We start from the raw sequence: 57,671 nt of genomic DNA, 5'->3' as shown, positions 1-57,671 counted from the left end.
ACTGGTGGTGAAAGTGACACCAGAGGCGACACGGGCATTGTCTTCAATCGTCAACCGGGCCGAACCGTCATAGCGGGCAAAGCTGTTGAGCATTGCATTTCGACCCATGACCACATCCGCCGAGGCCAACCAGCATGAGTGGCGAACCGTCGCCGTTGGGTGGATCTTTGCGCCAATGAAATTCAACAGGAACCGACGCATGCGATCAGAAAGGAAGCGCGACCCCTGCACACGCAGGACTACAGAGCGAAATTTCGTCCGCTTCCAACCTTCACCAGACATTTTATAAAACTCTCCCTAGCTTCATCCCCTGAATGCCTGTTTACGTTTCATTAAGCATTATCAAGCATCAAATCACGATCGTGTGATTTCGGTCGCCACGAGTTGCCGGAAAGCGTCCGGATCGGAACCACCCGTACATTCGCGTTTCGCGCGGCTCCCCCACGTCATAACCCTGAAATATGTTACCGGCGGCCTCTTGAACCCCATTCCCGAATTGGTACGTTAACCATCCAAGGCGAAAACGCTGGGAGAGGACAGGATGCGCATTTTCAATTACCCTGATGCTGAACAGCATCCCTTTGGCGCGCATGGCGTGCTGCTGGCACTGCCGATTGCGGCGGCGCTGTGGGCGTGCATCATCGCGACGATTTTTTGACGCCATACCTGCAGGAACGGCACCACCGGGTTTGATGCGATCTCCCCGGTGGACATCATCGCCGTTACGAGGTCCGGTATATCTTGATCCGGTATTTCGTCGTGTCGGTTCCGATCGCATTCTTGTTCGGCCCGACAACGACCGAGACGATATCCCCCTGTTTGATCGACAGGTTCTTCAGGTTCATGTCGTAGTGGCGGGCAACCGTCGTTGCGAACACGGTTTGCGCGTTGACCTGAACCTGCAGGTCTATGCCGTCATCCGACGTTTCCACGACGTCCCAGACCGCTTGAATGTCGAAGCGCCCCTCATGCGGCGACGTATAGCGCAGCACCGCCTTGTATGCGTCGGGTGAGCCCCCGGTATTATAGTCCACCGGACCTACCGTATTGGCGTTGATGTTGAACGGTCGCAGCCAGTCGATGCCGATATAGGGCATCCAGTCGGAACTGCTGATCTCGCCTCCGCCTTGGGTATAGGCCATGTCATAGGCCTGGCGGCGCACGGCATAGGAAAAATAGGACCAGGGCCCCTCGAACCGGGTTTCACCGGACAGGGAGTTGGTGAAATCGAACTGGTCATAGCTGTCCGCAACCAGCCTGATATCGCCGAAACTGACATTCTGGCCGTAAGCCAGAGGCTGATCGCTGACGATGATGATCGGCGAACGCTGCTCGATCGCGGCAGGTGCGGCGATCTCCAGCCCTTGCGCATTGTAGAAGCGCGCCGGGACCTTCACGCTGAGCGAACGCGGTTCGCCCCATACCACCATCGCGTTCTGGCCGAACTGATAGGCGTAGGTGAAATCGTCCACCGCGATCCGGCGTCCCGCACCTTTGGCGAGAACCTGTTGCGACATCACCTTGAACGCCTGCCCTGGGGGCAGAAGATCGCCGGCAAAACTCGCCAGAGCGACATTCTTGTACCAGATGTTGGACGGGCCACCCTGTTGGCGAAGCGCATACCAATCGGCTTCCGCCACACCCGCGCTCGCCATGACGGCGATACTCTTCACCAGATAATTGGCGGTGTCCGGTATGCTGTCGAGTTCCTGCGCAAACTCGGTGACATGGATCGGCTTGGCTGCGGCACCCATTGCTGCGCGCAGAACGCCCAGTTGCTTGGCAAGCTGCTCCGGATCGGTGGTATAGGGATGCACGACGATGCCATCCATGTAATCCAGCGCACCCATGCCGAACAGCGGCTTGAAATAGCCCACCGGTATGGCCATCCCCGCGCCGCCCAGGATCTTCACGTCGGGGTGCGATGCCTTGACCGCGCGGTACACCGTCTTGAGCGTCTCGAAATAATAACGCTGCCTGGCGCCATAGCCTTCGTCGCGCACAGGGCCGCTGACGAAGTTGAAAGCGTTGTATTCGTTGCCGATCTCGATCGTCTTGATCTTGGGAAAGCGATCCAGCGTCGCGACGATGTACTTGGCATAGGCCGCTCGCCCCTGATCGGTATGGGGCGTCTTGCCGCCATCATAAAGCGGGTTGGTGTCGTCGAACAGCAGCGTCACGGGAAAGCCGTTGTTGATGACCGTTTCCATCCATTTCGACCCGGGCGAGGTGAACTGGTACACACCCGGCGTCTTTTCGATCTCGGTCCAGGCGACACCGTCGCGCACTGCCATGACGCCGATCGAACGCGCCGTTTGCAAGATCGAGAAATCCCAGGCCTGCTGCCCGAATGCCGTTGCCGCGCCCAGAACCATCGTGTTGGGCCCGACCGGTGTCGGAGCGGCAGGCGCGGGTGTCGGGGTCGGTGTGGGCGCAGGTGCGGGCACCACGACGACCCCGGTGGGGTCTGCCGCAACGTCCTCCTCGGCGCCGCTTCCACCGCCGCACCCGCCAAGCAGGAGGAGGCCAAGTATCCCAAAAGCCGGTCGAAGGTTACGCATTGATAATCCAGCAAAGATTGCTGGATCAGAATTAGGCCCACGTGTTTAAGATAGCGTTGACAATGCATTGCCGCAGATACGGCGGCATGAGCCGTAATTTATGGTCAGGAAAGATTGTCGATCCCGAACCAGCGCAACGGCTCCTGCCCGGACTGCGCGCCTATCCAGGTATAGGGCACGTCGCGCCACGACCGGATCGCATCGGCCCGGCTGTCCAGAACCAGATCGCCGGACGAGGTGCGCGCCACAAGCACGACATGCAGGCCAAGGCGCCGGGCATGCACCACTCCAAGGAACAGTCGATCGGCAGGGAAGCCCGCCTTGATGAGCTGCTGCCGCTTTTCGATCGCGATGTCTTCGCAGTCGCCGACCGGCTTGGCATGCGCTCCCGCCGGCATCCAAAGATCGGCACGGCCATAGGTGCGGGTGTCCGCTTCCTGCCGCACGACACGGTTCGTCCGGCGGTTGATCCGGTCCAGCACATGCAGATTTTCGAGGATGCCGTCATCGATGCCGGCCCCGGCATGGATCGACCCGGCATTGGTGCAGAGTTCGGGCTGCGCTCCGCACATCGCGGCGAAACCCTTGGGCGGGGTAATCTCCTGCGCAAGCGCCATGAAAGAAGCCTGCGGCCCGCGCGCCGTGGCGGGAAATACCCACAGGCCGATCAGCCCGGCCGCGAAAGCGACCGATCGCATGGTCCGGCGGGGCAACAGCCCTCCGCTGGATCGGTGTCCCCGACGCGTTGCCGCGCCTGTTGCCAGGATGTTGCAATCGCTCATGATTACCCGAGCGTATCGGCTGGAGGTTACCGAAGCGTACCGATCGACGGTTAGCGTCAATGGTTACCAAGTCGTTCCTGTCCCAAGGATGGACAGAGCAGCGGGCTTTGGCCTTGCCGCCCGCTCGACAAGGATGATAAGAACGTGAAAAATCACATCATATTGGATTGTGAAAACCGGTTGCCTCCCCGTCGGGCGCTGGTTGCTTGCTGCGATCAATAATGGCGCGTCACTCAACGGAAGCTTTTGCGTATGCGTATCTTGATGGCCTTGGTCGCACTAACGAGCCTGGCGAGTGCACATCCTGCGCTCGCATCCGGTCAGATGACCGCGCCGCGCACGGCAACGCCCGGCACCACCACCGCCGACCCTGCCACCACCACCGCCGCCAGCCCTGCCCGTGCAGCGGTGGCGCGCGCGGAAGCGGGGCAGGCCACGCCCGTATCGGCCGGTAACGACTACACGCTCGGCGTGGCGGACAAGGTTCGCGTCATCATCTTTGACGAACCGTCGCTCTCCGGCGAATTTTTCGTCAATGCCAATGGCCGGTTGTCGCTGCCCCTGATCGGCGACGTCGATGCAGCAGGCGTCAATACCACCAGTCTTGCCGCCACCATCCAGGAAAAGCTGGCCGATGGCTATCTTCGCCAGCCGCGGGTCAGCATAGATGTTCTGACGTTCCGCCCCTATTACATCCTTGGTGAAGTCAACAAGCCCGGTGAATATCCCTATTCTTCCGGACTGACTGTGCTCAATGCCGTGGCGACCGCCGAAGGATTTACCTACCGGGCAAGCAAGAAGTCCGTCGTCATAAAGCATGCCGGAGAAAGCACCGAGGAAAAGGTAGATCTTTCTCCGGATCTGAGGGTGCGCCCCGGTGATACTATTCGTATCCGCGAGCGGTTGTTCTGATCGATTATTTTACAGCCGGCGTTTCCGGGAACTATTAGCAGGGAACTTTCAAGTCGCTTGCGCACTTTGTGAGCGGGGTTCTTCCGTTCCAAAATTGGACGAAATCACAACCCGTTGAGATTGTGGTTTGGTTCGATGTGTGGGAGGGGCTGCTTAAATAGGGGACTAGCCATGCGAAAGTTTTTCCTGGGAATGGCGGCCACGATGTCCGTCATCGGGGGTAGCGGTGCCGCGCAGATTCCGGTTGCACCTGCGTTGCCGGCACTGGCCGCGAACGATCCGAACGTCATCGCATTGTACACCGATATCATGCGCACCATCGCGGGCGTTCCAGCGGCGGCAGGCCGCGAACAGGCGGAAGCGCAGATCGCCTATACGGTCGATCAGAGCGAGGAAAACTGCCGTGTGGTGGTGGCAGCACTCCGCCAGGCACTGGGCACGCCGCGTCAGGCAAAGCCGATCACGCTGGCCCTTCGTGACGTACTCAGCCGGGCGATCCGGTGCGATCCCTATGGTACTGCGGCCCCCGGGGGCAGTGCAGGAACCCTGGCGCAGGGTCCGGTGGTGGGTATCGGTGGTGGTGGCACCTCCAACTACTCGACCTTCTGATCCATGCCTTCCATGACAGGTAATTTGATGCGGCTGCCCCTTGTTGCCCTGATGGGCGTGTTGACCATGCCGCTCGCCCTCGGTGCAGCACAGGCGCAAACGATCGAGGACAATCTGATCCTCCCCAACCTTCCGCTCGAATATGACCGCGGCCGGAACGTCAGCGTCCTTCAGCGCGAACGGCCGGAATATCAGGCACAAGGGATTCGGGCCGGATCGTTCCTGGTCTATCCGCGCCTCGAACTGAGCGGCGGTTTCACCGACAACGCCTATCAGATCGAGAATGACAAGCAGAGCGATGCCTATGCGATCATCGCACCGTCGGTCGCCGCCAACAGCAACTGGGCCACGCACGAATTCAATCTCAGCGCCGGGGCGCGGCTGCGCCGCTTCGCCAGCGAGACGCCCCGGAACGAGACCAACTACACGATCGATGCCAATGGCCGCCTCGATGCGACGCGCACGCTGACCTTCAACGGCCTGCTGCGCACCGCCCGCGCCACGGAGCCGCGTTCGTCTGCCGCCTCGCCGCAGGATGCCGCAGAGGCGATCCAGTTCCAGCAGACCACCGCCAGCGTCGGCAGCGCCTTTGCCGGATCGCGGATTCGTGGCCAGGTGGCGGTCACGGTCGACGAGTTCAGCTTTTCCGACGTGCGTGCCTTTTCGGGTGCACGGATCAGCCAGGCCAATCGCGATCAGACGCTGTTCCGCACCACCGCCCGCGGCGAATATGCCGTGTCGCCCGATACGTCGGTGTTCCTCCAGGGCGGTTTCGTCGATACCGATTATCGCCGCCCGCTGTCGATCGGTGTCGCCAATCGCGATTCCAAGGAATTCAGCATCATCGGTGGGGCCAGCTTCGACCTGTCGTCGCTGATCCGTGGCGGCATCGGCATCGGCTATGTCAGCCGTAACTACGATGCCCGGATCTATCAGGATATTTCGGGCCTCGCGGCCGAAGCGCGTCTGGAATATTTCATGACGCAACTCACCACCATCGGCCTGAACGTGCGCCGCACGGTGCAGGACAGCTTCTTCGGCACGAGCAGCGGCTTCTTCGCGACCGCCGCGGCGCTGCGCGTCGACCACGAACTCTACCGCAACGTGCTGTTGAACGCACAGATCGGCTATGAGCAGGACGATTTCGTCAACAACAGCGGCAAGTCCAAGATCCTGCGCTACAGCGCGGGCGGCCGGTATCTGCTCAACCGCAATGTCGGTCTGGGACTGCTGGTCGGCCGGGACAACCGCTCCACATCGGGTTCGGCCGCGCTGCAATCGTTCGACGAGACGCGCGCGCTGTTTTCCGTCGTTCTCCAGCGTTGATGCTGGCGTCGCCCAAAGGACCTTCGCGACCGTATGAATAGACATTCCCCGCAGGCCGAGCACGACGATGCCAGCCGCTTCGACCAGTCACGTCATCTGGGGCGACGTGCGGTCACCTTACGGTCGGTGGGTGATGCCATCCGGCGCCGCTGGATCATCGTGGTCGCCTGCGCGCTGACGGTTTTTGCGATTGCGCTGGGCACGGCGCTGATGCTGACGCCCAAATACGACGCCTTTGCCAAGGTGCGGATCACGCCCAACGCGGCCTCCCCGCTCGACTTCGGCAACGGCACGGAACAGCCCGCGGATCAGACCGCGGTCAATACCGAGGTGCAGGTGATCGGATCGCGCAACACCGCGCGCCAAGTCGTCACGCAGCTTGACCTGAACCGCGATCCGGAATTTGCCGGCGAAGGTCCTGCCGGAACCGCGATCGAGCGTGCGACCAGCAACGTACTGGACAGCCTCAAGATCAACCGCGACGAGAAGAGCTATCTCGTCCATATCGGCATCCGCTCCGTCGATCCTACCAAGGCCGCCAAGATCGCCAACACCTATGCCAGCACCTATGTCGCTGGCACGGCAGACAATCTGATGGGCACGGCGGCCAAGCAGTCGACGTCGATCCAGAATCGGCTGCGCGAACTGGGTGCCGAGGTACAGGCCGCCGATGCGCGCCTGGCCGCCTATCGGGCGCAGAGCGGCATCAGCCAGACCGGCCAGGCCGGCACCATCACCGACCAGCAGATCGCGCCGCTGTCGATGCAGCTCGCCACCGCGGAGTCCGAGGCCGCTGCGGCACGGTCCGCCCTGTCGGTGGCCGAACGGCAGAGCGCGACCGGCGGTACGGACGCCATTTCGGCGGTGCTGTCGTCCAGCGTCATCGCCGATCTCCGGCGCCAGCGTACCGAGGCGGAGAAGCGGCGTGCCGAACTGAGCGCACGCTATGGCCCGCGCTATCCCTTGTCGGTGCAGATCGCCCAGCAGATCGAGTCGCTCGACGAACAGATCAAGCAGGAGGCGCAGCGCGTCGTCGGCGGGCTGCGCAGCCAGGCACTGTCGGCGGAAGCGCGGGCCAACAGCTTGCGGGGCCGGTTGAATACGTTGCAGCGGGGCGTGGCACGCGACGATCAGGCCTCCGTCATGGCGGGCAGCCTGGAGCGCGATGCCGAGGCGAAACGTACGGCCTACACCCGTCTGGCCCAGGCCGCGCAGCAATCGACCCAGGCACAGCGTGTATCGGCACCGCAGGCGAGCATCGTTGAAAATGCAACGGTTCCGACACGTCCGACCTTTCCGAAGGTGAAGGCGTTCGCTGCGGCGGGGCTGTTGATCGGCATCGTCGTCGGTCTGGGCGCGGTGCTGTTGTCCGAGGGCCTGAGCTCGACCATCCGCAAGCCGGAGGACATCGAGACGCTGCTCGGCCTCTCGTTCGTCGCCTCCATCCCGCGGCTGCCCGGCCGGTCGCGGCTGCGCGGCAAGCGCACCACCAACCCGGCCAGGACGCTCGTCTCCAAGCCGATGACCGTCTATGCCGAGGCTTACCGCGCAGTCCGCTCGTTCATCGCGACGACCGACCAGGCGGAACCCGCGCGGGTGATCGCACTGGCCTCAACACTGCCCGGCGAGGGCAAGACGACCAGTTCGCTGTCGCTGGCGCGCGTCATGGCGATGAGCGGGGACCGCGTCCTGCTGATCGACTGCGACGTGCGCCGCGCCGGGGTTCTGCGCGCGCTTGACCGCACGGTGGAAACCGGCCTCACCGACGTGCTGGAAGGCCGTACCACCATGGCAAAGGCGGTGGTGCGCGACGAGGTCGAGGGGCTGGACATGCTGCTGGTGCAAGGGTCGCTGTTCACCCCCACCGATCTGTTCGGCAGCGGCCGGATGGAAGCGCTGCTGGCCGAGGCACGCGCCGCCTATGATTATGTCATCCTCGACACCCCGCCGCTGCTGGGCATCGCGGACGCGCGTACGCTGGTCGGTCTGGCCGATGCGGTGATGCTGGTCATCAAGTGGAACGCGACGCCGATCGCCGCGGTCGACGCTGCGCTTGCAGGGCTGGAGCATGGCCAGGGTCATGTGCTGGGCGCGGTGATGACGATGGTCGATCACCGGTCGGAGGCGATGGGCGGCCTGTATTATTCTGCCCGCTACTCGTCCTATTACAACGAATAGGAAGGCGCAGGCGCGGTGCAGGTCCTGAAGACCGCCTGTCTGGCCGCTGCGGCGGTCACGCTGGTCGTATCGGGTCTGTCGATCGCGGCGGAGCGGCGGGTCGCGACGGTTGCCCTGGCGGCCGATGGCGACCCACCGGCACGTGACGCGATGCTGGCAGAGGCTCGCACCTGGGCGCCGGGGTCGATTCCGGCACGGGCGGCGATCGGCCTGACCGCGCTGTGGCTGCGCAAGGCAGGCGAAGCCGCCGCACCCGCACCCCGGCAGAATGCGCTGGCCCAGGCCCGCGCCATGCTCGCCATCGCCGATGCGGCTCGGCCGCAGGCGGCCGCGACGTTGCTCCTCCATACGCAGCTCGCACTGGTCGAGGGGCAAAACCCCAGCCGGCGCGCAACCCGCGCCTTTGCCGCCAGCTATGCCGCGGCGCCCTTTCTCACCTCGGAAGGGTTCTGGCGCACGGCCTATGCCGCGAATTACTGGAAGACCCTGTCCCCCGCGACGCGCGATGCCGCGATCGAGGAAGCGGTCTGGCTGGCGGGACTAGACGGTCGGTTCAACGATCGGCTGGCCGCGATCCTTGGGGGGTCCCCGATGGCGGTGCGCTACGCGCTGCGGACGCGGGCGCCCCACTGACCTCCGGCGAAGCGATGCGCGCCGAAGCGAAACGTGCCCGGCCAGAGCCGAACCCCATAGCGCGCCCACCAGCACCGCGAACAGCGCGGCGATCGCCGGCACGTTCAGGGCGATGTCGATCATCGCGCTCCCGCCGATCGCCCCGATCGCACACAGGACAGCGACCGACGACCAGTCGCGCCGGACGGTGAACACCTGCCGCGCCATGATGGCCAGACCGATCAGCAGCAGCGCCAGGCATGGCAGCCCTGCTTCCATCACCAACTGGATCGGTGCGTTATGCGCAGCACCGAAATTCCAGTAGATCGGTGCGGTGCCGGGCGTCAGCGTCTGGAGATTGATCTCGAAGAAACTGCCAAGACCGTAACCCCAGACGGGGCTGCTCCACGCCACCCCGGCATAATGGCGGATGCTGTCCCAGCGCAGGCCGGCATCTGCGGCAAGGTAGCTTGATCGATCGGCCATCGGTGTGATCAGGGCAACGATCGTCACCAGCCCCAGCAGGGCGACGGCGCCGATCGCGACGGCCCCGATCGGCGGGGCCGCGCCATCGCGCCGTATCAACCGCAACGCCAGTATCACGCCTCCGAACAGCACGGCCAACAGCACCGCGCTACGGCTGCCGGTCATCGCGCAAAGGATCAGCGCCACGGCACAGCCTGCCAAAGCGGCGAGGCGCAGCGCCATGCCCCCCCTGGCTTCCTCGCCCGGCGATAGGACGACACCGCCCGCCAGCAGGGCGACGACCGCAAAGACGATGCCGGCCGCATTGGTGTTGCCCAGCGTTCCGGCATAGCGCGTGGCATGTGCCGCATCGTACAGCCAGTCGATCGCGTCCACTGCGGCATACAGGATGTAGACGATCCCGAAGATCGTGAGCCACCGCACCAGCCTGGAGGGCGAGCCAGACCGATAGGCGAGCAGCGCTGCGGCGACGAGCAACAGCGTCGTTGCCAACGCCTTCGCCAGCGCCAGCCCGAACAGGTCCGCCGCAGGCCGCACCGACACGGGCACCACCGCGGGCAGCGCACTCCACAACAGCGCCCCCCCGAACAGGCAGAGCGGCACCCGCGCCCGCCCCCAGAAGCGCGATTCCCCAGGCGACCGGTACAGAACGAACCCCGCCACCAGCGCGGTCGCAAAGGACGCCACCCCGCTCGACACCGCGTCATTCGCCCCGCCCAACGCCAGCTCCATCATCAGCAGCGCCGCGATCAACGGCGTCGCCCATGCCAGCTCACCGCTATCTCGCCCGAGCTTGTGGTCGGGCACGGCCCCCGCCCGGTCGTGGGTAGCGCTCCGCTGGGCATTGGCGTCTTGGTCTTGAGAGGTGCCGGGGCTGCGCATCACGGATCATTCACATTCTGCCGGCCCATGGCGTGCCGGTCGTCGCGCGATGGAATACCCAATAGCGTCAGATCACGCCAGATTGGCGCCGTGTCCCGAAAACATACGATGTGGCTGCATCGACAATAACTTAAAGAGGGACGGCTGGTGGCCACGGGTTTATGGACGGCGGCGATTACGCGACGTCCAAGGACCAATTTGTGCTGCTTTCCCACTCCCATAGATCAACCCTATGGGGGCTGCTGACGATAGCATTGTTGATCGGCCTGGGTGTTGCATTGCTGACCATGGACGACGACCGGGAATATCTCGATGTCATTCCGATGGAGGCCCCCAAGACTGCGGTTACGCCCACCGAACCGGCGGAAGACGGCATCGCGCTCGACGACCTGATACCGAGCGCAGTCCTCGAATTGTCGCCGCAGGACGCGTTGACCCGCAACCTCGCACTGCCGCTCAGCCGCGCCAGCAATCCGCTTGCCCCGCCCTTCGTCGCGGCGTGGCTGGGTGCGGATCTGGAGCGCTCGACCACCTGCCTGGCAAACGCGGTCTATTACGAAGCCAATGGTGAGCCGATCGCCGGCCAGCGCGCGGTTGCACAGGTGGTGCTCAACCGGTTGCGCCATCCCCGCTATCCCAAGACGATCTGCGACGTCGTCTATCAGGGGTCGGATCGGCCGACCGGGTGCCAGTTCAGCTTCACCTGCGACGGGTCCTTGGCCCGCGCGCCCAATCCGGTGCGATGGAAGAACGCGGTGCAGGTTGCCGAGGCCGCTCTGGCCGGCTGGACCTCCGCCGAAGCGGGACAGGCGACGCATTACCACACGCTGTATGTGTTTCCGAAATGGGCGCCGACGCTGCTCAAGACCGGCATCGTCGGCCAGCATATCTTCTATCGCCTGCCTGGACGCTTCCACGATTACTCGGCCTTCCGCGCTGCGACGCCCCCGGCCGAAGTTGCTCCGCCGATGATCCTGGCGCCGACGATCCCGGACGATACCGGCGTGCTGATGGCAGGAGCGGAGGGCGGTGCACGCCGTGCGGAGGAACAGCCCGTGGCTGGTGCCGCTCGCGTCGGGGTAGGTGGCGGCACGCCTGAAACGATGGTGCGGGCCGAACCGCCCGCCATATCCGCCGTACCTGCCGCCCCGATAGTTGCTCCCGCCACGAACCCAGTGCCGGCGGCAAAGGCCAAATCGGAGGATTATTTCCCTAACCGTCGGAAATCGCGTTCACATCTCCCCCTGACGCAATAAGAGCCGCTGTAAACATATGCGCCGGGCAGCAATGCCCTGCGGGCCGATCTGGTCCGGAATGTTGCGGCCGATCTACAGGATTGCACCCATGAATGTTGTGACGATACCAAGCGAAGCCGAAAGCCGTCCGGCACGCAAGGTCGCCATCATCCATTACTGGTTGGTGACGATGCGCGGCGGGGAGCGCGTGCTGGAGCGGATCTGCGATCTTTATCCCGATGCCGACATCTTCACGCATGTCGTCGATGAAACGGTGTTGTCACAGACGCTGAAGCGGCACCGCATCTTCACCACATCGATCGCAAAACTCCCCTTTGCCCGGTCGCAATATCAGAAATACCTGCCGTTGATGCCACGCGCGCTGGAGACGCTGGATCTCAGCGCCTATGATCTGGTCATCAGTTGCGAGGCCGGGCCGACCAAGGGGGTTATCACCCGCCCCGACGCGGTGCACGTCACCTATTGCCACTCGCCGATGCGCTATATCTGGGACCAGTATCACGCCTATCGCGCAGCGAGCGGCCGGCTGGCGAAGCTGTATCTGCAGATGGTGGCGCCGCGGATGCGGGCGTGGGACCGGATGAGCGCATCGCGCCCCGACCTCATCATGGCCAACAGTCAGTTCGTGCGCCGGCGCATCGCCAAATTCTGGGGCCGCGAAGCCAGCGTCGTCTATCCGCCGGTCGAGGTCGATCTGTTTCAGCGGAGCGACGCGGTGACCGACGAATGCGTATGGATCAGCCAGCTCGTACCCTATAAGCGGCCCGATCTGGCCGTCGATGCCTTTACCCGCACCGGCCGCAAGCTGCACGTGATCGGCGATGGCCCGATGCTGGAGGCGCTGAAGGCGCGTGCCGGGCCGAACGTTCGCTTCACGACACGCATGCGCTTCGACGAACTGCGCGCCGCTTATGCGCAGGCGCGCGCGCTCATCTTCACTGCCGAGGAGGATTTCGGGATCATCCCGGTGGAATCGCAGGCTGCGGGGCGGCCTGTGGTCGTCTTCGGACGCGGGGGGGGCACTGAAACGGTGATCGACGGCGCGACGGGCATCCACTTCCACGAACAGACAGTGGACTCGCTGGTCGAGGCCATGGACCGCTTTGACGCATGGTTGCCCAGCTTCGACCCTGCCGTGGCGATCGCCCACGCCCGGAACTTCGACCGCGCCCGCTTCATGCAGGGCTTTGCCGCAGAAGTACGCCGGGCGGAGGCATTGGTCGCCGCCAATACGGCGCTGACGGATTAAGCGGTAGCGCCGCGACGGGACGCCGACTTATGCGACCGAGAGGTATAATCCGATCGCGGCCGCCCATGCCGCCACGGCTGCGATCACCGCGATCGTCAGCTTGGTGCGCGGGGCATAGGGCTCGACATAAGGTTCAGGCGCATCGCCAAGCTGCAGCGGTTCCGCAATCGACGCTGTGGCCCGCATGCCGTCGGACCGTGGTGCTCCTACCGCCGGCAGAAAGGCGATCGGTGCTTCGATCGGCGTGTGCAAAGCCATGTGCAACATGTCCTGCGTGATCGGCGTGATAAACTCACAGCCATATATGTCCGCATCCCGGCGCATGATGCGCGCCTGGTGCGTGCCGATGCCCGCAAAGCCGATGGATATGGAGGCACCGACCGGCAGATCCGGTGCGCCACTCAGACGAAAACCGGTCAGTGAAAGATCCTCGATCGTCACATCATGCGGGCGCGTGATCTTGTCCCGCAACGTGGCGTTCAGATCGACCGTAAAGCGCGCGAAACCGCGATCGTCGCTCGTCATCTGCGCAGCAATTGGCATGTCGTTCCCCAGTCGTTCCAGGCAGCAATGCAGAGGAAAGGTAAAGGGGCCGTAAACATATCTACCGTCGCTTAGCTTGGCGGGCATACAAAAACAGCGTCAATATTTGGTTACTTCATACGCTTAACGAATTCATTCGAACAGGTACGTGCAAACTGGCGGCATATGATGACGGTATGTAGAAATATCACGCGCGACGACGCAACATCGCTCAACTTCATGATCATGTTCATGCAAGTGGATGCGTCGCATACGCGTGCACGTTACCCAGCATTGCGGGGATGCTCTCCTGTCACGATCACGTTTCTTGTCGCCGATGATTTGCATGGTGCGCCGGGATGGTCGGAAACGCAACGTCATATAGCTGCCAATAGCCGCCGCTGGGGGCAGTATAGCGCATGACGGCTGCGACGGGCACGGGCACGGCCACGGCGTCGCACCGGACGGCGCTGGCCTCGATCCTGACGGTCGGGGGGCGATTGCTGTCGCGGGTCATCGACCTGCTGGCGTTGATCGTGCTGGCGCGGTTGCTCACGCCTGCCGATTTCGGCCTGATCGGTATCGCGATGAGCCTGATCTTCATCGTCGAGGCGATCATGGAGCTGCCAGTATCACAGGTGCTGCTCGTCGAACGCGACATTACGCGCCCGATGATGGACACTGCGTTCACGCTCAGCCTGCTGCGCGGCATCGTACTGGCGATCGTGATCGGTGCCATCGCCTGGCCGTTCGCGGTCGCCTATGGCGACATGCGCCTGTTGCCGCTTGTGCTCGCCCTGTCGATCGCGCCTGCCGTTCGCGGGATCAGCAATCCCCGGCTGGCGCTATATTGCCGCGACCTGGATTTTCGGCGCACCGTCGCCACCGAGATTTTCGGCAAGCTTGGCTCGCTCGCAGCATCGACCGCGGTCGCGCTGGCGACGGGCAGCTACTGGGCACTGGCGATCGGCACGATCGCTTCTCCGGTAATCGCGGCCGGCTTGTCCTTTGTTCTGGCACCCTATCTGCCCACGCTCTCGCTGCGGGAATGGCCCATGTTCCGGAACTTTCTGGGATGGCTGAGCGGTGCGCAGCTCTTTTCCGCCTTTGCATGGCAGATCGACCGGCTGGTACTGGGCTGGCTGGCGATCCCTGCGGTCGTCGGTCGCTTCACCATGGCCGACAATCTTGCCTCCATTCCGGGCCAGGTGCTGCTCGGGCCGATCCTTGGACCGTTGTCGGCCGGGCTCGTTGCCGTGCGGGAAGACCCCAAGAGGCTGCAACAAGCCTATCTGAAGACGTTGTCGGTAGTCGCCCTGGTCGGCTTCCCCGTTCTGACCGGCACCGCGTTGCTGGCACAGCCGCTCGTCAGCCTCGCACTGGATGACAAGTGGCGCAGTGTCGCACCCGTGCTGCAATGGCTGGCGCTGGCGGGCATACCGGGGCTGTTGTGGACGCCGCTCAACGCGCTGGCGCTGGCATTGCGGCGATCCAACCTGATCTTCAACCGTCAGTTGACCGACTTCCTCGTCAAGGTGCCGCTGGTTATCGCGGCAGGCTGGCTGTTTCTGGTTCCCGGCATCGCGGCCGCGCGTGGGATAGCCGCGCTGGTATTGGCCGCCCTGGCCATCGATGCGGCGCGGCGCCTATCCGGGGTAAGCGCCTGGGCACAGGTCAAGGCCATCGGCCGGCCCGCCATCGGCTGCATGGCCATGGCCGCGGTCGTTCTCCCTGCCCTGCAACTGGCCCCGCCCGGACTGTCCAAGATCGGACTGGTCCTGGCCATCGGTCTGCTCGGGGGTCTGGGCGCGCTGATATTTGCGGGGACCACCCTGCTGCTTTGGCATGGGCGCGGCCGCCCTGATGGCGCGGAGGCGATGCTGCTGGGCCTGATGGGCAAGATGGTGCTGCGCGGCCGTTTTTCACCACGCGCCGCGCCCCGGTCGGATGCGCCGCTCAGCACCGCCGAAACCCGCGACCGCATGTTCGCGATTGCCACGGCCAGCAACAAATCCACCGCCGATCCGGCTGCCTCCAGCGTTTACCGCATCCTCGACATCCTGACGCAGGCCAATCTGGTGCAACCGGTACATCCTGCCCCCGTACCGGCGGTCCGTCATCGCGAGACCATCCGTCTCACCTGCCTGAGTTGCAAGAAATCCCTTTCCCTTGAAAGCCCTATCGCGTTGAATGCGATCCACGGCTCGGCGCGGGCGGCAGATTTCCGGATGGCGGCGGAATTTATCGACGTTGCCGGACATTGTGCATCCTGCCGGCCGCATCGCCCGCCGATCGGGGCCGTGCACGTCGATCGGCAGACAGATCCACCGGAGTTTCAGAGTATCCTCACCCAATCCCAAATCACACGCCGCAAGAGGTCTTGACGCATCGTGACCGTTACCAATTCAACCCTCACCGTTACGGCGATTGTCGCAGTCCTGATCGTGGCGTTTCTGCTGCTGAAGTGGCGCTCGAAGAACCGTAGGCGCCGCATGTACCGGAATTACTTCCGGGATTGAGACAGGGGTTCGATTTCGCCCGCTTACAAACGGCCGCTCAGGTACGAACCGGACGCACACGGCGCTGCTGGGTGCGGCGTCGACCGCGATGGCTGGGCTGACCTTGCACAGGCGGCGCTGGTATCGAAACCGTACCGGGGGCCGGATGCATGGCCCGGCGCGAGCGACGGATAGGCTGGCCGACGGCACTCAGGAAGGGCAGCGCAGCCGTGATCGCGAACAGCGCGGCATTATACGCGCCGAAATCGACCAGCGTGCCGGCGACCGCACCGGGCACCATGCACACCAGAATGCTGTAGCGCGCGCCAGTGACGACCCGGCGTATCTCATGGCTGGCACCGCGCAGCGAAAGCGTGAAAATCCGCAGGAAGAACAGGATCATCAGCATGGCACCGACGATGCCGGTGCTGCTGAGTACCGCGACCGGCCAGGAGGATGCGCGCGTCGATCCCACCCCGACGCCATAACCGCCCGTGGCGAACAGCCCTTCCAGGCTGACGGTGTTCCAGCTGCTCCGCTCCGAGAAGGAGCTGCTCGACGTCTTGTTCAGCACGGTCTTGTCGACCAGATCGAACAACCCGCCGAACAGGCTGGGCGTCGCGATGATCAGCGCGATGCAGCACAGGATCGCGGCGCCGATGAACAGCAATTCGATGACCGCGCGCTTCTCATCCGCACCGTGCCGCAGCGCCAGCACGTTGCTGCCGACCGCGATCAAACCGAACACAGCCAGGCCGAGAAACGCGGCGGACGATGTCGATAGCACGGTCAACAGGACCAGCATCAAGGCCAGCGGCATCTCCAGCTTTGCATAGACACCGCCCAGCGCCTGGCCGATCTTCATGAAATAGATCATCGAGGCAAAGGAAAGCACCAATGCGCCATAACCCGAAGCCTCGGTGTTGAAGCCGATCACCCGGCGCATGCCGCCGACATCGTCGCCGTCCATGATCACATAGGTCGCGGTACGCAGCGGAGCGAGCAGACCTGTGCCGGCGGTTGCCATGTCGAGCAGGCCGGCGAACATCGCCACGACACCCCCGACGAAGATCGCCTTGTAGACCAGCCGGCGCGTGTCGGTCTGCAACAGCAGCTGGTAGATCGATATGGTGATCGCAAAGGAGGACAGCAGGTACAAAGGCTGGGTGATATTGCCCGAACCGAAACCCAGTGCGCTGCGCCGGATGTTGTTCAGACCCATGACCGGCGCCCCGCTGAACAGGAAGGGCGCGGTGTAGGTGACCGCCAATGCAAAGGCCATGAACGCGGTCAGCAGGCCCAGCTTGTTATAGTCGATCAGCCCGTCGACCAGCAGATGGGGCCGACCGGATGCCAGAAAGGCCTTGATGCACAACAGTCCTGCGCAGGCGGTCAGGGGCAGGAACGTCGTACCCCCCGTCAGATTGACGGGCAGGATCGCCAGCGATCCGAAAGCGAGGCTGCTGAAGAACAGGTACAGCGTCCACCGGACATCCGCGATGGCCGCGGCAAAGAACAGCAGCCAGAAAATTCCGAGAACGACCATTGCAGCCCCTGAGTTCGGCCCGATCCCGGCCGCGATTTCCGTTTGTGTTCGGCGTCACGCCGATCACCCGGCGGCCAAAGACAGGCATTGGATCGATTTCACCAACGATCTGCCGACGTAATCCTTTGCGAGGTCTCGATAATAGCATTGCCTCCCCCGCAACGCCATCCCGACCGGAGGTGGCTTGATAGGTCGTGCTGCAGGAAAAAGCACATTCAGCGTATCATTTTCACACAGGTCACGAAATCTTGACCTCCCGCCATCACAAGCAACATGGCTAAGCATCGGTAAAGCTGGCGTTTGCACCGCGGTAACCGCCCGCCATGCAGGCCTCTCGTATTTTCAGCCGCTGCGCCAAGCAGGAGTTTTATCGTGGACAACCTGCCCCTGGGTACGCCCGAATGCAATCGGCAGGGCATCGACCGGGTCATCACCTTCGTGACCGACCGGGGCTATCTGGTGCAAAGCCTGATCGCCGCATCGCAACTCGCTGCGCAGCCCGATGTCGTCGCGATCGCCGACATCATTATCTACCTGATCGACATACCCGATGACGAGCAGGCCGCGATTCGAACCGCACTCGGCGCATCGCGGTTCAACTTCCGGTTTCTGGACAGCAGATCCTTCATCCCGGACAGCGCGGACCGTCTGCCCTCGCTGCATGTTCCACGTTCGACGCTGGGCCGGCTGGTGCTCGACGCACACATCCCGGCGCAGTACGACACAATCCTCTACATGGACGGCGACATCCAGATCACCGGTTCGGTCGCGCCCCTGGTTGCGCATGACTGCCCCCCCGGCAAGGTCCTTGCCGGCTGCGACCGGCTGAACAATGGCGGCAAATATGCCAACCCGTCATCCTATCTCAGCCGGCTCGGCATCATGCATCCGACCGATTACGTGAATGCCGGCATCATGTTGGCATCGCGTGCCGCATGGCGCGAATATACCGGCGAGGCGCTTCGTTTCCTGACGAACCATCCAGAATGCTGCAAGCATCACGACCAGAGCGCGCTCAACGCGGCGATCGGCGAGCATCGCATACGGTTTGGCCCGGAATACAACTACACGACATGGTTCCAGGCGGCGGACGGCCAGCATCTCGTCCGCCCGAGGATCGTCCATTTCACCGGTCCGGCCAAGCCGTGGAACTCCCTGAAGGGGCCTTGGGGCACTCGCTATCGCAAGGTCTATGCGGATTTTCTGGCAGCCCACCCCTATTTCACACGCTACCTGACGCTGACCGACAGCCGGGACATCGATCCAAAATATGCCGATCCCTCACCCGCCATGCGGGCGAGACGCACGCTGAAATCGGTGAAGGCGGCAATCGACAGCCGCTGGCATTCCGTCCTACTGCGCAGGTTCCTGCATCGGGCACCGTTCAAACGTCTCGATTGATTGGGTAGTTGAAGTTCGCCACGCAGTCGCCGGGCGGCCGCCATGGTTTGCTGGACCATGAGCGTTTGGAATCGGGATAAGGCGGGCGATGACGGCAGTTACAGAAACGGAAAAGGCGGTGCCCGAGCAGCCGCGCCCTGGCGTCGGCCGGCGTACGGCGGGCAGCGTGGCATGGTTGATGGCGTCCCGCCTGGCGGCGCGGGGGATCGACTTCACGACGCTGATCGTCCTGGCGCGTACCCTGTCGCCGCAGGATTTCGGGCTGATCTCGGTGGCGATGACGTTGATCTTCATCGTCGAAGCAGTGTCGGAACTGCCCATCTCGCAATCGATGGTGCGGCTCGACCGTGTCGGCCGCAGCCATCTCAACACCGCCTTCACCATCGGGTTGATGCGCGGCGGCCTGCTGGCGCTGGTGATCGCGCTGGCCGCGGTACCGTTTTCCTATGCCTATTCGGATTCGCGGCTGGTGCCGCTGATCCTGTTCCTGGCGCTCGCCCCGATCACGCGCGGTCTGCAAAGTCCGGCCATGGTGCAATATGCCCGGCGCATCGATTTCCGGCGCGATCTGGTGATCGAGATCGTCAGCAAGCTGTGCGGCTTTTCGGTCGCCACCAGCCTTGCCATCGCAACCCATTCCTATTGGGCGATTGCGATGGGAACGGTGGTCACGCCGGTTGCCAGCATGGTGCAATCCTACTTCTTTGCGCCCTTCCGGCCACGGCTCAGCCTTGTCCGGTGGCGCAGCTTTGCCGGTTTTCTAGGCTGGGCCAGCCTCGCGCAGGCGCTCGGCGCCCTCAGTTGGCAATCCGACAAGCTGATCCTGGGCCGCTTTATCGGCAAGGCCGATCTGGGCCACTTCTCGATGGCGGCCGACCTGTCGTCCGTGCCCGAACAGGTGCTGGTGGCGCCGGCGATGCGGCCGCTGATGGCCGGCTTCGTGACGATGAAGGACTCATGCGAACGCATGGCGCGGGCCTATCAGCGCATATCGCTGACGCTGCTGACCATCGCGGCGCCGGGCATGGTGGGGCTGAGCCTGATCGCGGATCAGGTCGTGCCCGTCGTGCTGGGGCCGAACTGGATTACCGCGATCCCGATGCTGCGCTGGCTCGCGATCGCACCGATCTTCGTCGTCTGGGTATCGCCGCTCGACCCGATGGCGATGGCGATGGACCGCACCTCCATCTTCCTGCGACAGCGCCTTGTCGAAGTTGCGATCAAGATCCCGTTGCTGATCGGCCTGATCTGGACATTCGGTGTCGCGGGTGCGGTCATCGGCCGCGTGGCGACCAACGCGATCCTGATGGTCGTGACGATGGGCTATGTCCGCAAGCTCGTCGGCCTGCGCATCATCGCGCAATTGATCGCCCCCTGGCGCATCGCCCTGGCGACAGCCGGCATGGCGGCGGCCATCCTGCTGCTGCCGGATGCCCTGCGCCAATCGCTGTCGATCCTCGCGGTCGCCGCCACGGTCATCGTCGGGGGCGTCACCTACATCGCCATCCTGCTCCTTTCCTGGGCCCTGGTCGGACGCCCGGAAGGGATGGAAACCATGGGGATGAAGCTTTTCGCACAGTTGCGAGGCAAATTGTTCAGGCACCGGGCGGCATAGCATCCGGCCCGGCAGGCGCATCAGAACTCCAGAATGCGTTCCGGTTGCAGGCGGCCGGTGACCAGATCCTTCAGGGCCCGCCAATTACCCTCGGCACGCCCCTTGCGATCGATCCAGGGTTCGGGCCTGAATGCCTTGGCGTGGTTGCTCGCCATGTTGCGCGTCATCAACCACAGTGCGTCACGGGCCGGCATCGTCCCCTTGCGGATCAGGTACAGGGGGTTGGCGATCTGCGAGTAGCCGAATTTCTGGCCGGCGGTACGCCCTCCCTTGACGCCCTGATGGACGCCAACAAATGCCTCGGTCCGTGCCACAACGCCGTGATCGCGCAGCCGGCGCGAGAAATCGACATCCTCCTGCCAGGCGTAAAGCGGCAGCCGTTCGTCGAAGCGGACGTCCTTCACCACCGACCAGCGGAACGCCATGTTGCAGCCATAGGTACCCAGCGTCTCGTTCAGCACGAGGTTAGGTGCGGCATCCTCCGCATCGAAGCGCGCGATCATCGCGGATGCGGTTTCGAAGTCGATGCCGGCGCTGTGAATGCCGTCGGCGAGCAGCCGGCCGGTAGTCCCGACCAGTTCCGGATGCGCCTCGAACACGCGGGCGATCCCCTCCAGACAGCGTCGGCTGGGCACGTAATCGTCATCGAAGAAGGCGACGACATCCGGCGCGCTGGTGAGCGCGTTCAACCCGGAATTGCGCTGGTGCGACGATCCCTTGGGGCCTCGCAGAACGGTAACGGTGTTGTCGTGGAAGCCTGCGGGCAGATCCGCATCGGACGCGATGGAAAAGACGATTTCGCAGGGCGTCAGCGTCTGGCGGCGGCAATGATCGGCCCAGCGCGCCAGTTCTTGCGGCCGGCCAACGCTTGCAATGACAATAGCGACCTTCATCGTACCAGCCCGTTTCCCTGCAATTCGATGCAACCGTTGATACGATTACGCATTCCCCGCCCCGACACGCCTATCAAAGGGTTAGGTGTCTGGACACTCCATCGACGCCTACCGCGTATCATTCTGTGCCATCTACTGCCGCGAACAGCGCCGCAGCGTCTCGATCAGAACGTCCCCCGCCCTCTCCCACGTAAAGAGCCCCGCCTGCACCTTCCCCTTAGCCTTCATCGCCTCGCGCAATCCGTTGTCGTCACGCAAGGCACGCATCTGCGCCTGCCAGACGTCCGGCCGGTCGGGCGCTGCGTATAATGCACCCTCCCCACACGCCTCCGGCAGCGCACCGCAAGGCGCGACGATCGCCGGCGTACCCAGGATCATCGCCTCGAGCGGCGGGAGGCCAAACCCCTCCGTCGTGGACGGCATTGCAAAACATAGCGCCTGTTCCAGCAGGCCGCGTAGCTCGGCATCGCTGATCGCGCCGGTGAACAGGACGTCGTCGGGCATGAAGGGATAGGCCGCCTTCATCTCCGCCGCGCTCGCCTTGCCAAGCAGGACCAGCTTCACATCCCCCATCGCGCCATCGGCAAAGGCGCGCAGCAGCACGGCGATATTCTTGTGCGGCTGCGTCGTCGCCAGCGCGACGACATAGCGGCCCGCTGCCAGCTTCAGCCGATCGACCGTCGCCATGTCGCTGGCAAAGCCGAGCACGTGATCGCAGCCATTGGGTATGACGGTGATGCGCGCTTCGGAGGCTACGCCATAGCTGACGAGTTGCTGCTTGGAGAAGTGCGACACGGTGAGCACCTGCACGTTCCGGCGTCCCAGACGCGGAAGCAGGAAGCGATACCAGCGCACGAACGCCTTCGAATAGGATTGCGGCGCGGTATAGACCTGCGCATCGTGGATCATCGTGATGCCGCGCGCAGCCGCCAGCGGCCCGACATTCGACAAGGACAGGATCAGGTCGTCCTGGCCTTGTTCACGTCGCCGTGCCTGTCGTGGCAGGCTGACCTGCTCCCAGAGCTGCCCGCGAACGCGTCCCGCCTTGTGCATGGCCACGCCGGCGATCGACGATGCCGCATCGCCGGGGGGCGCCTCGACCTGTATCCCGCCCGGGAACACATCTTCCAGTTCGTGCCGGCGCGCACCGATCTGATGCAGCAAGGCCATCGAGACGCGCTGGACGCCGGTCGGGCGGGCATAAAGGAAACGCCCGTTGACGAGCAGGCGCCCACCCCCGCTCTTGGATGCACGATCACGCGGCAATAGCTTCAACCCTTCCTGCCTGCCCACGCAGGATCAGCGACTGCCCTTGGCGGCCAGGACCGCAGGCACGGTCATCGCCATGATCTTCAGGTTCAGACCCAGCGACCGATGGCGTGAATAGGCGACATCCAGTGCGACACGGCGCCGATACGTAGTATCGCTGCGCCCGCTGACCTGCCAAAGCCCGGTGATGCCGGGGCGCACGCTGCAATATTCGTTGAAGCGACGACCATAGCGCACGACTTCCGCGGCAACGATCGGTCGGGGGCCGACGATGCTCATCGTGCCGTTGATGAGGTTGAAGAACTGCGGCAGCTCATCAAGGCTGCTTTTGCGCAGGAAGGCGCCCAGCGGGGTGATGCGCGGATCGTTGCGCAACTTGTGATCCCGTGCCCATTCCGCCCGCGCCAGCGGATCGCTCGCCAGAAGCTGCTCAAGCCGTTCGGTAGCGTCGACCACCATCGTCCGGAACTTGAAGCACCGGAACATGCGACCATTACGCCCGATCCTGGGCTGTGCGAAGATCAGCGGCCCCGGGCTGGTGATGTAGATCGCCAGCGCAAGACCGATGAGCAACGGCGCAAAAACGACCACGGCGATGATCCCGACAAGCAAGTCCAGGACACGCAAAAGAGCTTCGCCGGCATTTTTGTCCTTGGGGGTATCGGAGATGCTGATTTCGCCGATCCTTCCTTGTGTCAGGTACATGATGCCAGCCCCTTTCCAGCCAAACAGCGTCGCAGTTTCACGCAACGGAATTGGATTGGATGTGTGTTTTGCCGTATCGCTTCAGCATTGATCGAGTTTTTTACAACTTCTTATCATGCGACGCGAAACTGACATTTCCCCTGAAGCATAAATTCAATGTTTGCAATAAGATTGGTCAGCTGCTTCACCCATATTGGGACGCTTTTTTGCGGTGGACCGGGCGCAACCTTCTTTGACGAAAGGTGTTTAGCGGCCGCCTAGAACGCGTCTTGAAATCTCGACGTGGCGTTTGGCGAAGGCATAGGAACTCAGGCCCTCGATCCCCATTCGTGCCTGCGCCGCAACCGCCCGATCATAGCGCAATGCCGGGTTCGCCAGCAGGCGCTCGATCGCGGTCTCCAGCGCCGTCACACTGCCGCTCTCGACATAGGTGACTTCCGTATCGTCGAAATAGTCACGCAAACCGCCGACATCGGTTGCAATGGTGGCAACCCCGTTCAGCGCCGCTTCCTGCAAGGCCGTGATGCCCGAGGCATGGGCGTTTGGCAGCAGAGGGACGATGGCGATCGCCGATTGCCGGTACAGACTTCTAAGCCCGGCATTGTCGCCTACTCCGGCGATCTCGACATTCGCCACGCCTGCCGCCAGCGACTTTGAACAGGTGGTAGACACGATGCGCAGCCTCCAGTCCGGATGCCTGGCAACCGCCTTGATGAGGGTCGACCAGTCGCGGTGCACGTCATTGCCGACCGCAATGATCAACTTCGATCCCGCGGCGTCGTCGCGAACGGGAGCGACCTTGTCGGAGGCGTTGATGCCGAACAATACGTGTTCGCTTTGCGCATCGGGGAGGCGCGTCCGCGCCATGGTTAGATTCTCGCGCGAATGAAAAGTCAGCACATCGGCGTGACGAAGCAGCCGGCGGTAATATGCGCGGCGCACCTTGGACAATCGGTCCCAACGATCCATCAGCCAGACGCTTTGCGCCAATAGCTTGGGACGCGCCTCTTGATTCAGGCGCTTCACCTTGAACATCTGACTGATAGCGAGATGCTGGGATTCCGTATGCGTCCATACGACGTCCGCGGCGCAGATCGCCGCACGGTTTCGCCAGGCGTGCACGAGATCGAAGCCCAAAATGGCGCGCGCGCCCAGCCGGATCAAACGCCCCAGCCTGCCTTCCGCATGATCTTTCGACGATGTCATCACAGCCACCATCGGTGCCGCGTGACGATACCCATAGGGATCACGCTCGTTGATGCCGATCAGGCTGCCATCGTCGAACTTTCGCCCCCACACGGCCGGGTCATAGCCATAGGCTAGATGAACATGGACTTTCATGCAGTGCCATCCTGTTAACTGCGCGGCACATCCACCTTGATGATCGGATGATGCCGGATCTATTTTCTTACATAGGCCCTGACGTAATCGACCTTCATCTCGCGATCGCCCGGCATCTTGTTGATCGGCCAGCCACCGCCGGCAGCAAGATTGAGCAGGATCATCTTCGGCTGCAGATAGGCCGGCGCTGAATGGAAACAGGCAACCGACCGACCGTCCAGAAAGACGTTGATCGCGTCCGCTTCGACGCTGACTCCGAACCGGTGCATTGCGGTGGTCAGTGACTGTGCCGGAACCCGCACCACCTCCGGCCCCTGGTCGACGCTTTTGCCGTCGGTCCACAGATGGGTCGTGGTGAGATAGGTCGCGGGATCATGGCCATAATATTCCAGCACGTCGATTTCCGGAGAGGCCTGTCCCTTCTTGCCGATCGAGCCCAGCCAGAAGGCGGGCCATACGCCGTCACCCTTGGGCAGCATGGCGCGCATCTCGAAATAGCCTGTGCGTTGCATGAAGCCACGCCCTGCGGCGTCGCTTGACGATAAAAGGCCCGAGCGCCACTTTCCGTCTGCTCCGCGCTTCATCCCGATCGTCAGAATGCCGTCCTTGACGGAGAATGGGAAATTGTCCCCCGGGTCGACAAAGGCGGACTCCCCGAAATCGCCGTTCCATGGCGTATGTGCGGTCCAACGCGTATTGGGGCCATGTGCAGACACATCCAGCGTGTCGAACGCCTCATCGAACGTCACACGATAATCCCGCAAGTTGATCGTTTTTGCACATTTGGGCGGAAGCGGGGTGCAGGCAGCCGTAGTGCCCAGGCTCAATCCTGCACCAAGGCTCAGCCACCAGGACATGCGACGACGATCGCTCATAACAGGCTTGTTGATGTCAATCTGCCGACACTGTCGGATCGCTGCCATGGGCTTACAGCACCTCGAAAGGAGTGAGCATCCACCCGTCCCGAGGCATTTGGGCTGGTGGATGCGTGTTGTTCCGCTCCCGTATCGCCGTTTTGCCTTGGCGGCATTTCTGGCCAACATATCTTTGTGATCGCTGGAAAAACCATGCGATACGAGACCGTCTAAACGGCATGTCCACAAAGAGCCACCCCGACGCAAAAGCTTATATTTGAGTACTTTGTGCCATATCGGCATACATTAGGGGGTTGCGGTGGCAAAATCCCGCGATCTAGGCCCGAATAGGCCATGCCGCGCGGCATGGTAGCGCAATTGACAAGCGGCATCCCGATAAGCAACGGGAATCCGCTGTTTTTCTGTCATGGAAGACGATGTATGCGTGATATCCGACTTGTCCCATTACGCGCATCCACGCCGCACGACGCATGCAAAAGGAATTTCCGTGGCCGTTAATTCTTCATCGCGACGAACATGCGTGTGTTACATCGCCAATGAGGGGTATCTTTTTCAATCGTTGGTCAGTGCCATCCAGGCCAGGAGAATGTCGCCTGCGCATTGCGATGTCATCCTTTTCGACCTGACGGCCGATCGCGGTGCAGAAAGCGCCGATATCGAGAGCGTCTGCATCCAGAACAACATTCTCTACATTTGGGAAAGCCCGGCGTTCTTGGGCAACTTGCACATCATGAATGCCCGTCTTTTTCTCGATCAGATGCTGGCACCGAATTATTCCGAAATTCTCTATCTGGATGGCGACACGCAAGTGGTCGGCGATCTTACTCCATTGCTCGAATTCTCGCCTAGAGACGGTCATCTTTGCGCGGTGCGCGATCCGATGGTCTATCTGAATGGCATCAAACGATTGCCGGACGAGTTCGAGGCCGAAATTCGTCCATTTGGCGAAGATTACGTCAACAGCGGTGTCTTCAGGGTCAATCGGCACAGCTGGGCGGACATATCCCGTGAAGCTCTGGCACAGATCGAGACCGCAACCAGCGCGCTGCATTTCGAAGATCAGACGATCATCAATCGCGTCACCGAGGGTCGTCGTGATTATGCCTCGATACGCTGGAATTTTCCCGGCTTCATCCTTGGCTACGGCCTGGAGGATATTGCGCAGCCATCGATCGTCCACTTCATGTCCAATCCCCGGCCATGGCAAGGATCCTATGCCCCCTGGGGCCGCTCCTGGCACCAGCCCTACGCCGACGTTGCCAGTAAATTTCCGGAAATCCGGCAGTATTGCGACGCTTTGGTATTTCGCAAAAAGGCGGCCTACAAGATCAAGCAAATCGCCAAATCATATGTCGAACGCAAGCTCTGGTTATCGCCGGCTATTGTCGATCATATGAAGACGCTGGAAGGATCATCCTCGATTTAAGCGTTGTTATGATTTTGGTGCGACGTACCACGACCTGTGGATCCGGAGAGTTTGCCATGAAAAAAATTGCCGGATTTACCGATAAGGTATCGCTCCCGATTTGCGGAACCGCACCGACATCGATGGGGCTATGGCGTGGCCGTCGCGATCACGGTGACGTCATGCACGCTATGGATGCGCGATAAATGCTAGGGCCGGCCACATCACGAAATCTCGTCATCACGAGGGCAGGCGCAAACAGCCTGCATGAGCGCTGGCTCGATCCCAGCGGCGGACGGGATTTCGATCTGCTGGTGGCGTCCTTCGTCTCGGGTGACCCGGGTCCGGACACCCGCCCCGGTATCTTTCACATCCATGTTCCGGGCTCAAAGATCCAGGGCTGGAAGGTCACACTTGCACAGCATTCGGACTTTATCGAGCAGTATGATTTCGTTGCCCTGATCGACGACGATATCGACACGAATGCCACCGATCTCAGCCGCCTGTTTGCGATGGGCCAGGAATATGGCTTCAACATCTTCCAGCCGAGCCTGACCTGGGACAGTTTTTGTACCTATGCGGGCACGATCCAGAACCCGTTCTTCAGGTTCCGCTGCGTCAATTATATCGAGATGATGGCGCCCTTCTTTTCGCGCACCGCGCTGAAGCACGTGGCCCCGCTCTTCGAATATGGTTGGGAAAGCGGCATCGATCTGATCTGGGGCAGCGTCCTGCCGCCCGAGTTCCGCCGCTTTGCGATCATCGATGCCATTCCCATCCGGCACACCCGGCCCGTCGGCGTGCTGAAGGAGGCGAATGGTTTTGTCGGACGGACCTACGAGTCCGACATCATGGCCTCGCTCGATCACTTCGGCATGACCTGGCCCAGCCTAGTTGCGTCGTCCGGCCTGACCAGAAACGGGCGATGGGTTGGCAAGATGGGTGTGTCGCTACGCTCAGGCGCCTTGCTCGCGCTGCCCTTCTACTCGCCGGGCCAAGGTGCCCTGCGTCGATCGTTCGACCATATCCGGCATCAATTCTTCCGGAATCCGAAATATTCGGAGGACGCCCGGCACATCCTTGCCCGGGACGTCGTTGCCAGGTCGGGAAACAAGTAAACTACCTCACGCTCCTCGCTGGACCGCAAGCGGCCCGGCGCCGTCATGCGCCGGGCCGGTGCCGTTAGCGGGGCGGTGTTGTTTCGTCCTGTAGGCCGCCGCCCAGGGCGCGGTAGAGTTCGACCGTGTTGCTGGAGCGGGTGAGGCGGGCGCCGACGAGGGTCTGTTCCGCGGCATAGGCGGTGCGCTGTGCGTCGAGGGTGGTGAGGAAGGAGTCGACGCCGGCGCGGAAGCGGGCGTCGGACAGGCGTGCCGCGACCCGCGCGGCATTGGCCCGCGCCGATTGTGCCGACACCTGCTCGCCGATCGTGCCGCGCTGCGCCAGCGCGTCCGCCACCTCGCGGAACGCGGTCTGGATCGTCTTTTCGTAGGTGGCGACCGCCACCTGCTCGGACGCCCGCGCATAGTCCAGATTACCGCGACGCCGACCGCCGTCGAACAGCGGCAGGGCGGCCGCGGGGCTGGCATTGTAGGTGAAGCTGCCCCCGTTGAACAAACCGGACAGCGCCGTGCTGATCGTTCCCAGCGTCGCGGTCAGCGAGATGGTGGGGAAGAAGGCCGCACGCGCCGCGCCGATATTCGCGTTCTCGGCGAGCAACTGATGCTCGGCCTGCAACACGTCCGGCCGGCGCAGCAGCGCCTGCGACGACAGGTCGCCGGGCAGCGAATCCAGCGTATAGGTCTCGCCTCCCAGTTCGCCCGGCAGCATCGTGGCGGGCACGGTGGTGCCGACCAGCAGGTTGAGCGCGTTCTGGTCGCGCGCGATAGTGGTACGCAGCGCCGCGATGTCGTTGCGCGCCGACTGGTAGTTCGTCTCCGCCTGGCGCACTTCCAGTTCGGAGCCGACCCCGATGCGGAACTGCGCCTGGGTCAGGTCGAAGGTCTGCTGGAAGGTCTTCAGCGTTTCCTGCGACAGGCGCAGTTGCTCTTGGTCGGACGCCATGGTCAGCCATGCGCTGGCGATCTCGGCGATCAGGCTGATGCGGGTCGAACGCTGCGCCTCTTCGGAGGCGAGTACCTGCTCCTGGGCCGCGCGGTTCAGGTTGCGCAGCCGGCCGAACAGATCCAGCTCGAAGTTGGAAAAGCCCGCATTGACCGCATAGGCCTCGATGTTTGAGGACTGCTGGCCGGTACCGACGCCGGCCCCGGTTCCACCGGCCCCGCCCCCGGTGCCCGTGCCGGTTCCACCACCCGTGCCCGTGCCGCCCGTGCCGGCACCGGTTCCACCCGTGCCACCCCCGGACGCACCTGCCGCACCGAAGATGTTGTTGGTGTAGATGCCGGTGCCCGACACCGTCGTGGTCGGCACGATGTTCGAACGCTGGACCCGGTACTGCGCCCTCGCCTGAAGCACGTTGGCTGCCGCCACGCGCAGGTCGCGGTTATTGGCCAGCCCCATGTCCACGACCTGGCGCAGGCGCGGGTCGAGGAAGAAGTCGCGCCAGCCGATCGCGGTGATGTCGCGGGCATCGGTCGCCGCGGCCGGATAGGCGCCGCCCTGCGGCAGCGTCACGGGGACGGCGCCGACCGGGCGGACATATTTGGGGGCAAAGTTGCACCCGGCCAGCATGGTGCCGGCCGACAATGCGGCGATCAGGAGGGACTTGTTCAAAACGCTCACGCTTTACGCTCCCTGCGGCGCTGCGCCGCCACCTGATGACTGCGGCGCTGCGCCGCCACCTGACGACCGGTTGCCACCATCGGGTGTCACGTCGGAGGACGCGGACGGGTGCGCACCGGATGTGTCGTCATGCTTGCCGTGCCCGAACAGCCGGCTGACGACGACGAAGAACATCGGCACCAGGAAGATACCGAAGACGGTCGCGGTGAACATGCCGCCCACCACCGACCGGCCGATCGCGTTCTGGCCGCCCGCGCCCGCGCCCGTCGACAGTGCCAGCGGCAGCACGCCGAAGATGAAGGCGAGCGAGGTCATCAGGATCGGCCGCAGACGCAGCCTTGCCGCCTCCACCGCCGCCTCGAACACGCCCATGCCAGCGCGCACGCGCTCCTCGGCGAACTCCACGATCAGGATCGCGTTCTTGGCCGCCACACCGATCGTGGTGATCAGGCCCACCTGAAGGTAGATGTCGTTGTTCAGCCCGGTCAGCGTCGCCGCCAACAGCGCACCGACCACGCCCAGCGGCACCACCAGCAGCACCGCGATCGGCACCGACCAGCTTTCATAGAGCGCGGCAAGGCAGAGGAAGACGATCAGCAGCGACAGCGCATAAAGTGCAGGCGCCTGGCCACCGGACAGTTGCTCCTCGTACGACAGGCCGGTCCATTCCAGGCTGGTGCCGGGCGGCAGCTTGCCATGGATCTCCTGCATCGCCTCCATCGCGGCACCCGTGCTCTGCCCGGGTGCAGGTGCGCCTTGCAGCTGCATGGCCGGCTGACCGTTGTAGCGGGTCAACTGCACCGGCGCCTTGGTCCATTCCAGCGTCGAGAAGGCCGTGAACGGTGCCATCGCGCTGGAGGCGCCGCGGACATAGAAGTCGCCCAGGCTTTCCGGCGACATGCGATACGGCGCATCCGCCTGGAGATAGACGCGCTTCACGCGACCGCGGTCGATGAAGTCGTTGACATAGGCACCACCCCAGGCGGTGGAGATGGTCGAATTGATGGTGGCGATGTCCAGGCCCAGCGCACGCGCCCGGTCCTGATCGACATCGACCTTCAACTGCGGCGCATCCTCCAGGCTGAGCGGGCGGACCTGCGCGACGCGCGGGTCCTGCATCGCCATGCCCAGCATCATGTTGCGCGCCTGGACCAGCTTTTCATGCCCGATCCCGCCGGTATCGACGAGCTGGAGGTCGAAGCCGGTGGCGTTACCCAGTTCCTGCACCGCGGGCGGCACCAGGGCGAAGATCATCGCATCCTTGAACTGCGAGAACGGCCCCATGGCACGCCCGGCGATCGCCTGCGCCTTGTTCTCGGCGCCGGAGCGATCCTCCCACGGCTTGAGGTTGATAAAGGCGAGACCCGCATTCTGGCCCTGCCCTGCGAACGAGAAGCCGCTGATCGTGAACACGCCCTGCACGCTGGCCGCCTCCTTCTGGAGGAAGTGGTCGCGCACGACGCCCAGCGCCTTGTCGGTGCGCGCGGTGGAGGCGCCGGCCGGCCCCTGCACCAGCACGAACACGCTGCCCTGATCCTCTTCGGGCAGGAAGCCCGTGGGCAGGCGCCAGAACAGGAAGCCCATGCCCAGCACGATCATCAGATAGATGACCGCCGACCGCTTCCAGCTCCGCGCGGTGCGCTTCACACCGCCTTCATACTTGTTCGTGCCCCGGTCGAACCGGTCGTTGAACCAGCGGAAGAAGCGCGCCAGCGGGCCGTTGCCTTCATGCTTGGTCGGGTCGTGCGGCTTCAGGATCGTGGCGCATAGCGCCGGCGTCAGGATCAATGCGACCATGACCGACAGCACCATGGCCGACACGATGGTGATCGAGAACTGGCGATAGATCACGCCGGTCGACCCGCCAAAGAACGCCATCGGCAGGAACACCGCGGACAGCACCAGGCCGATGCCGATCAGCGCGCCGCTGATCTCGTCCATCGACTTGCGCGCCGCTTCCTTGGGGCTCAGCCCCTCGGTCTGGATCAGACGCTCGACATTCTCGACGACGACGATCGCGTCGTCGACCAGCAGGCCGATGGCGAGCACCATGCCGAACAGGGTCAGCGTGTTGATCGAATAACCGGCGACCGCCATCACCGCAAAGGTGCCGAGCAGCACCACCGGCACCGCGATCGTCGGGATGACCGTGGCGCGCCAGTTCTGGAGGAAGAGGAACATCACCAGGAAGACCAGGATCACCGCCTCGACCAGCGTGTGGATCACCTGCTCCACCGACAGGCGCACGAACGGCGTGGTGTCGTACGGATAGACGACCTGCACGTCGGCCGGGAAGCCCTTGGCGATCTGCTCGGTCTGCGCCTTCACCGCCTCGACGGTGTCGAGCGCGTTGGCACCCGGCGCCAGGCGGACGCCGAAGCCGGATGCCGGCTTGCCGTTATATTCCAGGCTGAACCCGTAATTTTCCGCGCCCAGCTCGACGCGGGCCACGTCACCCAGCCGCACCACCGCGCCGTTCGGCGTGGTCTTCAGGCGGATGCCCGCAAACTCCTCGGGCGTCTGGAGGCGCGACTGCACCGAGACGGTGGCGTTGAGCATCTGCTCCTTGGTGGCGGGCTGCGCACCGATCTGGCCGGCGGATACCTGCGCGTTCTGCGCCTGCACCGCGGTGCTGATGTCGGCCATGGTCAGCTGGTAGCTGTTCAGCTTGACCGGGTCGGCCCAGATGCGCATCGCATATTGCGCACCGAACACCTGGAGCTCGCCGACGCCGTTCACCCGGCTGATCGGGTCCTGGATGCGCGAGAAGACATAGTCGGCCAGGTCGTTGCCGTTATGCGATCCGTCCTTGGAATAGAGACCCACGACCAGCAGGAAGCTGGCGGCCGACTTCGCCACCTGGATTCCCTGGCGCTGCACTTCCTGCGGCAGGAGCGAGGTCGCAGCCTGCAGCTTGTTCTGCACCTGCACCTGCGCGATGTCGGGATCGGTCCCCTGCTCGAAGGTGAGCGTGATGGTGACCGTGCCCGCCGACGAGGAGGACGACGAGAAATAGCGAAGGTTGTCGATACCCCTCAGCTGCTGCTCGATGATCTGGGTGGTGGTGCGTTCCAGCGTTTCGGCGTCCGCACCCGGATAGGTGGCATTGATCGTCACCTGGGGCGGTGCGATCGAGGGGAACTGGGCGATCGGCAGGCTGCGGATGGCCAGGCCCCCCGCGAGCATCAGGATCAGCGCGATGACCCATGCAAAGATGGGTCGGTCGATGAAATAGCGGGCCATGATTACTTACCCTGTGCTCCGGCCTTTTGCTGGCCGGACGGCTGGGCACCCTGCTGGGCGCCCGCCTGATTGCCGGGCTGGCCGCCCTGCTGACCCGCATTCTCGCGGTACGGCACGGCCTTTACCGGCGTGCCGGGCTGCAGGTTCTGCGCGCCCTCGACCACGACCTTGTCGCCGGCCTTCAGACCGCCCGTGACCAGCCAGTTCTGCCCAACGGTACGCGGTGCGGTGATGACCCGCTGGGCCAGCTTGCCATCGGCGCCCACGACCAGCGCGACCGCCTGGCCCCGCTCGTCACGGGTGACGCCGCGCTGCGGCACGACCAGGGCATGAGCGCGCGTACCCTCGACCAGCTCGGCACGCACGAACATGCCGGGCAGCAACAGACCGCGCGTGTTCGGGAAGACGGCGCGGATCGTCTGGCTGCCGGTGGCGGGATCGACGGTCACGTCGGCGAACTTCAGCGTGCCTTCCTGCGGATAGGTCGATCCATCCTCCAGCTTCAGGCGGACGCGCGCGGCACCGCCCCCGCGGGCGAGCTCGCCCGACATGATCTGCTGGCGCAGGCGCAGCAGGTCGGCGCTCGACTGCTGGATGTCGACATAGATCGGATCGAGGCGCTGGATGGTGGTCAGCGGATCGGTCTGCGACGCGCTGACCAGCGCACCGGTGGTATAGACCGAGCGGCCGATCCGGCCGGAAATGGGCGCACGCAGCGTGGTGCGGTTCAGGTCGATCTGCGCGGTGCGCAGGGCGGCCTGCTGGGCCGCGACGTCCGCCTGCGCCTGCTGGGCGCTGGTGGTCGCATTCTCCAGTTCCTGGCGCGAGATCGCGTTGATCTTGACCAGTTCGCCATAGCGGCGGGCCAGCGCCGCGCTCGATGCGATCGCCGCGCGCGCCCGGGCGACGCCGGCACGGGCATTGGCGACCTGCGCCTGATACGGGGCCGGATCAATCCGGTAGAGTGGCTGCCCCTCGCGCACGAAGTCGCCTTCCTGGAACAGGCGCGCAAGGATCAGGCCGTTGACCTGCGGCCGCACGTCCGACGTCTCGAACGGGCTGGTCCGGCCGGGCAATTCGGTGGTCAGCGTCACCGCCTCGTCCCGCACCTCGACCACGCCGACCTGCGGCGGCCCGGCGGGCTGCTGTTGCTGTTGCTCACCACCCCCGCCGCATCCGGCAAGGATCAACGCCAAACCGAGAGCCGGTACGATGTTTTTCATGGAATCCGCCTGCAAGAGACACTAAGTGTGAGTGATCGATCACTCACATTTTTTGCCCCTGTAATCGGGGCGAACCGACATTGGCAAGAGATAACAAGCAAGATGAGAGGATTACACGCGTGACCCTGGCGCTTCCCCCCTGCTGTTCGCGCCGCACGCCACGCGCGGACGAACGTCGCCGTCACCTGTTGGATACGGCGAGAACGCTGTTTGCCGATAACGGGTTCCATCAAACCGGCATGGCGCAGATCGCGGCCGCCTCCGGCATCAAGGTCGGGCAGATCTACCGGGACTTTGCCAGCAAGGAGGATATCATCGCTGCGATCGCGAGCGAGGATGTCGAGGCCTGGCTTCAGGAGGATTGCGTCCGTGCCGCGATCGCCCGCAACGATCATCCGGCGATCCGCGACTGGATCAACCGCTTCTACGCCTGTGACGAGCCGGTTGAGGAATGCCGGATGATGACCGAGATCATGGCGGAGGCGGCGCGCAACCCGCGCGTGGCCGACATCTACCGGGAAGTCGACAATCGTATCCGCTGCAGCCTGCACGCGGCGCTGGAAGCCCTGGGCGTCGATTGCGTCGGGATCGTCGACCGGGACGTGCTGGTGGATCTAGTCCTGGCGCTGGGCCTCGGCAGCATGATGCGCCGGATCGTCCATCCCGAAACCGATTGCCAGAAACTCGCCGAGTCCTTCCGGGCCTTGATCGACACGCAACTGGCAGCGCGAGCGGAGACGCTGGGATAGCGGGGAGCAATCCCTTGCGTGTCGATCATTCGGCCCGAAGCCAATCACAAGTATGGGCCGCGTATATGTTGCTCTCGAACCAAGCCGCTTATGAGAGCGGCTTGGTCGCCAACGCATATACGCCCCCGCTCAGGCGCAGGGCCGTCCTCCCTCCTTGTTGCCGGACAGCGTGTAGTTGGTGGTCCATGTGCCCGGCGCGGAATCCGCACTGCACGCTTCGACCGGGCCGGTGCGCGGCGTGGCGCCCTCGATCTTCACGCGGTAGGGGAAACGGGTGCCCTTTACCGGTTGACCATTTTCCTGCCAGCCGAGCGTCTCATAGGCATAGGGCGTGGCGGTGACCGCAAGATAAAGCTTCGTGCCGGATGGCGGGGTCAACATGGTCGTGCCACTCCCCTGCCCCCCGGCGGTACCCAGCGGTGCATAATGGGGCGTGCCGTTCGGCTCGACTGCCACGATCGAGAAGCGCCATGCGGCACGGTTGGCGGTGGTGGCGCCGGTCAGAGTCACCTTCACCTGCCGGCCATCGCCGGTGAGCGGAACGATGTGCGTCCCCCATTGCAGCAACGCGCGCTGCGACGGCGGATCGTAGAGCGTGGCGTCCCCGCCTGCGACCGGAACCAGCGGGGTGGTGAAATGCGCCAGCCAGCTTGTCGTGCGCGTCGGACGCAACTGGTCCAGCATCGTCCGCTGGTTGAGGAAGTCCATCGCCACCAGCCGCGCGCCGTACCAGCCGGCATCGTCGGCGAACGAGGCAAGGCCGTTCGGATAGGTTCCCGCTTCCTGCGCCAGCCGGACCAAGGCGGGCAGATAATCCTCCTGCGTGGCGCCACTGGCATCGCGACGGTTACGCAGCCAGGTGCCGAACACCAGCGCGCGGGTGGCGTCCCGCTCGTACAGATAGGTCATGATCGGATTTGCACCGTAGCGCGCGACCGAGAAGAGGAAGCCGTTTTCCAGCTGGTTCAGATAATCGGCACTGGTCGCATTGAAGACGGGATTGACGGTAAAGGCATTCCATTCCGCCCCCGTTTCCCAGATCATCCCGGCATCGTCCTTGTCGCGAAAACCGCCCGTATAGAACTGGATCATGTGGCCAAATTCGTGGACCAGCACGTTTGAGCCCTTGAGCACGGCCCAGGCGGAAACCGACATTGTCTCCGCGGCATTCGCCCCGCACTCTTCCAGATCGTCGCCCTCCTGGATGGGCCGGCCGGTGCCGCACAGGAAGATGTCGAGCTTCTGCCGGTCGCTGCCGCTGGCAAAGGGCATGGGCGCTTCCAGCACGTCGCGATTGATCAGCCACTGCTTTTCCATCCACTCGCCTGTTTCGCGAACCACCTGCTCCATCGACCGGCCTTGCTCCGCGATCGTCCGGTAGAAATTGCCTGCGGTGTTCTTGCCATACCAGATGGAAAAATGCTGAGTGGTATGAAGCGCCAGCTTCCCGTCCCGCACCAGTTCGGGCGAGGTCATGCCCGGGCGATAGTTGATGCGGTAGCTTGCCGGATCGGCCACGGACGCTCGCGCGGCGACTTCGCGGTCGATCAGCGTGCGATCGGCATCGGAGAAGGACTCCGCCCGGAACTGGCGTCGGCAGCCATCCTCCCATTCCAGCACGACCGTGCGACGTGCTTCTCCATAATCTTCGCCATAAGCCTGGACGAGGCGCGCCGAAAATGGCGCGCCGCTGGCAGTGCCCGGCGTCGCTTCGGGGCGTTCGGCCTCCACCGTGGATCGCGGAGTCCAGGTCCGTAAGGCCCCCCGCCCCCAAGGATAGCGGCTCGATCGGCTTTGACATCCCAGCGCTGCGACCGCTTGCGGCGCGGCGGTGACCGTGGGCGCTGCGCTTGTTGGAATGGTGGAGGCAGCGGGTTCGGCGCCATCCTGACCGCAGGCACCAAGCGATACGGACCATGTCGCCGCCAAGAGAAGAATTGGACGCTTCACACACACTCTCCCTGCTCAAGCCGCAGGGTATACTATATAATCAAGATAATTGATATGGGTGCCAGCATCCAATCAAGCAACTACCCGGTTAAGCTAGGTTAACTCGCTGATTTCACCAACAAAACACAACTTATGCTATCAGTTTACAGAGCAAAATGCTGCCACGAACCAAAGGTCCTCTTTGTTGCTAAATACTTACTTTACTGATTTGAAATCATTTCTAATTTTTACCATGCCAGAGAAATGCTTGCTGAAAATGATTGTCCGGGCCGGTCGTACCGGTGAGTATACCCCAAATCAGATCCGGTTTACACGGTATTTTAATTGCAGATTTACAACCTTTGCTGATCGGCAAAACCTTGGCAAAACGATACAATGACCGAAAATGACCATTCTCCCAGCTGACGCACGTGGCTGGGCGGAGCCGCGGCCAGCGCCAAGGCATGGACGTAGGGATACGGATCGATCCTGAAGGATTATGCCTGATCTCTGCTTCGGAGGTCAGCGCATGATCCGTTCCTTCCTTATCGGCATCGTCGCCGGCCAGCGCGGCATCACGCCGCTCGCAGCGATCGCCACCGCGACGCGACACGGCGACATTCCGGCCGATCTGCCGTTCCAAAACCTGCTTCTGAACCCGGTGATCGCGGCCGGCACTGCGGCATTCGCAGCCGCGGAAATGGCGGGCGACAAGATGAAGAGCGCCCCCGATCGCATCGTCCCGATCGGCCTTGCCGTCCGCAGCGTCACCGCCGCCTATGCCGGGGCGGCACTCGCACCGCGTGACCAGCGCGTGCTTGGTGCCGCCATCGCGGTCGCAGCCGTGCTCGCCTCTTCCTATGCCGGCTGGCGCCTGCGTTGCGCGGCGATGACCCGCTATGGACAGACGGCAACCGGCTTCGTCGAGGATGCGCTGGTACTTGGTAGCGGCCTTGCGATCGCTTCAAGACGCTGACCATTACTGGCTTCCTGCACATCTGCAATATTGCAGATGTGCAGAGGATCAATACCCAACTCTGCCCATTGTCTGTTCTACGCTGCGGCTACCGGCTCTGATCGCAGATAGGCAAACATGTGCGGGCTATAATTGCCTGCCGATCAATTAACCCCTGATTGAAGAACTGCATAGGCGGTGACGGGGAAACAGGATTGGACAGCGCCCAGTCGCCCACATATTGATCGTTCGTCATGTCGAGGGTCAGACGCAAGCAACCCGATTGCGATCGGCAAAGTAGCGCCGGGATCAAGCGCGTCGTTCGACATTCATCAAGAACGATCGTGCGGCGGCAATCCTTCAGCGGGCCTTCATGATGCATCGGCGTATTGGACATACCGGCCACCGATGATCGGAAGTCGTGCACAGGAAGTGAATATGCGCCGTACCTTGTCGCCTTCGATTTTGTTGCCGCTGCTATGCCTCGGGACTCCTCTTCAAGCCCAAGGCATCGTTGAAACGAACAGCGACTATCTTCAGCAACGTGCAGCCACGTTGAACGACCGTATCGATATTGCGGTCAGGGAGCATCACCTGGCCCGTAAACAGGCCGCGAAGCTGCGTCTCTCCGTAAGCAAAGTGCGGACGGAAGCCGGTCATCTTCAAACGGTGAATGGCACGATCGGTCGGCCAGATGCCGATCGAATGAACCAGAATCTGACCGACGTCGAGCGCACATTGACCCACCAACCCTGAACGCGGCGGGCGCGGTATAAGCCGCGCCCAAATTGGTGGTCGATCACCGAAGCGTTGCCGTTTCCGATTGGGTGGGAATGCCTGGATAACAGCAATCAGCGGCACGCTGATATCAGCCTGTAATACTCCTCGTCGCGATCGATCAATTACCCGCTCTCGCTTGAATGGAAAGTCGTCGAGCTACCGAACAATAAGGTGGAAGACCGCAGGATTGAGATCAGTCACAATCCTCAGTTGGTTATTCTTCTGTCCGCAGCCATGAGATGAAAGCAATACTTGGCATATGCACGAACAAGATCAATATGCTACCGCCACGTCAATTACGTACCTCGCCACGCTGCCACCCGAATGGCAGCCGGTTTGTCGTTCCGTCCTTGCCGATGGGTCGCTGGCCGTTCTTGCGACGGACGTGGATCTTGCCGGAGAACATCGCCGATGGCGTGCGATACCCAATACGTCGATGGAGATCGTCCAGCCTTCCAGACTGGCCGAACTCGTCGCTGCCGGGCGCGGACGTATCTGGATCGTGGCGTCGGACGGCACCTGCTCGCAAGGTCCGACTTTCCCGTTGGAAACGTGGCTCCCGACGTTCGAACGGTTCGCCGACGGTCGCTGGCTCATCGTGAACCGGGTTTCGCGAGAAGGCCATGCTCGATTGCTGTCGCCGGCGGGCGACCTCATCGATCGTTTTCATCTGGGTAACGGCGTTGAGCATCTGGCTATCGATAGCAGTGAACGCATCTGGGTCGGTTATGACGACGAATCCGTGCCGTCGAACAATTGGCGGGTGCCGGGGCAGCAGAATGCAGAAGGGGGCGACGCAGTCGTCTGCTTCAGCGATGGCGGCAGCCCGCTGTTCCTGCCGATCTGGCCGCAGGAAGGCTATGGCGTGGTCGATCCTTACGCGATGAGCGTCGACGGCGCAGGTGTCTGGTCCTGCCCTTATATGTACGCTGTGGAGTATTTCCCGCTGGTTCGCTTCATTCCAGGCGAGCCGACGCGTTGGTGGCGCAACGACCTGAAAGGGTCGCTCGCGATCGCAACCGCCGGCGATCATGCTCTGCTGGCAGGCGGGTATGAACATGACCGGCTCGCCTTGCTCTCGCTTCCCGGCACCGGCGCGGGCGAGCAGGCTCCCGTAATCGCGACGTGGTCGATGCCGCTGCCGCCGGGAGGTTCATGGGCCTCCGAACGAACGACCCTCCTCGTGGGACGAGGCGACACAATCCATCTGGTGCAGGACGAAATTTGGTACCGTTGGCGCGTACGGGATCTTATTCCAACTTAAACCTGCTCAGGCGGGAAGGTTGTTTAGTCTTTTCAGTCGAGAACGACGATCGGGACGGCTAACGGCGTCCCACAACGATTAGGTAACGGGAATTGCGGCCATCGGCTCGATGCCATAGGATAGCGATGTTCTCGGGAGTTTTCGAAATGATCCAGCGTCACCGCTAAAGCGGAAAGACATACGCCAGCGGAGTGATCCGCCGACTAGACTCTGGTTTCGAGAATATCATGCAAAGATTGAACAACAAGACGTGCGTCGTCACTGGCGCGGCGCGTGGCATCGGCCGCGCCATTGCGGCCCGCTTCCACGACGAAGGGGCCATCGTCATAGTCACTGACATAGACGAAACGACAGGGGCGGCTACTGCGGCCGAGATCGGGTGTCGGTTCGAACTGCTCGACGTGCGCGACGAAGACCATTGGTATCGGCTTGCCGGCGTCGTTCCGGCGGCCGACGTGGTGGTCAACAATGCCGGTGTGACCGGGTTTGAGGCGGGCATGACTCCGCATGATCCAGAACACGCCAGCCTTGCGGATTGGCGCGAGGTCCACCGCGTCAATCTCGACGGGACGTTCCTCGGCTGTCGCTATGCGATCAGCGCGATGAAGGGTGCGGGAACCGGTTCGATCATCAACATATCGTCGCGCTCGGGGCTTGTCGGTATCCCCGGCGCGGCGGCCTATGCTTCCTCCAAGGCAGCGATCCGTAACCACAGCAAAACGGTCGCGCTTTACTGCGCGCAGCAAGGTTGGAGGATACGCTGCAACTCGATCCATCCGGCCGCGATCCTCACGCCAATTTGGGAACCGATGCTGGGCACCGGTCCCGATCGGGATGCCAAGATGCAGGCGCTCGTCGTGGACACGCCGCTCAAGCGGTTCGGGATGCCTGATGAAGTCGCGGCCATCGCCGTAACACTCGCCTCGGACGAAGCGACCTATGTTACCGGCACAGAGGTGAACATCGACGGCGGCTTGCTCGCCGGGTCTGCTGCTTCACCCGGTTAAGCTTATTGGTGGGCGTCGCCGATCACGCCCACCACCTTTCCAATCGAGAGCGGCCTGCGAGACAGCCGGGGCATTCCCACAAGCATCGAGAAATGGGAAAGCTACGCGACCACCTTCACCATGTGTATCGCGACACCTCCATTGAGGGCTTCTTCTCGCTCGATCTCATATCCCAGCGAAGCGTAGAGGCGTAGGTTCTCTTCAAACCTCTGGTTCGTGTAGAGACGAACCTTGATCAGTCCGGCCTCACGCGCCAGTTGTTCGGCATGGGCGACCATCTTTCGACCGTAGCCGCGCTTTTGAAAGCTCGGATCGACCGCCACGTTCTCAATTGATACGTCATCGCCCCGTTCGATCGTCTCAACGAGGGCGGCTAGGTCTTCACCGACGAACAGGAGGTCGGCGCGATGATCCCGGATATGCGCGGCATGATCCGCCTTCATCGGTAGCGGCTCGCGACCGATAAGCGGAATCCATTTTGAATAGGCTGTCCAGGTGAGGATCGTAACAGCCGCAGCATCATCGATGGTGGCCAACCGGATCATCTCGTTCATGCGCCGACTATGAACGGTTCCGGGTAGGATCGGAAGGGCATGGCTTTCCCGATCGGGAACCTCCAACAAGACATTCCCACCCGATAGGCCCAAGCATTCGGATCTCAGGTCGGCTTTCCCAAAACCTGTTGCCGAATGCGTTTCCCCAAAATCACCTCTGTGGCATGGAGAAGCGAGACGTGCTGCAAACAGGCGCTTGCATAACAATCCACGCCCCCGCCAGATACATTCGGCGCCATAGCCCGTCACGTGATCTATGCGCCGTGAAGAGCGACGCTTGGCGTATGCACGAAAACGTTTCTGCGATGATCCCGGCTGGACGGCCATCTCAAAACATCATCCTTTGGCGTGATTATCTGCACACCTGCACTTTGTCAGTTATGCAGTCGCGTGGTATTCAGACATCTTCGGCTGCTTTCGAGGAATGATGACCGGTGATGAGCCAGCGACCATCAATTTCTTCAAAGGTGAAAAGAAACCGTGCCGGCACGATCGTCTCGGTACCGTTCACCGGAATGTTGAAGTCGTAGAGACCGCCGATGACCACGGTGCCGAGCTTTGCGCTCACCCGCTTCTTCTGCACCAGAATGCCGCACGCGATCCCTTCATTGGCGAGAAACGTCTCGAAATAGGCACGTCGGTCGCTGTCGCGACCGCGCACCTCGTCGGACAGCGTCGGCACCAGGATCGCGTCGGGGGCATAAAGCGACATCACCTCGTCGACGTCGCGCCGGCCGACCGCCTCGGCCCAGTGCAGCAACACCTTGCCCGCTTCGGTCAGGCACCATGCGGCCGAGCGCTCCTCGGCGACGGATTTGTCGATGACGGTTGTCATTATAGGTCTCCTTGCTGGTCGGATGGGGGCGCGGGATCGATCACCAGCACCAGTCGCCGCCTGCCGGTCGCGACGATCGGGGGCGATCGATGCAGGATGGGGGGCGGGTCGAGCAGCAGGCGGCCCTTGAACACGCCCACCGCCCCGGTCGGCACCTCGCAGATCGCATCCGGCCGGTCGACGCAGCACCACTGCGTGCCCGGTCCGACATAGGTGCACAGCAGCCGCAGCGAGACGTAATCGGCATGAAAGCGGCGACAGGCGTCGGTCTCGATCACCTCCAGCCGGACCTTCAACCGGTCCTCGCCGGTCAGCGCGGCATGGCGCAGCACCAGCGCCTCGATATCCGCCGCCAGCGGCGCGACCACCGCGCCGCGATAGGCCGCGGCGCGCAGCGCCGTGGCGACAGGCGCGCCGGCAGCCACCTCGATGCGCACATCGTCGATGGTATTGAGGTCCAGTGCCGCCAACCCGTCCCGCAGACGCTCCGGCACCTCCCGCCACCAGATCGCCAGCGCGGTCTCGACCCGCGCGATCCCGTCGAGCGCGGCACGATCCACGCCGCCCGCCACCAGCCGCTCCATCGCCGCGACCGTCATTGCGCCGCCTCCATCTGCCGCTCGCCCCAGGCGGGAAAGGGATCGCGCAAGCCCGTCCAGAGCTCCGGCGTGAACGCAGCGGCGGGGACGAGGCAGGCATCCAGCCTCTGCCGGATACGTGCCTCGTCCATGCCGATCCCGATGAACACCAGTTCCTGCCGGCGATCGCCCCAGACCGGGTCCCAATGCTTCGCCACGAACGTCTCGAACTGGCCATCGTCGGGCCAGTGATGCTTGGGCACCGCGGCCCACCAGCGGCCCATGCGGGCGCTCGTCGTCTGGCTGCCCGCCACCGCCAGCTCCCCTACCCAGTCGGGTCGCGTCGCCAGCCAGAAATGCCCCTTGGCGCGCACCACATGGTCGAGGCCACCGCCTGTCAGGAAGCCATGGAACTTCGCCGGATCGAAAGGCGCCCGCGCACGGTAGACGAAGCTCTCGATGCCATATTCCTCGCTCTCGGGCTGATGATGGGCATAGCCGTACAGTTCCTTGGCCCAGAGCGGGTGACGCGCCGCCTTTTCCTCGTCGAACAGCCCGGTGGCGAGGACCAGGTCGAGGTCGACCTGCGCCCGGTCCACCGCCACGATCACCGCATCCGCGTTCAGGCTGGCGACCAGTTTCTTGACCGTGGCGAGCTGCCCGGCCGATACCGACGACGCCTTGTTGACCACCACCACATCGGCAAACTCGATCTGCTCGACCAGCAGGCCGACCAGACTGCGCCTGTCATCCTCGCCCAGCGTCTCCCCGCGATCGGCAAGGAAGTCCTGGCTCGAATAATCCGCGAGGAGATTGAGCGCATCGACCACCGTCACCATGGTATCGAGCCGCGCGACGTCGCCCAGCGAAACGCCGGCCTCGTCGCGGAATGAAAAGGTGGTAGCCACCGGCAAAGGCTCGGAAATCCCGGTCGACTCGATCACCAGATAATCGAACCGCCCCGCCTCTGCGAGCGCCCGTACCTCGGCCAGCAGATCGTCCCGCAACGTACAACAAATACAACCATTCGTCATCTCGACCAGTGCTTCCTCGGCGCGCGACAGTGCCGCCTCGCCTCCCCGAACGAGGTCGGCATCGATATTCACCTCCGACATGTCGTTGACGATCACCGCCACCCGCCGACCCTCGCGATTGGCGAGGATATGGTTGAGCAGGGTCGTCTTACCGGCACCAAGGAAGCCGGACAGAACGGTGACCGGCAGGCGCCGATCAGGGCCGGAGGAAAGGGCCATGCTGATGATCCGTAATGTTACGTTACAACGTTACATTACGGATCATGCGCGCCGGTGTCCAGCGGTCATCTGGCGGGTTTGGATGCCGCTACCGGCAATAAGCCAACGTGTTCCGTTGCGGATCGGTCGGGTATGGCCTGCACGATGAAGGTCGGCGCCATCCGGTAAGTACGACCATGATGGCGCGCTGGGGCAGATCGAACCGCTATGGGTGCGGCAAAGGGAACCGCGGCCGGTGATGGCCTCGACCGGTGGCTGACCTCGGCTGAAGCATGGGAGCCTCGGGATCGCCCATCGCCCTCTCCATTCGGAGGGAAGCATGACGCGAGGGCATGGACCAGCCACCCGGAATTACATGACGTTCCATTACAGGCGGCCCATCATGCCCGGTCGTCACCGGCCGGAGAGTCCGGTCAAAGCCGGATATTGCGCCTCTGCATTTCGGCCGCAGCCGTCTCGACCAACGGCGTTCCCGCCTGTGTCTTGAAGATATCGGCAAGGTCCAGCAAATCTTCGTCGTTCAAGGAGATGATGGACGCTTCGATTTCGGCGAGGCGCTTGCGCGCGCGCTCACCCTGGTCAGCCTGTCGTTTGATCCGTGTTTTGAGCATGCAGCCACCTTATCAGGACCGACGTGCAAATAGCACGCGTGGAATCAATTGATGCGCCTTATCTGGCAGGACAACGAACGCCATGCATTCGCATAGCCTTGAAAATGCCCGGCTATCCGCCCGCTTTCAAGATGCTGCGTTCTACCGCGGCGTTTCATTCAAGGATGCCGGCCTGCGGCAACGACGCAGTGGCCGCCCCGCCTGCTGGCACCATGTCGATCGCAACCCGCGCGGCACTATCATCGCCAAAGGTGGATGATCTGCAATTGTGCCGCTCTGATTTATTTCATAAAACCAAGGCAGATTTTATGAAGGTGTGCACACGTGCATATTATCACTTTTGCAGCGCAAAAGGGCGGTGTCGGCAAGTCGACACTGGCCGTGAACCTGGCGGTTGCCGCTGAAGCATCGGGCATCCGGACCGCCTTGTTCGACCTCGATCCCCAGGAAAGCGCCACAGCATGGAGCGAGCGTCGCCAGGAGGAAGCGCCGCATGTCGAGCCAATCAGCGCACGCCGGCTCGATCAGGCGATCGACGCGGCCGCAGCCAGCGGCTTCGGGCTGACGATCATCGACACGCCTCCCGCAGCCGGCACCGAGGCCGCAGCCGCGGCGCAGCGCGCCGATCTGGTGCTGATCCCCTGCCGCCCCTCGCTGATCGACCTCGACGCGATCAAGCGCACCGCGCAGCTGATCGCCAGTACCGGCCGGCGCGGATCGGTGGTGTTGAACGCGGCGCCGCCCACCGCCACGACGCTGCTGAGCGATGCACGGACGCTGGCCGAGGCGACCGGCCTTCAGGTCGCGCCCGCCATCATGCGCGAGCGTAGCGCCTTTCGCGCCGCCTGGCCGTACGGTCTGGGCGTCACCGAGCATGAGCCCAAAGGCAAGGCGGCGCAGGAAGTTGCAATGCTGCTGAAGTTCGTGCTTGATGAAGTGAACAACTGCACACCTGCAAGAGTGAAAGCCTGAAGGTCATGGCACGACGTACATCCCTGCTGGCACACGCCGTTCCAGCACCAACACCGCCCGCGGCGAGCGACGATGCCACCGCCCCCTCCCCTGCCCCGGCCGAAAAGCCGGCAGCCGCACGAACGGGCGGCAAGCGGCCGGGCAAATATCATCTCGGTGCCTATTTCGATCCCGCCGATCCCAGCGCGGAGGCCTTTCGCGTCCTCGCCGCCCGCACGCGCCGCAGCCATCAGGAGCTGCTCGCCGAGGCGATCGCCGACCTCGTGGCCAAATATGATGCGGAGCGCCAGTTCGGTCGATCGTGACAGGTCGGGTGGGGCCGCCCATAACGCGCCGGCCTTGCACCTTCCCATGTGATGTCGTGCACAGGCAACCGACTGCGTTATTGACGCCGTGCAGGTGTGCACATCATCAGCTTTGATTTTTAACAGTTCAACAGCCCGGCAATATGGTACGCCAGACGCCGGCGGGCAGGAGCAACAACCATGCGGATCGGGATCGTCAGCGGGGTTCGGGCAGAACTGGCCGCGCTTCTGCCCCACGCACCCCGTACAACTTTGCGCGGTGCCCCTCTGCCTGTCGAGCGGATCGAGACCGCCGACCATGCGCTGTTCCTCGCCTGTGCCGGCATCGGCAAGGTTGCCGCGGCAACCGCGGCCGCCACGCTCGTCCACGCTTACGGTGCCGAGCATCTGCTGGTGATCGGCACCGCCGGCAGCCTTGGTGCGGTGGGGCGGGGGCCTTTCCTCATCACCGAAGCCGTGCAGGCCGATTTCGGTGCGATGCGTGACGAGCGCCTGACCCACTATACCGCCGGCTGCTGGCCGATCGGTCCCGCCCGCGCCGAGGCGTTTCGCGCGGCCGACCTGCCCGATCTCGGCCTGCCCCATGCGCGCATCGCGACCAGCGACCTGTTCGTCGAATGCGGCGTCCATGCCGCGCGCGTCCGCGATGCGCTCGGCGCCACGCTGGTGGATATGGAAACCGCCGCGGTCGCGCAGACGGCTGCGTTGCTCGGCATTCCCTGGGCTGCGATCAAGGCGACGACCGACGATGCGGACGGCGCCAGCGCCGGCGATTTCACGGCCAATCTGGCCGCCAGCGCGCGCGCCGCGGCACATGCCGCCGAACGGTTGATCGCCGCGCTCTGAGCGACATCGCCAAAGGAGGGCTGGGGGAAGGGGGCCCGACAAGTATTGCGCCCGCCAAGCCGGCTCTGCCACTGCGACACAGGGCAGGGCACGGGATAAACGGCCCAAAACCCGACATCATCAAAGGGTCCGGGGCAATCCCGCCACGGCATCATCAGCAGTGATGCCACCCCGAGACGGTTCCTTACCGTAATAAAATTTACTTAAATCCCGCCTAGTCGCCCGATCAGCGACGAAGATCGCACAAAACACCATAATATTGCGGGGAATCATGTTCATTGCTCTCCCGTTGCCGGATTTCCGGCAGCGTCGTCTTCGTGCGCCTGCACGGCACCTGCTGTGCGCCACATCGGCGCTGGTCGGCGCGTTGGCCTTTGCACCGGTCGCGGCGACCGCGCAGGCACTGGCGCCGGCGGTGGAGGAGGGCACCCCGCAATCCGAGGCCAGCCGATCGATCAGCGAGGCGCTGACCGGCGACATCGTCGTTAACGGTCGCCGCGACCGCAGCGCCCTGTCCGAAGAGCGCAGCGCGATCGGCGTGACCGACATCGTCACCACCGGCGACGTCGCGATCAATTCGCAGACCAACGTCACCGATCTCGCCCGGCGCCTGCCCGGCGTCTCGGTCGCCCGCGACCAGGGCCGCAACCAGAGCGCGACCGGCGAGGCGCAGTTCGCCACCATCCGCGGCTTCGACACCGGCTTCAACGCCTATACGCTGGACGGCCTGCGCCTGCCGCAGACCGCGGGCAGCTCGCGCGCCATCTCGCTCAACCTGTTCTCGCCCTTCGCGATCGGTGGCCTTGCCGTCGACAAGACGCCGGGCGCCGCCAAGGATGCCGACGCGATCGCCGGCATCATCGACCTGCGCACCCCGACCGCGTTCGACTTCAGCACCAGCTTCACCCGCGCCCGCGTGCTGGCGCAAGGCGCCGATCTCGCCATCGATCGCGAACAGCAGGGCTGGGGCGGGGCCATCGGCCTCGACGCCGCACGCCGCTTCGGTGCGGACCACCAGTTCGGCCTTTATCTGGCGGGTTATTACGAGGAGCGCGCCAACGCGGCGGAATCGACCGCGGTGCAGAACGACTACAAGACCACGCGCTTCGGCGTCGGCACGGCGCGCGCCAATGCGGATGCGCTGTCGGCGGACGGCGTGCAGTGGAATTTCTACAATAACGCGATCAAGCGTTACGGCGCGACCGGCGCGCTCGATGTCCGCACCGAACCGCTCGACCTGTATGCACGGGTCAATTACGCGACCTATCGCAACACCAACACGATGAACCAGACCGCCTTACGCAACGAAGTCACGACCGGGCAGACCAACCCCAACCCGAACCGGGCGGGCAATCGCAGCTACAATGCCGAGGGCCTCTACACCCCCTATGGCATCAACCCGGCCAGCTATTTCCGCACCGAGGATATCGAGCAGGAGCTGTTCTCCGCCCAGATCGGCGCCAGGGCGCATTGGAACGGCTTTACCGCCGCCCTGGAGGGTGCCTATGCCGATGGTCGCTTCGACCAGCCCCGCCGCATCGAGGCGGCGTTCCGCGGCATCTCGTACATCGGCACGCCGGGCCAGACCGGCACGGCGCGCGAGGGGCTGACCGTCGACCTGTCCGACCCGAAATCGCCGCGCCCCGTGCTGTCGCCCGGCGCGGTCGGCTATGTCGGATCGCTCGACCGACCCAGCCAGCTTTATGTCCAGCAGGGCTATGACTATCTGACCGAAACCAAGAAGACGCTGCGCGGCAGCATCGGCTGGGACGGCACCGCTATTCTGCGCCGGCTGGAAGTGGGCGGGCTGTACGAGGATTCGGATCGCACCGGCCGCACCTTGGCGCCGGACGCTACGCGCTTCCGCTTCCAGACGCCGCTTCAGGCGGGGCCTTTCGCGGGGCCGACGGTCAACCAGTATCTCGGCTACGTCCTCAAGGACTTTCTCGATTACTATCCGCCCCGCGCCATCAAGGTGTTGTCGCGCAACCAGCTGGATTCGCAGGCCGCGCAATTCTCCGCCCAGGTGCCGGTGCCGGCTGCGACGATCAACCAGGGGCTGCTCGACGGCAACGAGACGCGCAAGGCCATCTACGCCTCCGCCACGCTGGAGGCAGGCACGTTCGAGATCATGCCCGGTATCCGCTACGAGGATAACGCCTATTCGGCGCGCTTCTGGCAGGGGCAGGACGCCACCGCGCGCTTCGTCAATGGCGGGCGCAGGTACGACCATCTCGATCCCAGCCTGCTCGCCGCCTGGCGCCCGAACGAACACTGGGTGGTGCGCGGCGCGGTGCGCTCCAGCTATGCCCGCCCGGCGTTCGACCAGCTTGCCGGGCCGACCCGGCGCAGCAGCGAGAATGGCGGCACCCAGGTCACCATTACCGAGCCCAATCCCGATCTGAAGCCGGTCGAGGCGTGGAGCTACGACCTCGGCCTCGAATATTATGGCGGGGTAGGGCGCTATGCGCAGATCGCGGTCTATCACAAGGATCTGAGCAACATCCTGGTACCCACCGGCACCCGTTCCTTTGCGCAAGGGTCGCAGCAGGCGGGCGGGCAGACCATTATCCTCGTCCGCCCCGCCAATGGCCGCGGCGGCAAGGCGACGGGTATCGAGGCATCGGGCCGCTTCACGCTGGGCGACATGGTGGGCTCGCCGATGCTCCAAGGGCTGGGGATTGGCGGCAACGTCACCTGGCAGCACACCGAGGCGACCTATCGGATCGCCGCAAACGACATCCGCACCAGCCGCCTGCCGCAGGCGCCCGATCTCATCTACAATGCCGAGCTGTTCTATGCCGCGGGGCCGGTGCGCGCGAACCTCTGGTACAACCGCACCAGCCGCATCCTGACCACGGTGCAGGACAGCCAGCCGGACATCTATCTGCAACCGGTGGGCGAGCTGAACTTCGGCCTCGCCTTTGCCGCGACCGATCATCTCGAACTGGGCGTGTCGGCGCGCAACCTGCTCGACCAGCACGCGCTGTGGGCGACGGTGGGGGAGGGGGAGCGCTACATCGCCCCCGATCGCGCCGGCGGGTACATGAAGACCGGCCGCGTCTTCCAGTTCAGCCTTACGATGACGATGTGAAAATGGGGGGCGACGTAGAAATGGCGAACAATGTGAGGGGAGGGGCCATGACGATCCGCACCACGGCCCGCCGGGCCATCGCGCTGCTCGCCTTCGCCTCCGCGCTCCTGCCTTCCGCCCCCGCGGCCGCGCGCGAGCGGGTGGAGCGCGTCGTCATGGTGATGCGCCACGGGGTCCGCGCGCCACTGGGGGGCGAGGTGCCCGATGGCACGCTGGCCGCCGCACCCTGGCCCAAATGGCCGGTCGCCCCCGAACAGATGACGCCGCATGGGCTGCGCTCGATGGAAGTCCGCGGTGCGGCCGACCGCGCCTGGCTGGCCGGGCTCGGCCTCCTGCCCGCCCGCGGCTGCCCCGCGGCCGGGGCGGTCAGCATCTGGACCAATGTCAGCCCGCGCACGATCGACAGCGGCAAGGCCTTTGCCGACGGCTTCGCGCCGGGCTGCGACCTCGCCATCGGCCACCGCGCATCCGGCGAGGTCGATCCCCTGTTCGAAGCGCTCCGCGCCGACACCACCGGCTTCGATCCCGTTCGGGCGATCGCGTCGATCAACGCCTATACCGGCGGAATGGATCGCCTGGTGCAGCGCCACGCCGCGGCGCTGAAGGATCTCGACCACATCCTCGGCTGCAAACAACCCATCTGCAGCCCCGGCCCGGCCGCAGCGGTCAAACCGTCCCGCGACGGCCACGGTATCGACCTCGAAGGCCCGATCCGCCGCACCTCTGGCATCGCGCAGGTGCTGCTCCTGCAATATGCCGAAGGCATGCCGGCGCGCGACGTGGGCTGGGGCCGCGCCGATGCCGCCTCGATCCAGCGTGTCGGTGCCCTCCACGCCGCGCTGTTCGACGTCTTCACGCGCCCGCTCTACATGGCCGCGCATCAGGCCGGTCCGCTGGGTCGCCGCATCATCGCCTCGCTCACCGCCCCGACCGGCCCCTCCCTCGACCTCCTGGTCGGCCACGACACCAACGTCACCGCCCTCGCCGCCGCCCTCCGCCTCGACCTCACCGCCCCCGGCTACGCGCCCGGCGACACCGCCCCCGCCGGCGCCCTCGTGCTGGAACGCCTGTACGACGACACCACGAACGCCCGCTCGGTCCGCCTCTCCTACAGAACCCAGTCCCCCACCACGATCCGCACATCGGCCAACACCGTCTCCACTACCAACCTACCCATCCCAGGCTGCACCAAAGCGCGACAGACGCGGTGCCCGCTGGATGCCTTCGTCAAGACGCTTGCGGCGCGACTTGCCGATGAACGGATTGGAAATTGAGGACGGTCACCCCAGCCGCGACCGATCGCGCATTCCAGTTTGATTATGTGCACACCTGCAACATGTCATTTTTGCAATAAGAACGTTGATTTAACATTCGGTCAGCAAAGAAGGCGCTTTGACATGCGAAAAGCCCCTTCATGACCGTACTACGCATCTTGATAACAGGTGGCGCGGGCTTCATCGGATCTGCGCTTGCACGACACCTGATCAACCATAGCGAACATCAGGTGATGGTTCTTGATGCCCTGACTTATGCAGGGTCGATCACCACGCTGGCCGAGGTAAAGGATCATCCCCGCTTTGCCTTCAGGCATGTCGATATCTGCGACGGACACGCAGTCGAACAGGCCTTTGCCGATTTTCGGCCAAGCTGGGTTTCCCATCTTGCGGCCGAAAGTCATGTCGACCGTTCACTGGATGCTCCCGACGCTTTCATCCAAACCAACCTGATCGGCACCTATGAGATGCTGAAGGCGGCCCGGTCCTATTGGTCCCGGTTGCCCGCCGATGCCCGTACGACGTTTCGGTTCCACCATATCTCGACCGACGAAGTGTTCGGCTCGCTCGGTGATACCGGGCGCTTCGACGAACACACAGCCTATGATCCTCGCTCGCCCTATTCGGCGTCTAAAGCAGGCTCCGATCACCTCGTCAGCGCCTGGGGCCATAGCTATGGCCTGCCGACGCTCATCACCAACTGTTCGAACAACTACGGCCCCTGGCAATTCCCCGAGAAGCTGATCCCGCTGATGATCGGCAAGGCGCTGTCGAACCAGTCGCTGCCCGTCTATGGCGAGGGGCTGCAGGTACGTGACTGGCTTCACGTCGAAGATCACGTTCGTGCGCTCGTGCAGGTGCTCGAGCGCGGTCAACCAGGGCGCCGCTATGCCATCGGCGGCGAGGCGGAGCGACGCAACATCGACGTCGTGCACGCCCTGTGCGGCATCCTCGATCGCCTGGCTCCCCGGTCCGACGGGCGTCCTCATGACAGCGGCATCGTTAATGTCGCCGACCGACCGGGCCATGATCAGCGCTATGCGATCGATCCTGCGCGTATTCGCCGCGAACTGGGCTGGAGCCCGCAGCATAGTTTCGAAACGGGGCTGGAGGCGACGGTGCAATGGTATCTCGACCATCGCGACTGGTGGCATGCACTCAATGCCGCCTATCAGGCAGGCACCCGGCGCGGGCTGCTAAGCGGATCGTAACCCGACCAAGGGCATCGTCGGGCGCATGAAAGGCATCATCCTGGCCGGCGGATCGGGTACCCGCCTCCACCCCGCAACCCTTGTCGTGAACAAGCAGTTGCTGCCCATCTACGATAAGCCGATGATCTACTATCCCTTGTCGGTGCTGATGCTCGCCGGCATCCGCGATATCCTGATCATTTCCAGCAGCGACTATCTGCCGCATTATCGTCGGCTATTCGGCGATGGCGCCGCACTCGACCTCTCGATCGCCTATGCCGAACAGCCGCGGCCGGAAGGCCTGCCGCAAGGCTTCATCACGCGGGATCAGGCGCGTGTGGCGGGCGAACGCTTCGCACGGACGGCCAGGCCATTCTGACTACCCTGGACGTGACACGTTAATCGGCCGAGCACCAGTATATATACTGAGCGGCCATGGACGAGATGCACGTGTTGTTGTAACTGCTGCATCACAATTGGGGGAAAATAAGAATGTCGGGAGTGAAGCCGCAGGGTCGGCGTGTTCGTGTGTGCGCGTTGCAGACGAGTGCGATGGTGTTGGCGATGGTCGTCGGGGGACAGGCCTTCGCACAATGCGCACCAGATCCGATGCAGCCGAATACGACGACGACGTGCACCGGCACCGATACTGACGGCCTGCGCATCACGACTGCCAATGCGCGTGTCGAGGTCGCATCCACCGCGATGGTCCTTGGCAGCACCGGGCCGGCAATTGCGATCCAGACCCCGAGTACGAACTATTCTTACACCACCGTGACGGTTGCTGGCGGCGTGAACGGAAATACTCAGGCGGGTATCCGCCTGCTGACCGACGTATCGCCGCAAAACTACACAACCTCGCAACTAGCCCTGACGGTTCAGGCGGGCGGCACGATCGCCGGCACAAACGGCGTGGTCATCGGGCAGGGCGCAACCGGCTTCAGCCGGGCCGAGGCCACGATCGACAATGCCGGGACGATCACCGGCACTAGCGGCATCGCACTCCTGGCCAGCACGCCGGGCTATGCCGGCTTCACCTCCATCACGAACCGCGCGGGCGGCTTTATTGGTGCGATCAGCGGCGGGGTAGGGCGCCTGACCAATGCCGGGACTATCGATGGCGGCACGCGCAGCGCGATCGACTGGGGCACGGCATCGGGTTGGTACGCGGATGCGATCATGAACAGCGGCACGATCACCGCGAACACCACCGCCGCGACGCTGGCCAACGCCCCGAGCTATACGCTCACCAACAGCGGCAGCATCGTCAATCGCGGTACCGGTGCCGTGATCGACGGCGCCAACCTGTCGATCACCAATCAGGCCAATGGCCGGATCAGCAGCGCCGGTCCGGTTGCCATCCGCGCGACGAACGGCATCAGTCTGACCAACAGCGGCACGATCGACGGCAGCATCGCCGTCGGCCCCGCGACGGGCTTCTTCTATTCGGGCAGCCGGGTCGATTCCACCGCAGGCACCATCAACGGCAACGTTACCTTCGGTGCCGGCAACGACACGCTCGTCGCCCGCTACAGCGAAACCGGGCTCGTCACCGGCATCACCGGCACGATCAATGGCGGCGCCGGTACGGATGCGGTGCAGGTGACGTTCACCGCAGACGCCAATCTCCGCTCGGCGATCCTGCTCCCGACCGCGTTCGAACAATCGATCCTGGCGCCGAACCAGGGCGTCACCGCGACGCTGGCGGATGGCTTCACCACCTCGGGCGCGCTGCGCCTGGCGGGCGCGGGGACCATCGTCAACCGCACGACGCTCGCCAACCTGACGATCGCCAGCGAGTTCGGCACGTCGGGATCGCCGACCTTCATCAATGCCGGCACGATCACCACTGCGGCCGGCACCACGGGCAGCTACGGGCTGAATGTCGGCTCGCTCAACCGCTTCGAAAATAGCGGCACGATCACCGCCGCGGGCAATGGCATATCGGCCAGCTCGGTCGGGCGCTTCGTCAACACGGGCACGATCACCGCGAACGACACCGCCGTATATCTGTTCGGCTCGTCCTTCGACAACAGCGGCACGATCCGCTCGACCGCAGGCATCGGCGCGATCCTGAGCGGATCATCGGGCAGCAATTGGACGAACAGCGGCCGGATCGAGGGCGCGGTCGCCGGTGCGCGTGTATCCAGCATCCTGACCAACACGGGCACGATCACCTCGCCCGGCACGGGCGTGATGCTCGACTGGTATGGCGGGGTCGATAACCGCGCGGGCGGCGTCATCAGCGGCGGGACCACCGCGATCGGTCCGCAGTCCGCCACCAGCGGCCTTCTCGCCACGACCGTCGTCAATGCCGGTACGATCAACGGCAATGTTGCGCTGACGAACAGCTTCGCCGACAGCTACAACGCCAACCGCTTCTTCGCGCTGTCGGGCGGTGTCCTCAACGGCAATCTGACGCTGAGCCAGGGCGGCGTCCTCGTGACCGAACTGGTGAACACCGGCACCGGTGCATTTGCCGGGATCAACGGCACCGTCTCGGGCACCGGCGCGCTGCTCCGCTACCGCGTCCGCAGCGATGCCAGCGCCACGATCGCCACGCCAGCCTCCTTTGCCGGCGTCGGATACGACCTGTTCGACAATGCGGTCCTGACGCTGACCGGCGGTTCCTCGACGCAATCGCTGACGCTGGCAGGTAAGGGCACCGTCGACGTCACCGCCGATATCACCGCCGCGTCCGCCCCGGCGATCAGTGTCGGTTCGGTGATGGTCGCGCCGGGCGAAAGCTATGCCAGCAATGCGCTCACCATCACCAGTCGCGGTGCGCTTTCCCTGACGCGCGGCAACACGCCGATCTATCCCTATTCCGCGGTTGCGCTTGGCAGCACCGACCGCTTCACCAATGCCGGCAGCATCACCGTGCGTGACCAGTCGGGGCAAAGCTACAGCCAGATCGCGGCCATCGCAGGCGGGCAGGAGGTCACCAACGCGGGCACGATCACGCTCGACGGTGCAGCCGGCGTGCAGGGCGCACAGCGTGTCGTCAATACCGGCACCATCACGCAGATCGCTGGCGGCCGCGCGGCAACCGGCATCCGTGCATCGTACACGTCCCTGGCTCTCGAAAACAGCGGCACGATCGACGTCGCAGGATCGGCCGTGCTGGGCGATTACGGCCTGACCGTGGACAATTCCGGTCGCATCGCCAGCGCGCTCGAACCCGCCATCGCGCTCACCGCCTATGGCACCGCGACTGTCACCAACCGGGCAGGGGGCACCATCACCAGCGCCGCAGGAACGGCGATCCGGCTGTCGGGCGGCTGGCTTTCCAATGCCGGCACGATCGGCGGGACGGTCGATTTCAGCTACAATCCTTATGGGCGCAGCTCGCTCAACAGCACCTATATCGCCGATGGCGGTACGGTTACCGGCGATCTCCGCTTCGGCGATGGCAGCGACCAGTTCGTATCGGTGGACGGCCACATCGGCATCAGCGGCACGATCGATGGCGGCGAGGGCAACGACATCTTCGTGCATGCCCTGACCAAAAGCGGCACGATCGCCCTCGGCGCACCCGGCACGATCAATTTCGAGGCAGAGGATGTTCGCGCGCTTGGCGCCGATACCGTGGCGACCGTCACGGCTGCGGCCCCGGTCACCTCCGATCTCTACGTGTCGGGCGATGGCGCCATCATCAACCGCGCCATCGTGGAAGGCGCGGTGCTGGCCGGCCGGGATTTCTACAACACGCCGGACTCCAGCTACGCCGCGCGTAACCGCCTGCTCGCCTCGTTCACCAATGAGGGCGATATTCGTGGCGGCGTTGCCGCCAACATGCGCCGCCTGGTGAACACGGGAACGATCGGTACCGCGACGCTCGAACGGACGGCCGTGGCTATGTCGGGCCAGGGTGATCTCGCATTCGTCAATAACGGCCAGATCCTCGCTGCCGGCAATGCGGTAACGCTGTCGCAATCCGGTGCCGGTACCATCACGATCGAAAATGGCGGCACGATCAATGGCGCCGTTCTTGCGGGTGCCGGAGACTATTGGTTCGGCAGCGATCCGCTTCCCGGCGGGTCCACGGTGTCGATCACCACGACCAATACGGGCACGATCAGCGCAGGTGACGCACCCACGGCGCTCAGGCTCAACCTGCGCGCCGAAGAGGGGACGATCGGCGCGATCACGCTGAACAACAGCGGCACGATCGATGCCGGGGCAGCGGGCGCCGCGGCAGCGTCCCTGAGCGCCTATAGCTATGGCGACACCACGCCTGCCGCAACGATCACGGTCGCGAACAGCGGCACGATCCGCGCCAATGGAGGCGGCACCGAACAGAGCTATACCGACTGGTGGAGCGGGAACGAAATCCGCTACACCAATCCGGCCTCGGCATTGCTGCTCGCCGGCAACGGCGCGACGGCCACGATCACCAACGCCGCCAGCGGCGTGATCGAGGCGACGGGCCCGATCTCCACCGCCATCCTCGCGCGGGGCACGACGCTCGACCTCACCAATGCCGGCACGATCCGGGGCGGGGCAGGCACGGTGCTGGCTGCGAACGACCAATTGTCTGCGGCGCTTGGCACGCCGTATCTCGCGGGCGCCATCCAGACCTTCGGTGAAACCGAGGACCGCATCGTCAACACCGGCACGATCATCGGCTCGGTCGCGCTCGCCATGGGCAACGACCGGATCGAGAATTACGGCCGGATCGAGGGTGACGTCTTCCTCGGCCTTGGCGACGACACCTTCCTCCAGCGCGCCAGCGCAGTGCTGGTCGGCACCGTCGATGGCGGCGAGGGCAACGACCACTTCATCGTCGATGCGAGCGGTGGCGGCGCCATCAATGGCGACCAGTTCATCAACTTCGAACGCTTCAGCCAGATCGGCGAAGGCAACGTCACCTATTCGGGCAATTTCCGCTTCGATACGATCGGCGTCAGCGGGGGCACTGTCACCGTTGCAGCCGGTCAGACGCTGAACAGCGCCGGTGCCGTGACCGTCACCGGCAGCGATGCAGCCGAAACCCTCCTCAACAACGGCACCATCGCAGGCGCGGTCGCCCTGGCGGGTGGCGATGACCATGTCGTCAACATGGGCACGATCCTGGGCCCGGTCTCGCTGGGCGACGGCAATGACAGCTTCGTGGAAGGGCTGAACAGCCGCGTCGCAGGTGTCGTCGATGGCGGTGCCGGCACCGACCTCTACACCGTGCAGCTTGCCGGCGACCGCAGCGGCATCGGCCAGCGCAGCGGCTTCGAGCAACTGGCGGTGGAGGGCCGCGGCACGCTGTCGCTGACGCTCGACCAGCAGTTCGAAACGGTATCGCTGGCCGGCACGGGCCTGAATGTCGCGCTGAACGGCTACATGATCGGCTCGG

At 63.7% G+C, this 57,671-nt stretch carries 44 protein-coding genes and 1 pseudogene (1 of these 45 running past the window's edge); 25 read left to right on the top strand and 20 right to left on the bottom strand.

All coding sequences use genetic code 11. The annotated features are described in order from the left end of the window. The 3 genes from GQR91_RS01585 to GQR91_RS01575 all read right to left on the bottom strand — a co-directional run. Nucleotides 1–282, bottom strand: the start of a protein-coding gene (locus tag GQR91_RS01585) for an acyltransferase (protein WP_149683361.1). The gene continues 309 nt to the left of window position 1, outside the view; 282 of the gene's 591 nt are visible here — the first part of the coding sequence; it begins with the start codon at nt 280–282; its stop codon lies off the left edge, out of view. Nucleotides 283–722: 440 nt separating this feature from the next. Further along, on the bottom strand, nt 723–2,294 hold the full coding sequence (locus GQR91_RS01580) for a hypothetical protein (RefSeq protein ID WP_149683360.1): 1,572 nt from the start codon (nt 2,292–2,294) through the stop codon (nt 723–725). A 371-nt stretch (nt 2,295–2,665) separates the two neighbouring features. Continuing rightward, nucleotides 2,666–3,274 (bottom strand): transglutaminase-like cysteine peptidase, encoded by a 609-nt coding sequence (locus GQR91_RS01575; RefSeq protein WP_164727723.1) that lies wholly within the window; start codon nt 3,272–3,274, stop codon nt 2,666–2,668. A 321-nt stretch (nt 3,275–3,595) separates the two neighbouring features. On the opposite strand from GQR91_RS01575, the gene GQR91_RS01570 reads away from it, so the two are divergent. From GQR91_RS01570 to GQR91_RS01550, 5 genes are all read left to right on the top strand, one after another. Next, complete coding sequence (locus tag GQR91_RS01570) at nt 3,596–4,255, top strand: polysaccharide biosynthesis/export family protein (RefSeq protein ID WP_249042496.1); 660 nt, start codon at nt 3,596–3,598, stop codon at nt 4,253–4,255. 171 nt (nt 4,256–4,426) lie between these two features. Further along, the gene (locus GQR91_RS01565; protein WP_149683358.1) at nt 4,427–4,864 is read left to right on the top strand and encodes a hypothetical protein; all 438 of its coding nucleotides are present in this window, start codon (nt 4,427–4,429) and stop codon (nt 4,862–4,864) included. 27 nt (nt 4,865–4,891) lie between these two features. Continuing rightward, on the top strand, nt 4,892–6,190 hold the full coding sequence (locus GQR91_RS01560) for an outer membrane beta-barrel protein (RefSeq protein ID WP_160146855.1): 1,299 nt from the start codon (nt 4,892–4,894) through the stop codon (nt 6,188–6,190). A gap of 33 nt (nt 6,191–6,223) precedes the next feature. Beyond that, on the top strand, nt 6,224–8,368 hold the full coding sequence (locus tag GQR91_RS01555) for a GumC family protein (protein WP_149683356.1): 2,145 nt from the start codon (nt 6,224–6,226) through the stop codon (nt 8,366–8,368). A gap of 15 nt (nt 8,369–8,383) precedes the next feature. Then, nucleotides 8,384–9,001 carry a hypothetical protein gene (locus GQR91_RS01550; protein ID WP_149683355.1) on the top strand — a complete coding sequence of 206 codons (618 nt, stop codon included), beginning with the start codon at nt 8,384–8,386 and terminating at the stop codon, nt 8,999–9,001. On the opposite strand, the gene GQR91_RS19870 is transcribed toward GQR91_RS01550, so the two are convergent. After that, nucleotides 8,909–10,273, bottom strand: a complete 1,365-nt coding sequence (locus GQR91_RS19870; protein ID WP_149683354.1) for an O-antigen ligase family protein — start codon at nt 10,271–10,273, stop codon at nt 8,909–8,911. The genes GQR91_RS01550 and GQR91_RS19870 overlap by 93 nt on opposite strands. Nucleotides 10,274–10,605: 332 nt before the next feature. Between GQR91_RS19870 and GQR91_RS01540 the strand changes: the two genes are divergently transcribed. After that, nucleotides 10,606–11,604, top strand: coding sequence for a cell wall hydrolase (locus tag GQR91_RS01540; protein ID WP_249042495.1), 999 nt, complete (start codon nt 10,606–10,608; stop codon nt 11,602–11,604). Nucleotides 11,605–11,692: 88 nt separating this feature from the next. Continuing rightward, nucleotides 11,693–12,853 (top strand): glycosyltransferase, encoded by a 1,161-nt coding sequence (locus tag GQR91_RS01535; protein WP_149683352.1) that lies wholly within the window; start codon nt 11,693–11,695, stop codon nt 12,851–12,853. A 27-nt stretch (nt 12,854–12,880) separates the two neighbouring features. Here the strand turns inward: GQR91_RS01535 and GQR91_RS01530 are convergent, their stop codons facing one another. After that, the gene (locus GQR91_RS01530) at nt 12,881–13,483 is read right to left on the bottom strand and encodes a PilZ domain-containing protein (RefSeq protein WP_149683351.1); all 603 of its coding nucleotides are present in this window, start codon (nt 13,481–13,483) and stop codon (nt 12,881–12,883) included. Nucleotides 13,484–13,794: 311 nt separating this feature from the next. Here GQR91_RS01530 and GQR91_RS01525 point away from each other — a divergent pair, with 311 nt between their 5' ends. Continuing rightward, nucleotides 13,795–15,759 (top strand): oligosaccharide flippase family protein, encoded by a 1,965-nt coding sequence (locus tag GQR91_RS01525; RefSeq protein ID WP_149683350.1) that lies wholly within the window; start codon nt 13,795–13,797, stop codon nt 15,757–15,759. Nucleotides 15,760–15,931: 172 nt separating this feature from the next. Here the strand turns inward: GQR91_RS01525 and GQR91_RS01520 are convergent, their stop codons facing one another. After that, complete coding sequence (locus tag GQR91_RS01520) at nt 15,932–17,419, bottom strand: hypothetical protein (protein ID WP_149683349.1); 1,488 nt, start codon at nt 17,417–17,419, stop codon at nt 15,932–15,934. Between the two features lie 372 nt (nt 17,420–17,791). Between GQR91_RS01520 and GQR91_RS01515 the strand changes: the two genes are divergently transcribed. Further along, on the top strand, nt 17,792–18,820 hold the full coding sequence (locus GQR91_RS01515; RefSeq protein WP_160146854.1) for a glycosyltransferase family 8 protein: 1,029 nt from the start codon (nt 17,792–17,794) through the stop codon (nt 18,818–18,820). Nucleotides 18,821–18,908: 88 nt separating this feature from the next. Continuing rightward, complete coding sequence (locus GQR91_RS01510; RefSeq protein WP_149683347.1) at nt 18,909–20,435, top strand: lipopolysaccharide biosynthesis protein; 1,527 nt, start codon at nt 18,909–18,911, stop codon at nt 20,433–20,435. Nucleotides 20,436–20,455: 20 nt separating this feature from the next. On the opposite strand, the gene GQR91_RS01505 is transcribed toward GQR91_RS01510, so the two are convergent. The 5 genes from GQR91_RS01505 to GQR91_RS01485 form a co-directional block, all read right to left on the bottom strand. Continuing rightward, nucleotides 20,456–21,328, bottom strand: coding sequence for a glycosyltransferase family 2 protein (locus GQR91_RS01505; protein ID WP_149683346.1), 873 nt, complete (start codon nt 21,326–21,328; stop codon nt 20,456–20,458). Between the two features lie 132 nt (nt 21,329–21,460). Then, nucleotides 21,461–22,594 (bottom strand): glycosyltransferase family 4 protein, encoded by a 1,134-nt coding sequence (locus GQR91_RS01500; RefSeq protein ID WP_211368546.1) that lies wholly within the window; start codon nt 22,592–22,594, stop codon nt 21,461–21,463. A 33-nt stretch (nt 22,595–22,627) separates the two neighbouring features. Next, nucleotides 22,628–23,302, bottom strand: coding sequence for a sugar transferase (locus tag GQR91_RS01495; protein ID WP_112383685.1), 675 nt, complete (start codon nt 23,300–23,302; stop codon nt 22,628–22,630). A 246-nt stretch (nt 23,303–23,548) separates the two neighbouring features. Further along, nucleotides 23,549–24,643, bottom strand: coding sequence for a glycosyltransferase (locus GQR91_RS01490; protein WP_149683345.1), 1,095 nt, complete (start codon nt 24,641–24,643; stop codon nt 23,549–23,551). 59 nt (nt 24,644–24,702) lie between these two features. Continuing rightward, on the bottom strand, nt 24,703–25,566 hold the full coding sequence (locus GQR91_RS01485; RefSeq protein WP_160146853.1) for a glycoside hydrolase family 16 protein: 864 nt from the start codon (nt 25,564–25,566) through the stop codon (nt 24,703–24,705). Nucleotides 25,567–26,104: 538 nt separating this feature from the next. Between GQR91_RS01485 and GQR91_RS01480 the strand changes: the two genes are divergently transcribed. Both GQR91_RS01480 and GQR91_RS01475 read left to right on the top strand, forming a co-directional pair. Next, nucleotides 26,105–26,944, top strand: a complete 840-nt coding sequence (locus tag GQR91_RS01480) for a glycosyltransferase family 8 protein (RefSeq protein WP_164727722.1) — start codon at nt 26,105–26,107, stop codon at nt 26,942–26,944. A 185-nt stretch (nt 26,945–27,129) separates the two neighbouring features. Then, the gene (locus tag GQR91_RS01475; RefSeq protein WP_149683342.1) at nt 27,130–28,041 is read left to right on the top strand and encodes a DUF707 domain-containing protein; all 912 of its coding nucleotides are present in this window, start codon (nt 27,130–27,132) and stop codon (nt 28,039–28,041) included. Between the two features lie 64 nt (nt 28,042–28,105). Here GQR91_RS01475 and GQR91_RS01470 read toward each other — a convergent pair whose 3' ends face one another. The 3 genes from GQR91_RS01470 to GQR91_RS01460 are packed head-to-tail and all read right to left on the bottom strand — an operon-like array spanning nt 28,106 to nt 34,128. Continuing rightward, nucleotides 28,106–29,611 (bottom strand): efflux transporter outer membrane subunit, encoded by a 1,506-nt coding sequence (locus tag GQR91_RS01470; protein ID WP_149683390.1) that lies wholly within the window; start codon nt 29,609–29,611, stop codon nt 28,106–28,108. Nucleotides 29,612–29,665: 54 nt separating this feature from the next. Then, nucleotides 29,666–32,905, bottom strand: coding sequence for an efflux RND transporter permease subunit (locus tag GQR91_RS01465; protein WP_149683341.1), 3,240 nt, complete (start codon nt 32,903–32,905; stop codon nt 29,666–29,668). Between the two features lie 2 nt (nt 32,906–32,907). Beyond that, complete coding sequence (locus GQR91_RS01460) at nt 32,908–34,128, bottom strand: efflux RND transporter periplasmic adaptor subunit (RefSeq protein WP_112383691.1); 1,221 nt, start codon at nt 34,126–34,128, stop codon at nt 32,908–32,910. A 119-nt stretch (nt 34,129–34,247) separates the two neighbouring features. On the opposite strand from GQR91_RS01460, the gene GQR91_RS01455 reads away from it, so the two are divergent. Then, nucleotides 34,248–34,877, top strand: coding sequence for a TetR/AcrR family transcriptional regulator (locus GQR91_RS01455; RefSeq protein ID WP_268878323.1), 630 nt, complete (start codon nt 34,248–34,250; stop codon nt 34,875–34,877). 129 nt (nt 34,878–35,006) lie between these two features. Here the strand turns inward: GQR91_RS01455 and GQR91_RS01450 are convergent, their stop codons facing one another. Then, the gene (locus tag GQR91_RS01450) at nt 35,007–36,608 is read right to left on the bottom strand and encodes a DUF6055 domain-containing protein (RefSeq protein ID WP_149683340.1); all 1,602 of its coding nucleotides are present in this window, start codon (nt 36,606–36,608) and stop codon (nt 35,007–35,009) included. A 727-nt stretch (nt 36,609–37,335) separates the two neighbouring features. Between GQR91_RS01450 and GQR91_RS01445 the strand changes: the two genes are divergently transcribed. From GQR91_RS01445 to GQR91_RS01430, 4 genes are all read left to right on the top strand, one after another. Continuing rightward, complete coding sequence (locus tag GQR91_RS01445; protein WP_149683339.1) at nt 37,336–37,782, top strand: DUF4126 domain-containing protein; 447 nt, start codon at nt 37,336–37,338, stop codon at nt 37,780–37,782. Nucleotides 37,783–38,199: 417 nt separating this feature from the next. Further along, a complete protein-coding gene (locus GQR91_RS01440) occupies nt 38,200–38,517 on the top strand; it encodes a hypothetical protein (RefSeq protein WP_149683338.1) in 318 nt (105 codons plus the stop codon). 283 nt (nt 38,518–38,800) lie between these two features. Beyond that, entirely contained in the window at nt 38,801–39,805 is a 1,005-nt protein-coding gene (locus GQR91_RS01435; RefSeq protein WP_149683337.1) for a hypothetical protein, read from the top strand. Nucleotides 39,806–40,032: 227 nt separating this feature from the next. Continuing rightward, nucleotides 40,033–40,812 carry an SDR family oxidoreductase gene (locus GQR91_RS01430; RefSeq protein ID WP_149683336.1) on the top strand — a complete coding sequence of 260 codons (780 nt, stop codon included), beginning with the start codon at nt 40,033–40,035 and terminating at the stop codon, nt 40,810–40,812. 101 nt (nt 40,813–40,913) lie between these two features. Here GQR91_RS01430 and GQR91_RS01425 read toward each other — a convergent pair whose 3' ends face one another. The 5 genes from GQR91_RS01425 to GQR91_RS01405 form a co-directional block, all read right to left on the bottom strand. Further along, nucleotides 40,914–41,366 (bottom strand): GNAT family N-acetyltransferase, encoded by a 453-nt coding sequence (locus tag GQR91_RS01425; RefSeq protein ID WP_149683335.1) that lies wholly within the window; start codon nt 41,364–41,366, stop codon nt 40,914–40,916. A 397-nt stretch (nt 41,367–41,763) separates the two neighbouring features. Continuing rightward, the gene (locus GQR91_RS01420; protein WP_149683334.1) at nt 41,764–42,201 is read right to left on the bottom strand and encodes a nuclear transport factor 2 family protein; all 438 of its coding nucleotides are present in this window, start codon (nt 42,199–42,201) and stop codon (nt 41,764–41,766) included. Beyond that, complete coding sequence (locus tag GQR91_RS01415) at nt 42,201–42,800, bottom strand: DUF1826 domain-containing protein (protein ID WP_149683333.1); 600 nt, start codon at nt 42,798–42,800, stop codon at nt 42,201–42,203. Before GQR91_RS01415 ends, GQR91_RS01420 begins: the two co-directional genes overlap by 1 nt. Further along, nucleotides 42,797–44,032, bottom strand: coding sequence for a GTP-binding protein (locus tag GQR91_RS01410; RefSeq protein ID WP_149683332.1), 1,236 nt, complete (start codon nt 44,030–44,032; stop codon nt 42,797–42,799). The genes GQR91_RS01415 and GQR91_RS01410 overlap by 4 nt, the downstream gene beginning before the upstream one ends. A 413-nt stretch (nt 44,033–44,445) precedes the next feature. Next, on the bottom strand, nt 44,446–44,643 hold the full coding sequence (locus GQR91_RS01405) for a hypothetical protein (protein WP_149683331.1): 198 nt from the start codon (nt 44,641–44,643) through the stop codon (nt 44,446–44,448). A gap of 324 nt (nt 44,644–44,967) precedes the next feature. On the opposite strand from GQR91_RS01405, the gene GQR91_RS01400 reads away from it, so the two are divergent. From GQR91_RS01400 to GQR91_RS01365, 8 genes and pseudogenes are all read left to right on the top strand, one after another. Further along, nucleotides 44,968–45,615, top strand: a complete 648-nt coding sequence (locus GQR91_RS01400) for a ParA family protein (protein ID WP_149683330.1) — start codon at nt 44,968–44,970, stop codon at nt 45,613–45,615. 5 nt (nt 45,616–45,620) lie between these two features. Then, nucleotides 45,621–45,920, top strand: a complete 300-nt coding sequence (locus GQR91_RS01395) for a ribbon-helix-helix domain-containing protein (RefSeq protein WP_149683329.1) — start codon at nt 45,621–45,623, stop codon at nt 45,918–45,920. A gap of 180 nt (nt 45,921–46,100) precedes the next feature. Then, nucleotides 46,101–46,766, top strand: a complete 666-nt coding sequence (locus GQR91_RS01390) for a 5'-methylthioadenosine/S-adenosylhomocysteine nucleosidase family protein (RefSeq protein WP_149683328.1) — start codon at nt 46,101–46,103, stop codon at nt 46,764–46,766. A 271-nt stretch (nt 46,767–47,037) separates the two neighbouring features. After that, the gene (locus GQR91_RS01385; RefSeq protein ID WP_149683327.1) at nt 47,038–49,860 is read left to right on the top strand and encodes a TonB-dependent receptor; all 2,823 of its coding nucleotides are present in this window, start codon (nt 47,038–47,040) and stop codon (nt 49,858–49,860) included. A gap of 47 nt (nt 49,861–49,907) precedes the next feature. Next, nucleotides 49,908–51,134 (top strand): histidine-type phosphatase, encoded by a 1,227-nt coding sequence (locus GQR91_RS01380; RefSeq protein WP_235904152.1) that lies wholly within the window; start codon nt 49,908–49,910, stop codon nt 51,132–51,134. Between the two features lie 140 nt (nt 51,135–51,274). Beyond that, nucleotides 51,275–52,345 carry a dTDP-glucose 4,6-dehydratase gene (rfbB, locus tag GQR91_RS01375; protein WP_149683326.1) on the top strand — a complete coding sequence of 357 codons (1,071 nt, stop codon included), beginning with the start codon at nt 51,275–51,277 and terminating at the stop codon, nt 52,343–52,345. A gap of 25 nt (nt 52,346–52,370) precedes the next feature. Next, a pseudogene (locus GQR91_RS01370) lies at nt 52,371–52,643 on the top strand (sugar phosphate nucleotidyltransferase); the annotation flags it as partial. Between the two features lie 290 nt (nt 52,644–52,933). Beyond that, a partial coding sequence (locus GQR91_RS01365) for a beta strand repeat-containing protein (protein WP_164727721.1) occupies nt 52,934–57,671 on the top strand: 4,738 nt, incomplete at its 3' end.

The sequence above is a fragment of the Sphingomonas carotinifaciens genome, from assembly GCF_009789535.1.
In the GTDB taxonomy this organism is placed as follows: domain Bacteria; phylum Pseudomonadota; class Alphaproteobacteria; order Sphingomonadales; family Sphingomonadaceae; genus Sphingomonas; species Sphingomonas carotinifaciens.
The sequence above is the reverse complement of the archived record's forward strand: the minus strand, read 5'-3'. Positions and strand labels throughout refer to the sequence as shown.

What these genes read in the sequence shown, in the direction of transcription:
- GQR91_RS01530 (WP_149683351.1), bottom strand. Translation starts at nt 13,483, where the DNA reads ATGCCCGCCAAGCTAAGCGACGGTAGATATGTTTACGGCCCCTTTACC.
- GQR91_RS01580 (WP_149683360.1), bottom strand. Translation starts at nt 2,294, where the DNA reads ATGGCAGTGCGCGACGGTGTCGCCTGGACCGAGATCGAAAAGACGCCG.
- GQR91_RS01520 (WP_149683349.1), bottom strand. Translation starts at nt 17,419, where the DNA reads ATGGTCGTTCTCGGAATTTTCTGGCTGCTGTTCTTTGCCGCGGCCATC.
- GQR91_RS01420 (WP_149683334.1), bottom strand. Translation starts at nt 42,201, where the DNA reads ATGACAACCGTCATCGACAAATCCGTCGCCGAGGAGCGCTCGGCCGCA.
- GQR91_RS01560 (WP_160146855.1), top strand. Translation starts at nt 4,892, where the DNA reads ATGCGGCTGCCCCTTGTTGCCCTGATGGGCGTGTTGACCATGCCGCTC.
- GQR91_RS01445 (WP_149683339.1), top strand. Translation starts at nt 37,336, where the DNA reads ATGATCCGTTCCTTCCTTATCGGCATCGTCGCCGGCCAGCGCGGCATC.
- GQR91_RS01465 (WP_149683341.1), bottom strand. Translation starts at nt 32,905, where the DNA reads ATGGCCCGCTATTTCATCGACCGACCCATCTTTGCATGGGTCATCGCG.
- GQR91_RS01505 (WP_149683346.1), bottom strand. Translation starts at nt 21,328, where the DNA reads ATGAAGGTCGCTATTGTCATTGCAAGCGTTGGCCGGCCGCAAGAACTG.
- GQR91_RS01525 (WP_149683350.1), top strand. Translation starts at nt 13,795, where the DNA reads ATGACGGCTGCGACGGGCACGGGCACGGCCACGGCGTCGCACCGGACG.
- GQR91_RS01570 (WP_249042496.1), top strand. Translation starts at nt 3,596, where the DNA reads ATGCGTATCTTGATGGCCTTGGTCGCACTAACGAGCCTGGCGAGTGCA.
- GQR91_RS01535 (WP_149683352.1), top strand. Translation starts at nt 11,693, where the DNA reads ATGAATGTTGTGACGATACCAAGCGAAGCCGAAAGCCGTCCGGCACGC.
- rfbB (WP_149683326.1), top strand. Translation starts at nt 51,275, where the DNA reads ATGACCGTACTACGCATCTTGATAACAGGTGGCGCGGGCTTCATCGGA.
- GQR91_RS01410 (WP_149683332.1), bottom strand. Translation starts at nt 44,032, where the DNA reads ATGGCCCTTTCCTCCGGCCCTGATCGGCGCCTGCCGGTCACCGTTCTG.
- GQR91_RS01510 (WP_149683347.1), top strand. Translation starts at nt 18,909, where the DNA reads ATGACGGCAGTTACAGAAACGGAAAAGGCGGTGCCCGAGCAGCCGCGC.
- GQR91_RS01480 (WP_164727722.1), top strand. Translation starts at nt 26,105, where the DNA reads ATGTCGCCTGCGCATTGCGATGTCATCCTTTTCGACCTGACGGCCGAT.
- GQR91_RS01435 (WP_149683337.1), top strand. Translation starts at nt 38,801, where the DNA reads ATGCACGAACAAGATCAATATGCTACCGCCACGTCAATTACGTACCTC.
- GQR91_RS01430 (WP_149683336.1), top strand. Translation starts at nt 40,033, where the DNA reads ATGCAAAGATTGAACAACAAGACGTGCGTCGTCACTGGCGCGGCGCGT.
- GQR91_RS01475 (WP_149683342.1), top strand. Translation starts at nt 27,130, where the DNA reads ATGCTAGGGCCGGCCACATCACGAAATCTCGTCATCACGAGGGCAGGC.
- GQR91_RS01460 (WP_112383691.1), bottom strand. Translation starts at nt 34,128, where the DNA reads ATGAAAAACATCGTACCGGCTCTCGGTTTGGCGTTGATCCTTGCCGGA.
- GQR91_RS01380 (WP_235904152.1), top strand. Translation starts at nt 49,908, where the DNA reads ATGACGATCCGCACCACGGCCCGCCGGGCCATCGCGCTGCTCGCCTTC.
- GQR91_RS01470 (WP_149683390.1), bottom strand. Translation starts at nt 29,611, where the DNA reads ATGCTGGCCGGGTGCAACTTTGCCCCCAAATATGTCCGCCCGGTCGGC.
- GQR91_RS01440 (WP_149683338.1), top strand. Translation starts at nt 38,200, where the DNA reads ATGCGCCGTACCTTGTCGCCTTCGATTTTGTTGCCGCTGCTATGCCTC.
- GQR91_RS01385 (WP_149683327.1), top strand. Translation starts at nt 47,038, where the DNA reads ATGTTCATTGCTCTCCCGTTGCCGGATTTCCGGCAGCGTCGTCTTCGT.
- GQR91_RS01390 (WP_149683328.1), top strand. Translation starts at nt 46,101, where the DNA reads ATGCGGATCGGGATCGTCAGCGGGGTTCGGGCAGAACTGGCCGCGCTT.
- GQR91_RS01415 (WP_149683333.1), bottom strand. Translation starts at nt 42,800, where the DNA reads ATGACGGTCGCGGCGATGGAGCGGCTGGTGGCGGGCGGCGTGGATCGT.
- GQR91_RS01405 (WP_149683331.1), bottom strand. Translation starts at nt 44,643, where the DNA reads ATGCTCAAAACACGGATCAAACGACAGGCTGACCAGGGTGAGCGCGCG.
- GQR91_RS01565 (WP_149683358.1), top strand. Translation starts at nt 4,427, where the DNA reads ATGCGAAAGTTTTTCCTGGGAATGGCGGCCACGATGTCCGTCATCGGG.
- GQR91_RS01425 (WP_149683335.1), bottom strand. Translation starts at nt 41,366, where the DNA reads ATGAACGAGATGATCCGGTTGGCCACCATCGATGATGCTGCGGCTGTT.
- GQR91_RS01485 (WP_160146853.1), bottom strand. Translation starts at nt 25,566, where the DNA reads ATGGCAGCGATCCGACAGTGTCGGCAGATTGACATCAACAAGCCTGTT.
- GQR91_RS01555 (WP_149683356.1), top strand. Translation starts at nt 6,224, where the DNA reads ATGAATAGACATTCCCCGCAGGCCGAGCACGACGATGCCAGCCGCTTC.
- GQR91_RS01495 (WP_112383685.1), bottom strand. Translation starts at nt 23,302, where the DNA reads ATGTACCTGACACAAGGAAGGATCGGCGAAATCAGCATCTCCGATACC.
- GQR91_RS01395 (WP_149683329.1), top strand. Translation starts at nt 45,621, where the DNA reads ATGGCACGACGTACATCCCTGCTGGCACACGCCGTTCCAGCACCAACA.
- GQR91_RS01490 (WP_149683345.1), bottom strand. Translation starts at nt 24,643, where the DNA reads ATGAAAGTCCATGTTCATCTAGCCTATGGCTATGACCCGGCCGTGTGG.